The sequence below is a fragment of the Nocardiopsis oceani genome, from assembly GCF_054777395.1.
Genome location: NZ_BAAHAR010000002.1, coordinates 173,015 through 217,567, shown reverse-complemented (window position 1 = coordinate 217,567; position 44,553 = coordinate 173,015). Strand labels below are relative to the sequence as shown.

Sequence of the window (44,553 nt, the reverse complement as noted above, 5' to 3'; positions counted from 1 at the left end):
CGCCCGTACCGCACAGCGCCTGCTGGCCATGGCCGCGGCGATCTGGCACAACTGGGAGACCAACGCCCCCGTCAAGCGGTCCCTGATCGCCTACGACCACTGAAGACATCGGACTCAATCATCTAGGGGTGGGCGGCGAGCTGGACGTCGAGCAGGTCGAGGTCGGCGGCGCCGGGGAACGCGGGGTCCTCCATGACGGCGCGCAGGCGTCGGCGGACGGGACGGGCCTCGCTGCGGGTGGTGACCGGCTCGGCGGCCAGGCGGCCCTCTCCGGTGCTGATACCGGTGGGCGTCCTCAGGGTCCAACCCGTGTGGTCGGCGGCCAGCAGCAACCCGACGGTTCCGTCGTCATACACCCGAACCCACTGCCCCACCAGGTCAGCGGGGTCACCCAACGGACGGGGGGCGGGCGTGGGAACGGAGTGGGCGCTCATCATGGGGTTTCCTCGGTGGTTCGTTGAACTGCTTTCCTCGGTGAGACGCTCCCGTAGCCCGACTATGATGCGCTTTCGAAAAACTTTTGGTCAACGGCCCCCGATCAGGGCCCCTGGTCCCGCCCCAGCCGGGCTATAGCCCCGGTTTACGGACGCGTTCACTGCCCGGGCAGGGTGCCGTAGCTGTTGCGGTAGACCTTTCCCGGTTTGGGCCACGTGAACTTCAGCCCCGCCCAGACCTCGTCGACGCGCAAGCAGGTGCTCTCGACCATCCCGAGGTCGTAGCCGATGGCGATGACGCTCTTCATATCGAGGTCGGTGCCGTACCGGCGGCCCTTGGGCCAGGACACCCACAGCATCCCGCTCGGGCGCAGGTGGTCCCTGAGTTCGGGGAATCCCTCTCGGAGTTGCCGCTGCCCGGTGGTGAACAGGTGCAGGTAGTCGAATGGGCCGGTGAGCTCGCCGGGTAGGTCCAGCTCCGGGAGCCGGAGCCCGGCGAGCACCCCGTCAGGAGCCCCGACCAGGTGAGCCCTGCTGCCTTCTCTGATCCCCATCTTCTGCGCCACGGTTCGCTGAGTCATACCCCGAAGCTAGAACGCGCCACCGACAGTCAGGCTCCTTCGTCGAATCGCGCGCGGGCGCGCTCGACGCTGGGCATGTGGTCGGTGGTCCAGTGCAGGAGCGCGTCGATGAGGTCCTGGAGCGTTTTCCCGAGGGGCGTGATCCGGTACTCGACGGCGACGGGGCGCGTGCTCGTGACGACGCGCTCGACCATCCCGTTGCGTTCGAGGCGCCGCAGCGTAGCAGTGAGCGACTTCTGCGTCACGGCCGGGATCGCGCGGCGCAGACCGTTGAAGCGCAGGGGCCTCTCGCACAGCTTGTCGAGTACGTGCAATGACCACTTGTCGAGCACCTGGTCCAGCAGCTCGCGGTGGGCCGCGGTGACCTGGGAGTACTCGGGTTCTGAGTGGGTGGTTTCCCGCATGACACCTGGTTCCGTTGAAGTTCCCTCTATGCACCTAGTAGACATTGGATACCTATCAGATGGCAAACGAAGGGAACCCGGCATGACCGTGCAGTTGCTCTCCCCCGAGGGCATGTTCCAACCTGTCCCCTACCACCATGTCTCGATCGGCACCGGCACCCGCCAGGTGCACGTGGCAGGCCAGATCGCCCGCGACGCGGCGGGTGAGCCCGTGGCGGAGGGCGACCTGACCGGCCAGGTCGCCCAGGCCCTGCGCAACACCGCGCGCGGGCTCAACGGCGCCGGGGCCGGCTTCTCCGATGTCGTGCGCCTGCGGTTCTTCGCCACGGCGTGGAAGCCCGAGAAGATGGATGCCTTCCTCGCCGGGATCGACCGCGTCGCCGACGAGTTGGGGCTTCCGCGCCCGTGGCCGCCCGTGTCCCTCATCGGTGTCGACTACCTGTTCGAGCCCGACGTGCTGGTGGAAGTCGAGGCGTTCGCCGTTCTCGAATAGTCGCTCACCATTGGCCGGGGCCGGCGCCGGGTTCCGGCGGGCCCGGGCCGCCGACACCCGGCCAGGCTGCTCAGACCTCGATCATCCGCCAGGCCTCAGGGTCGGCCGGGGTCTCGGTGAAGGCGTAGCGGACCGTGTCGCGGTCCAGAGCGATCAGGGTGACCGAACCGGTGGCCCAGACCTGGCCGTCGCCCAAGTCCGCGTGGGCGATCAGGCCGGAGGGGTCTCCGGACGTACCGGTGCCCGCGGAGCGCGGTTCGGTGTTGGCGGCCTCGGTGATGAGGCGCGGCCACTCCCCCCACGCATCGAGGGTCTTGGTGGTGGACAGGTCCGGGTCCGGGCGGGTGCCAGCGAACTCGGGGGTGTGGCGGGCCGCGCGGGGATCGGCGGGGTCCAGGCCGGTGTTCACGATGGTGGTCACCCCCTGGGGCAGGGACCTGGTGTCCAGGCACCGCCCGTCCCAGCTGTACAGGGTGGCGCTGTGGTGGTCGGCGTCAAGGAGGTGGAAGGGCGCGAACCTGGTGGGGTCCTCACCCGCCAAGGCGTCGCGGTGCTGCCTGGCCAGGGCACGCAGGGGCAGATCGCCCCGGCTCGCGGGGTAGGTGCCCTCCCAAGGCATGCGGCCGTCCCATGGCCAGCCGTTGAGCAGGGCGGCCACGCGTTCACGGCCCGTTTCCACAGCCAGCCAGGTACCGCCCGCCAGGCGGTCGCGTCCCCCCAGCAGCTCCGGCCGCTCCGGCCAGTGGCGCGCGGGCCCGTCCCAGGGGCGCGCGCGCATCTCGTCCCGGAGCGCCGCCATGACCAGCGGTGTCCTGGCGCTCGGGTCGAAGCCGACGATGACCGTGCACATCTGTCCCCCACGCGTTTCGGGTCCCTTGACAAGGACTCTACGGTGGCGGGTCACACCATGCTTGGCGCACTCCGGGATTCGGGCACGAACCCTGGTCCTCGGAGCCCGCTACCTGGCACCCCGACCGGGGGGAAGGCTGCACCCCTGGTCAAAAGAAGGGTCAGGCCCAGGGTGCAACCGTGGAAACTCCTCTACCCTGGTTTCTCTCAGCGCTTGTGTGCGTTGACTTCGGGATCCGTCCGCGCGGAGTCCGCGTTCGGAACGTTCCCCCTTCGCTTTCCTTGCCCGACCAGGAGCCTTCCTTGCCCGAAGAAGCCGACCGGACCGAGCCGGGTCCGACCTCCACAGCGACCGGCCGGGTGCCAGCCCCGTCGGTCCTGACGGCACCGCCCCTCGAACCGGGGCTGTCCCGCGAGGAGGTCGCCGAGCGGATCGCCAGCGGCCGGACCAACGACGTGCCGGTGCGGGCGAGCCGCAGTGTCGGCCAGATCATCCGCGGCAACGTCTTCACCCGGATCAACGCGATGATCGCGGTGCTGTTCGCGATCATCGCCGTGATCGGGCCGATCCAGGACGGGCTCTTCGCGCTGGTCATCGTGATCAACACGCTGATCGGCATCATCCAGGAGCTGCGGGCCAAACGCACCCTGGACAAGCTCGCGATCGTCAACGCCGCGCGCCCGAGGGTGGTGCGCGACGGCGCCACCGTGCGGGTGGCCACCCAGGAGATCGTCCTGGACGAGGTCGTGGAAGTCGGGGTCGGCGACCAGATCGTCGTGGACGGCGAGGTCACTTGGGCCGGCGGCCTGGAGGTCGACGAGTCCCTGCTGACGGGCGAGGCCGACCCGGTGCTCAAACAGCCCGGGGACACGGTGATGTCGGGCAGCTTCGTGGTGTCCGGGGCCGGGCGGTTCCGGGCCACCAAGGTCGGGCGTCACGCGTACGCGGCGCGCCTGGCCGAGGAGGCGAGCCGGTTCTCGCTGGTGCGTTCGGAGCTGCGTTCGGGGATCAACACGATCCTGACCTGGATCACGTACGCGCTGTTCCCGATCGGCGGCCTGCTGATCTACAGCCAACTGTTCATGAACGGCGAGGTCGCGCTGGATCCTTCGGCCACGAGCGGCATTTCGGGGCCGTTCGCCGACGCGCTGCGCGGCATGGTGGCGGCCTTGGTGTCGATGATCCCCGAAGGGCTCATCCTGCTGACCAGCATCGCCTTCGCGGTCGGTGTGATCCGGTTGGGCAAGCAGAAGTGCCTGGTGCAGGAGCTGCCCGCGATCGAGGGTCTGGCCCGGGTGGACGTGGTGTGCACCGACAAGACGGGCACGCTGACCGAGGTCGGCATGAAGCTCGCCGAGGTCCGTGACCTGGGCGGGCAGACCAACGGCAACGGCCGGGCCCGGGTCGCCCCGACCCGGGTGCTGGCCGCGCTGGCGGACAGCGATCCGGACCCGAACCCCAGCATGACCGCGATCTCCGAGGGGTGTGCGGCCACTGGACAGAAGGCGCCGGACTGGAGTGTGACGGCGCTGGCCCCGTTCTCGTCGGCGCGCAAGTGGAGCGGTGCGAGCCTGCTGACGCCCGCCGGTGAGGAGCACTGGGTCTTGGGCGCGACCGACGTCCTTGCCGAATCCGACTCGCCTGCCGCCGCCGAGGCGGCCCGGCTGGGGGCGCAGGGTCTGCGTGTGCTGCTGCTGGCCCGCGCCTCGGTCCGGGTGGACGACGACGGAGCCCCGGGCACGGTGCGGCCGGTCTCCCTGGTGGTGCTGGACCAGCGGGTCCGCGAGGACGCCGGACCGACCCTGGACTACTTCTCCGACCAGGGTGTGGCCGTCAAGATCGTCTCCGGCGACCACGCCGCGTCGGTCGGCGCCGTGGGCCGGGAACTGCGCCTCGGCGGTGCGGACCGGCCGCTGGACGCCCGGGAGCTGTCCGAGGACCCCGAGCAGCTGTCCCGTGAGGTGGAGGACCACTCGTCGTTCGGCCGGGTGACGCCCGAGCGCAAGCGCGACATGGTGCGTGGCCTGCGCGACCGCGGGCACACGGTGGCGATGACCGGTGACGGTGTCAACGACGTGCTGGCGCTGAAGGAGGCCGACATCGGGGTGGCGATGGGCTCGGGCAGCCCCGCCTCCCGTTCCGTGGCCCAGCTCGTGCTCTTGGACAACCGGTTCGCGGTGCTGCCCCGCGTGGTCGCCGAAGGTCGGCGGGTGATCGGCAACATCGAGCGGGTGGCCAGCCTGTTCCTGACCAAGACGGTGTACACGATGGTGCTCGCGATCATCGTGGGTTCCCTGGCCGTCGCCTACCCGTTCTTTCCCCGGCACGCGACGCTGATCAACGCCGTCACCTTCGGTATCCCGTCGTTCTTCCTGGCCCTGGCGCCCAACACCGACATCGCCCGGCCCGGGTTCGTTCTGCGCACACTGAGGCTGGCGGTCCCCTCGGGGATGGTGGCGGGGCTGGCCGCGGTGACGACCTACTTGCTGGTGCTGGGCGGGCGGACGGTGCCCGACCCCGCGGACCGGACGGCGGTGGTGATCACGCTGTGCGCGACCACGCTGTGGGTGCTGCTGTTGGTGGCCAAGCCGTATGTGTGGTGGAAGGTGGTGCTGGTCGGGTCCATGGTCGGGATCCTGACACTCGCCATGGTGACGCCGTGGGGGCAGTGGTTCTTCGCCCTGGACGTGAGCGACCCGGCGAAGGTCCTCACAGCGCTCGCCGTCGCGGGCGTGGCGATCGGGGCGATCACGGTGATCCGGGTGGTGGACGACCGGATGCTGGCCCGGTCGGAGGCCAGGGCCGCTGAGAAGGAGTCGGAGGAGCGATCTTCCACCCGGACACCTTCCTGAGCAGGGTGGATGGCGCCCGTCGCGGAACCGCGGCGGGCGCTTCGCTGCCCGGCTCCGAGCCCGGTTCCCACCTCGGCGCCGTTCAGCGGAGGACCAGCGTGGGAACTGTTCAACGCCCACACCGACCGCCATCCTGGGTGCGCCACGTGTCTGGATCGACAGGAGCTACATTGAGCATCCCGAACGCGCACATCCGAGCCGTGCTGGACGGCTACCTTGAGCGCTTTCCCAAGGAAGCCGACGCGGCCGGTCCCTTGGTGCGGGCCTTGGACGACGAGCACGAGCTCTCCTCCCCCAAGGAGTTCCGCGTGGGACACGTGACCTCGGGGGCCGTGGTGCTCGACCCGTGCTGGCGGGTGCTGATGGTCCGTGCGGGGGAAGAGGGCCCTTGGCGTCTGCCGGGCGGACACCTCTCCGACGGGGACGGCGCGCTGGACGAGGCGTCGCTGAGCCGGCTGCTGGAGGCGACCGGGATCGCACCCGAGCAGGTCGAGTCCGCGTCGGACCCGCTCCCGCTGGACCTGGACGTCCGCCTCGCGCCGGAGTCGGACCGGGGCGAGCCCGAACACCTGCACTTCACCTTCCTGCACCTGTACCGGTCGAACGCGGCCGCGGTGCCCGCGAGCGGTGTCTCCGGGGCCCTCGCGTGGCGCCCGCACACCGACGTCCCTTCGGCCCGCCTGGCGGCGAAGATCTCCCAGACCCTGGCGACCAGCCGGGAGGCGTTCAAGCGCGAGGCCGCCAGAGCCTGACCTCCGTCGCAGGTCACGATCCCGGCCTCCCCGGGTTCCATTCATCGCCAAAACTGCATATGATCGCCACATGACGATGAATAATGCCGCATGTGCGGGACCGGGAGTCGACGCGGCCGAGGCCCTCTTCCACAGCCTCTCCGACGGCAACCGGCTGGCGATCGTGCGCCGACTGGCCGAGGGCGAGGCCCGCGTGGCCGACCTCGTGGAACAGCTGGGCCTGGCCCAGTCCACGGTCTCCAAGCACGTCTCCTGCCTGCGCGACTGCGGACTGGTGGACGGGCGCACCGAAGGCCGCCAGGTGTTCTACTCGCTGGCCCGCCCCGAACTGTTGGAGCTGCTGGCGGCGGCCGAGACCGTCCTGGCCGCCACCGGGAACGCGGTGGCGCTCTGCCCCACCTACGGGGTCGACAGCCCGGCAGCTGAGACCCGCGCGGTTTCGGGCGCTGACGCGCCTGTGAGCGAAACCGGTGCGGGCGGGGCGGCTACGGGCGGCGCGGTCTCCGATGGGTGACTCCTGCTGCGACCCGACGCCGACCACCCCCGTACGGACCGAGGCCGTGGCGCCCATCCGGCTGTGGCAGGTCGGCGAGCTCCGGTTCGCCGCCGTCGCCGCCCTGCTGTTGCTGGCGGGGTACGCCGCGGGCTGGGCCGGGGCCGCCGATATCCTGCCCCCGGTCCTCAAGGCGGCCGCCCTGGTGGTCGCCGGGTCGACCTTCGTCCCCGCGACCCTGCGCCGCCTGGCCAAGGGCCGGATCGGTGTCGGCACCCTGATGACCATCGCCGCGCTGGGAGCCGTCGCCCTCGGAGAGGTCGGCGAGGCCGCCATGCTGGCGGTCCTGTTCACCATCGCCGAAGGCCTGGAGGAGTACGCGGTCGCCCGCACCAGGCGGGGCCTGCGCGCCCTGCTGGACCTGGTCCCCGCTCGGGCGACCGTGCTGAGCGACGGGGTCGAGCACACCGTCGCGCCCGAAGAACTGCGCCCCGGTCAGACCCTGGTCCTGCGCCCGGGCGAGCGCCTGGCCACCGACGGAACCGTCTCCGCCGGGTACACCGCGCTGGACACGTCCGCCGTCACCGGGGAGTCCGTCCCGGTGGAGACCCGCCCCGGCAGCGAGGTGTACGCCGGTTCGGTCAACGGCACCGGCCTGCTGGAGATCACCGTGACCGCCGACGCCGAGGACAACTCCCTGGCCCGCGTGGTACGGATCGTGGAGGCCGAACAGGCCCGGAAGGGCCGCGGCCAACGGTTGGCCGACCGCGTCGCCCGCCCCCTGGTCCCCGGCGTGATGATCGCGGCCGCCCTGGTCGCGGCGGTCGGCTCGATGTTCGGGGACCCGCTGACCTGGATCGAACGCGCCCTGGTCGTGTTGGTGGCGGCCTCACCCTGCGCGCTGGCCATCTCCGTCCCGGTCACCGTGGTCGCCGCCATCGGCACCGCCTCGAGGCAGGGCACCCTGGTCAAGGGCGGTGCGGCGCTGGAGGCGATGGGCCGGATCGGGGTGGTCGCCCTGGACAAGACCGGCACGCTGACCCGCAACGAGCCCGCCGTCGTCGAGGTGGCGCCCGCTCCCGGTCACACCCGCGCGCGGGTTCTGGCCCTGGCGGCCGCTCTGGAGGCGCGCAGCGAGCACCCCCTGGCCCGCGCCGTGCTGGCGGCCCACCCCTCCCCCGGCCCTGCGGAGGAAGTCCAGGCCGTTCCCGGATCCGGGTTGACGGGCCTGGTGGACGGGAGGGCCCTGCGGCTGGGGCGCCCGGGCTGGATCGACGCCGGGCCGCTCGACGCGGCGGTGGAACGGCTGCTGGGCGCGGGCGCGACCGTGGTCCTGGTGGAGGAGGACGGTGCGCTGGTCGGCGCGCTGGCCGTCCGCGACGAACCGCGCCCCGAAGCCGCTGAGGTCGTCGCCGGTCTGCGCCGGTCCGGCTACCGGGTCGCGATGCTCACCGGCGACCACCGGGTCACTGCCGACGCGCTGGCCGCCGAGGCGGGGATCGACCCGGACGAGGTCCACGCGGGGCTGCTCCCAGAGGACAAAGCCGCGGTGGTCGGCCGGCTGCGGGTCAGCGGCCCCGTGGTGATGGTCGGCGACGGGGTCAACGACGCCCCGGCACTGGCCAGCGCCGACCTGGGCGTGGCCATGGGGGCGATGGGCACCGACGTGGCCGTGGAGACCGCCGACGTGGCCCTGATGGGCGAGGACCTGCGCAACCTGCCCCGAGCGCTGGAGCACGCCCGCCGGGCGCGGGTGGTCATGTGGCAGAGCATCGCGTTGTCGCTGGCGATCATCGTCGTGCTCATGCCCTTGGCGCTGTTCGGGGTTCTGGGCCTGGCCGCTGTGGTCCTGGTCCACGAGGTCGCGGAGGTGGTGGTCATCGCCAACGGCATGCGCGCCGGACGCCGTCACCCGGAAGCCCGGCGTTCCCGCAGTTCACCCGCCCACCAGGGGCAGACCCGCGACCCCGACCACGATCGCCGTGAGGCTGAGCAGCCGCCTGGGAGAGGCTGACTCCCCCAGAAAGAGCATCCCGGCCCCGGCAACGCCGACCGCCCCGACACCCACCCACACGGCGTAGGCGCCGCCGACCGGGAGTTCGCGCAGCGCCAGCGCGAGCATCCCGAGGCTGACCAGCGCCACCGCGATTCCAAAGGCCACCCAGCCGGGATGGGGCCGGGTGAGGGCGAGAGCCCACACGACTTCCAGCAGGGCCGCAGCGAGCAGGATGCCCCAGGCCATGGATCGGGCGCTCACGCGGTGACACCGCCGTCGACCGTGATCGAGGTACCGGTGATGTAGGCACCCGAGGGCCCGGCCAGGTGAGCGACGGTGGCGGCCACGTCCTCGGGGGTTCCGTAACGCCCGAGGGCGGTCAGGGCACGTTCGGCCTCGGCGTCGGGGCCGTCGGCGGGGTTCATGTCGGTGTCGGTGGACCCCGGGTGGACGAGGGTCACGGTGATGCCCCGCGGCCCGAGGTCGCGGGCAAGCCCCTTGGTGAACCCCACGAGGGCGGCTTTGCTCATGGAGTTCAGGCTGATGCCCGGGCCTGGCACGCGCTCGACGAGGCTGCTGCCGACGGTGATGACGCGACCGCCCGGTCCCATGTGCCGCAGGACAGCCCGGACGGCGACGAACACCCCTCTGACGTGCACGGCCATGGTGGTGTCGTAATCGTCGAGGGTGAGCTCGCCGATGTCGCCGTAGGGGAAGATCCCGGCATTGTTGACCAGGATGTCCAGGCCGCCGAGTTCGCTTGCCGTGCGGTCAACGGCTTCGGTGACCGCCTGGGGGTCGCTGACGTCGGCGGAGAGGGCGAGCGCCGTGTCGCCCGCCGCGCGGATGTTCCGGACCATCTCCGCCGCCTGTTCCGTTGAGGTGCGGTGGGTCAGCGCGACCGCTGCTCCCTCGGCCGCCAGGCGCAGGGCCGTGGCCGCCCCGATCCCTCGGCTGCCTCCGGTGACCAGCGCGACCTTGCCGTCCAGTGAACCCATGTCTGCCTCCCTCATTTATGTATCGATCACTACATAATTGATAGCATCGGATCGGGTGCGACCACAAGTGGATGCGGGGAGATATGGCGGGACGGCCGAGAAGGTTCGACCGGAGTGCGGCGCTGCGGACGGCCATGGAGCTCTTCTGGGAGCACGGCTACGAAGGGACGTCGCTGAGCATGCTCACGTCGGCCATGGGCATCACACCGACCAGCCTCTACGCCGCCTTCGGGTCCAAGGACGCGTTGTTCGAGGAGGCGGTGGAGCTGTACGACTCCGCGGACTCCTCACCCACGGTGCGCGCGCTCGAACTGACCCCGACCCGCGACGCCATCGAGTCGATGCTGCGGCGAAACGCCGACGCCTACGTCGACCCCGGCACCCCGCTTGGGTGCATGGTCGTACTGGCCGGAACGAACCTGGGGCGCGGTCACGAACACGTCGGACGCCACCTCGCCGGCCGCAGGGCGAAGGACCTTGCCCGGGTCACCGAGCGCATCGAGCGGGGCGTCTCCGACGGCGACCTGCCTGACGGACTCGACGCGCCCGCGCTGGCCTCCTACTGCGTGACGGTACTGCAGGGATTGTCCGTGCGAGCCCGGGACGGGTGTACGCGCAAGGAGGCACACGCCGTCATCGACGTCGCCATGGCCGCCTGGGACACGGTCGTGTCATAGGGTCCGCGGTACGGAGCTCCTCCCCGGACGGCCGACGGCCTCAGAGGGCTTTGAAATAGCGGGCGACGGGCAGCTGGGTGAACCCGGCCCTCTCGTAGGTGGAGCGTGCGGGGGCGTGGCCGGGGTCGCCGCCGGTCTCGATCATGGCGACCGTCATCCCCTCCGCACGCATGTACTCCTCCGCGAACTCCGTCAGCCTCGACCCCACGCCGCGGTTCTGCTGGTCGGGGTCGACCGCGAGCATGTGGACTTCGCCGGTGCGCTCCTCGCGGTTGAGTTTGACGGAGGCGAACCCGGCGACGCGGTCGGTCACCGCCACCCACACCCGAAGCTCGTCCGCGTCCAGGTCCGTCTGGACGTCACGGGACTGGGCATGGCGCCAGTCCCCCACGATCCGGTCGTAGATCCGGGCTCCCAGCACGCGCGCCAGTGATGTGTGCACGGGTTCCCAGGCGCGCAGCGACAGGGCGATGACGGCCTCGCGGTCCTCAGGGGCATAGGGGCGGATGCTGATGTCCATGGAGCGCAGCCTAACCACGACCGGTCTGGACCGGCCACGGATTTTCCCGCTCACAGGCTCCGGTAGTAGTGGACCACAGGAGAGGGGACGAACCCGGCCCTCTCGTAGACGGCGCGCGCCGAGGCGTGGGCGACGTCGCCCCCGGTCCTGATCACGGCGACGGCCATGCCCTCCTCCCGGATGCGCTCCACCGCGAATTCCGTGAGTGCCGAACCCAAACCTTCGCCCTGCTGGTCGGGATCGACGCCCAGCATGTGGATCTCGCCGGTACTCCCCTCGCGGTCGAGTCTGACGCTGACGAACCCGGCGACGCGGTCGGTCACCGCCACCCACACCCGAACCTCTTCCGCGTCCAGGTCCGCCTGGACGTCACGGGACTGGACCCGACGCCAGTCCCCGACGACGTGCCCGTAGATGCGCTCGCCGAGAGTCCGTTCCAGCGCGGCGTACCCGGGTGCCCAAGCGCGCAGCGACAGGGCGACCACGGCCTCGCGGTCATCGGGGGCGTACGCCCGGATACACATGTCCATGCGCCGCAGCGTAACGGTGCCCGTGGGACCGGGCCACGGGTTTTCCACCGGGCGATACGGTGGCGCTGGCCTCGGAACGAAGGAAGAACACGATGGTGGATGAAATTGGCATGCGGCACCTGCGTCGCGCGGTGGAGCTGGCCGCGGAGGCGCTGGACAAGGGTGACGAGCCCTTCGGCTCGGTGCTGGTGGGCGCGGACGGGGCGGTGCTGTTCGAGGACCACAACCATGTCGCCGGGGGCGACGCGACCCGGCACCCGGAGTTCGCCATCGCCCGCTGGGCCACCCAGAACATGGCTCCCGAGGACCGCGCGGCTGCGACCGTGTACACCTCGGGAGAGCACTGCGCCATGTGCTCGGCCGCCCACGCCTGGGTAGGGCTGGGCCGGATCGTGTACGCGACCTCTTCGGCCCAGCTGGTCGGTTGGCTCCGGGAGTGGGGTGTGACGACGGGGCCGGTGCGCCCCCTGGCCGTCAACGATGTCGCACCGGACGTCCCGGTGGAGGGCCCTGTGGACTCGTTGGCCGACGAGGTCAGGGCGCTGCACGCACGCCTCCACGGCCGGACCTGAGCGAGAGGCGGCCGGTCAGCCCTCGCGGATGGTCATGCGGGCGATCCGGTCCCCTTCGATGGTGAAGGCGAACGAGCTGAGGCCGTTGGCGTGGTTGGACCGCCAGTCACCCACCAACGTGACCCCTTCGTCGGTGGTCTGCGCTGACTGGACGCTCAGGATTCCCTTGGCGCCGATGAACTCTCCGTCACTCCACGCCTTGATGGCCTCGCGCCCCTGGAACTCGCGCCCCCAGTCGTCCACCACCCCGTCCTCGGTGAAGGCGTCCAGAAAGGCCTCTTCGTCGTGGTTGTTGACGCTGCCGACGAACGAGGCCACCGGCTCGGGGATGCGCACACTCATGCCTTACTCCCTGGGGTTGCGGATGCCCTCCCGTGCGGCCAGCTCGAGGCGGGAGAGTCGGCGCCAGTTGCTCGCGCCCGACCCCCGAGGATGCCAGTTCAGAGCTATCCCGCGCACCGTGCCGACGCCAACCCGGGGTAAACCATGACGAGGCCCGCCGCGGGGTGGTTCGCGGCGGGCCTCGGTGCTCCTCGGGGGCGCGCCCGCCCCGGGAGCGGGGAGGTTAGTTCCTGTTGTCCTCGTCGCGCTCGAACTGGCCCTTGATGACGCGGCCCCGGTTGGTGGTGGGCTGTTCCTGGTCCGCACCGCCCGGGTTCTGGCCAAAGGGGCTCTGACCGGAGGGGCTTCCCTGCGCGCCCGGGCCACCCGGAGCTCCCGGGCCGAACGGGCCCTGGCCCTGGTTGGGGATCGTGGCGCCGCGCACCACGAACTCCTCGTTCATGCGCTCCTGCATCTTCTGCATCCTGCGGGCGGCCCAAGCAGCGAAGACCCAGCGCAGGGCGGGGCGGGTGACCGGGGTGACCAGCAGCACGCCGAGTGCCGCGGTGATGAAGCCCGGGATGACCAGCAGGATGCCTCCGGCCATGAGCATCAGCGGATCCAGCAGACCCTTGCGCGGCTGCTCTCCGCCGCGCATCGCCTCGTCGGCGTCCTGGATGACCTTGCGCAGCGCCCGGCCGGTGTGGCGCAGGACAGCGAAGCCCAGGACCATCAGTGAGACGAGCGCGGCGAGGGTCCACAAGACACCGACCTCGCCGCCGATCCAGATCATCAGCCAGACTTCAAGGAACGGCAGTGCCATCAACGCCAGCACAATCAGCAGCGGCATCGTGATCCATCCTCAGAGTCGTGGGCCGAAAGCGAATCGCTCCCTGTTGGGGAGAACGTGTCCGTGGTGTTCATGGTTCCCGCCAAAGCCTTCCTCACGCGCGGGACCGCCGGCTCAGGTAGATCGAAGCGCCGACCGCGGCCAGGCCGAGAGCGGCGATCAGGGCCTCTGGGGCCGAGCCGAGCCTGGTGGACACGGTGGGGCCGTCCATGGCGGTGACCTCGGCCACGTGGATGTCGGGTTCGGCCTCGGGCGACTCGTAGACGACGCTGCCGTCGGGCTCGACCACGGCGCTGACCCCGCTGGTGGAGACCACCACCGCGGGCCGACCGTGCTCGACTGCGCGCAGCTGAGTGATGGCCAGCTGTTGGTTGGTCTGCCCGGTGAAGTTGTAGTTCGCGTTGTTGGTGGGGATCACGATGACCTGCCCGCCCTCGGCCACCGCTTCGCGCACCGGCGGGTCGAAGGCCACGTCGAAGCAGATCCCCACGGCCAGGGTGCTGTCCGCGATGTCGAGGTTCCCGGGCTCGGTGCCGGGGATGGCGTCGGAGCTGACCTGATCCAACCGGTCGACGAACTGGGTGAAGAACTCGCGGGCGGGGATGTACTCGCCGAACGGGACGAGGTAGCGCTTCTCGTAGACGTCGCCGGGACCGGTCTCGGGGTCCCAGACCACGCTCTGCACGTAGCGGGAGCCGTCGTCGTTGTAGCGGCTCATCCCCCACAGGAGCGGGACGCCCGCGTCGGCGGCGGCATCGCTGATGAGCTGCTCGGCCTCGGGTTCCCGGTAGGGGTCGATGTCACTGGCGTTCTCCGGCAGCAGCACCATGTCCGGTTCGGGGTACTCTCCGTCGCGGACTGCGTCAGCGAGTTCGTGGACCCCGGCCGCGTGGTTCTCCAGCACCTGCATACGCTCGCCGAGTACGGACATCTCGCCCACATTGGGGACGTTGCCCTGGACCATGCCGACCGTGACGTCCTCCTGCGGGGCAGGGCGTCCGATCGCGGGCGCCACGAGGCCGCCTAGGACGATCGCGGCGCTCGTGGCCAACCCCACGGCAGGAACGAGCACTCTCGCCTTCCCTCTGGCGGGTACGGCGCGCAGCACCGTCCACAGCAGCATCGCGCCGGTGAGGGCAACGGCGAAGGTGACCAGCGGTGAGGAGCCCAGCGCCGCGTAGCCGACGAAGGGCGTGTCCGGCTGGGCGAAGGCGAGCTTGCCCCAGGGGAAGCCGCCGAGCGGCCAGCGGGCGCGCAGAGCCTCCTGCGCCACCCACAGGGCTGCGGTCCACAGCGGCCAGTAGGGCAGGCGCCCGACCATGGCCAGGCCCATGGCCATGGGGATGAAGTAGACGGTCTCGGCCCCGGCGATGGCCAGCCAGACGTCGATACCGAAGATGTCCTGCCAGCTGACCAGCGGGACCATGAGCGTCGCGCCGGACAGGGCGCCCAGCCAGGCGGCGCGGCGCATCCGCGCGCCGCCCACGGCCACGAGCAGGAGGGCGGCGCTGAGCGGCCCCAGCCACCACAGGCCGTACGGGGGCAGTGCGAAGAGCTGGGCCAGGCCCGAGCCGATCGCGGCCAGGACCCGCCAGAGGAGGTCGTAGCGGCCCCAGCGGTGCCCCGGGGCCAGGGGGGACCACGTCGTGGCCCGCGCCTTCGGTTCCGGTGCCGTGGTGTTCGGCGGGGGTCCGTCGGAGGCCGGGGTTGTGCCCGACCCCGTGTGCTCGGCAACCACGTGGGGTGCTCGCTTTCCGCTGGTTCGAGAGGGTCCTAGCGGTCAGCATATTGGGGGGACGCGGAAAAGGCCCGAGCCACCCTTCGGACCGGCTCCGTCCCGTAGGCGGCGAGCTCGGAATACCGTTGTCTACTGGATGTTCGGGCCTTTTCCGGGTCCAACCCCCCGCCCGGTCGCGGTACTCCGCCCCTCACCCGATCCCAACTGCACCTGGCGCGTGGTGCAGCGTCCAATCGGACGAGCGGGGGCCGCACAACCGGTCCGTCCAGTGCTGGACTGGTCGTTAGGCTACCCAGACTCCCCGACCCCTTGTCTCAACTCAGCCGCCGTGTCGTGGCTGCCGCGTCAAGTGATGGGAGGGAAGAAAGTGATGAACCGTCGGACAGGCTAACGCACCTGGGGCCAGCACGCCAGTTAACCTCCGGTGGTTTGCGCATGACCGCAATCGGATCGAAATATTACTCGCTCTGGACAATCTGATCGCAATCATGTCTGATGTGATCAACAAACCAGCCCACTTCGATCAACTTCGAAAATTGGGCCGGGGTGGACGGATCGTCGGCCACGAGATCCCCCACCGGCACGCCACACCACCGACCCAGAGCGGGAGCCCAACCATGGCGGAGATCGTCCTCGAAGGCGTCGACAAGATTTACGGCGGCGACGTCAAAGCCGTAGACGACCTGAACCTCCAGATCAACGACGGCGAGTTCATGGTGCTCGTCGGCCCCTCCGGCTGTGGCAAGTCGACCGCGCTGCGCATGATCGCGGGCCTGGAGGAGATCTCCGCCGGCACCCTGGTGATCAGTGACGAGATCGTCAACGACCGGCCGCCCAAGGACCGCGACATCGCGATGGTCTTCCAGAACTACGCGCTCTACCCCCACATGAGCGTCGAGCAGAACCTCGCCTTCGGACTGAAGCTGCGCAAGGTCGCCAAGAGCGAGATCGCCCGCCGTGTCGGCGAGGCCGCGGAGATGCTCGGCCTCGAGCCCTACCTCAAGCGCAAGCCCGGCGCCCTCTCCGGCGGTCAGCGCCAGCGCGTGGCGATGGGCCGCGCCATCGTCCGCGAGCCGCGCGCCTTCCTCATGGACGAGCCCCTGTCCAACCTGGACGCCAAGCTGCGCGTGCAGATGCGCGCCTCCCTGAACCAGCTCCACGAGCGCTTGGGCGTCACCACCGTCTACGTCACCCACGACCAGATCGAGGCCATGACCCTCGGCGACCGGGTCGCAGTGCTGCGCGACGGCCGCCTCCAGCAGGTCGACACCCCCAAGCGCCTCTTCGACTCCCCCGTCAACCTGTTCGTGGCCGGGTTCATCGGCTCCCCCGCGATGAACTTCGTCGACGCCGAGCTCTCCCGCGACGGCGAGGGCGCGCTGCTCAAGTTCGCCGACCACGAGCTCCCGCTCAGCGCCGACTTCCTCAGGGAGCGCTCGCACCTGAACGACTACGTGGGGCGCAAGGTCATCCTCGGTATCCGCCCCTCGGACTTCAACGACGCCGAATTCGACGGCAACACCGGTCCGCGCATCGACGTCACCGCTGACATCACCGAGGAGCTGGGCACGGAGATCAACGTGATCTTCGGCATCGACGCCCCGCCGGTGCGCCACGAGGACGCGGCCGCGCTCGCCAAGGACGCGGCCGGTGACGGCGAGGAAGCCGCCGAAGCCGCCCTGCCCCTGGGTGACAGCCGCTCGCAGTTCACCGCCCGTGTGAGCCCGCGCAGCAGCGTACGCCCGGGCACCACCATCAGCCTGTCGGTGGACATCAGTCAGCTGCACTTCTTCGACCAGGACAGCGGTCTGGCGATCGGCCACCCCGACAACGTCTAGAACCCGTCGTGAGCCCGCGCGGGCGGCACCCGACTCCCCTCCCAGGTGCCGCCCGCGCTTCTTTTCGGCCGGACCGCTTCCCGCCGCTGACCGCCGGTCACGCACCGTCTCGGGTCAGCGGATCAGTTTCCGGCCCAGATCGCGGCGTTGAGCGCACTGGCGAAGACGACCCACGCCAGGTAGGGGGCGAGCAGGAGGGCCGCCGTCCGGCTGTGCCGCCAGGCCAGCACGATGGTCACGGCGACCGCGACCGCCAGGAGCACGATGTCGATGAGGGCGGCCCCGTACAGGCCCGCCCCGAAGAAGAGCGGGGTCCACGCGGCGTTCAGCGCCAGCTGGACGGCGTAGACGGTGAGGAAGGCTCCGGCCCCCTGGATCCCGGACGCCCGCCACACGAGCCAGCCCGCCCCCGCGATGAGCACGTACAAGGCGATCCACACCGGGCTGAACAGTTGGGCTGGCGGGGCCCAGGCAGGAAGTTCGAGGCTCGCGTAGACACCGCTCGAGCCTGCCGCCGCGGTACCCCCGACGAGCGCCGTCGCCAGAACGGCCAGCGCGAAGCCGGCCGCTGCCACCAGTGACCTGCTCGGCGCTGGAGTGCCGTGCAAGGTGTTCTCCATGGTCTCCCCCTCAGATGTACTTCTCTCCCGCCCCTACCCGATCCCGGTTCCCACCCGCGCAGTCCGCCCTGGCCGCACCCGCAAACCTTCCCTTTCGGTGACATTCCCGTTGCAGCAGGCCAGGCATCTCTTCCTTGACCGTCGAGTCGCGGCGGCTCAAACATGTGAAGGTGCGCAACCGAGCCCCCGGAGTCGCCCTCGCCCCCGATCCCACGTCGGTCGTCGACACCCTGCACGGCTGCCCCGTGCCGGACCCCTACCGCTGGCTCGAGTCGGCCGACTCGCCCGAGACCCTCCGCTGGCTCGAGGAGCGCGGCCGCGAGTACGAGCGCGCGGCGGGTTCCTGGCCCCTGCGCGAGCCGCTGGCCGCGCGTATCCGCTCCCTGGTGGCCACCGACCTGTGGTCCGGACCCACCCACCGCTCCGGCTCCGTGTTCGCGACCGTGCGCCCCGCCGGGGGCGAACACCCGCGCCTGGTCGTGTGGCGCACCGACCCCGTCGCCGCTCCCCGCTCTCCCGCCGCGCCAGAGTCCCCCTCCGCGCACCCGGACCCCCCCACCACGGCCCCAGGGGTACCGCACACCGTCTACGATCCCAGCGCCGACGACCCGAGCGGACGCACCACCCTGGACGCCTGGGAACCCAGCCCCGACGGACGCCTCGTCGCCCTCCAGACCTCCTCCGGCGGAGTGGAACGCGGCGGGCTGCGCGTGATCCGCGCGGCGGACGGCGCCCCGGTGGGCCCGGCCGTGCCGGGTGTCCGCTACTCACACGTGGCCTGGCTGCCCGGGGAGGAGCGTTCCTTCTACTACGTGCGTCGCGACGGCGCACAGGGGGTACGCGGCGTGTGGCTGCGGCGGATCACCGACGGCGCCGAGACCCTCGTACACGACTGCACCGGGCCTGGAACGGTCCCCGGTGTGCGGGTCCTGGGCGACCGCTGGCTGCTGGTGACCGAGAGCCACGGCACCGGTCACCGCACCGACCTGTGGCTGGCCGACCTGGCCAAGGACCCGCCGGAGCGGCCCGTGTTCCGCCCGGTCCAGGTGGGCCCGGAGGCCGAGACCGAGGCACGGTTGGGCCCGGACGGCCTGCTGTACCTGCGCACCACCTTGGACGCCCCTCGGCGCCGGATCTGCGTGGTCGACCCCGCCGAGTACACGGACGGCTCTGCCGAGTACACGGACGGCTCTGCCGACCGGGACACGGACGGGCCGACCGGCGGAGACTCGGACGGGCGCACCGGCAGGCGCACCGGCGGGCCCGGGCCCGAGCGGTGGCGCGAGGTCGTACCCGAGTCCCCCCGAGCCACTTTGGACGCCTTCTGCCCCCACTCGAGCGCGCGGGGTCCGGCCCTGCTGGTGGTCCGGACCCGGCTGGGCATCAGCGAGGCCGCCGTGCACGACGCCGCCACCGGGGCCCGCCGCCACGCGGTGGAACTGCCCGGTGAAGGCATGGTGTCCACCCCCGAGTCCGACCCCGACGGCGCCCTGTACCTCGGCTACGCGGACGTGGCCACTCAGCAGAAGGTGCTGCGTCTGGGCCCTGACGGGCGAAGGCCCACCGCTTGGCCGCCCGCCCCGGAAACCTCCGGAACCGACGTCCCCGACCGGCCGCCCTCTCCCTCCGTTGAGCGGAACGTGGTGTGGTGCCGGTCCGAGGACGGCACCCGGGTCCCGGTCACCGTTTTCGACGCCTCGGGCGGCTCGGTCCCCGGGCCGACCATCCTGCACGCCTACGGCGGTTTCGGGCGCCCGCGCCAGTTCGGGTTCAGCGCGACCGTTCTGGCCTGGTTGCAGTCCGGGGGCCGCTACGCCGTGGCCCACGTCCGCGGGGGCGGCGACGCCGGACGCCGGTGGCACCTCGAGGGTTCGGGCCGGCGCAAGCCGCGCGCCGTGGAGGACCTGGTTGCCACGGCCGACGCCCTGGTCTCCGCAGGGTGGTGCACGCGCGGGCAGCTGTGCCTTTCCGGCGGTTCGGCCGGCGGACTGCTGGTCCTGGCCGCCGCCACCGCCCGCCCGGACCTGTGCTCGGCGGTGATCGCCTCGGCCCCGCTCGCGGACATGGCGCGCTTCGAGCGCCTGGGGCTGGGCCGGATGTGGACGAGGGAGTTCGGCACCGCATCCGACCCCGAGGACTTCGCCGCCCTGATGTCCTACTCCCCCTACCACCGGGCGTTGGAGAGCGCCCTGCGCACGCCGGGGCTGCAGCATCCCAGCGTCTTGCTCACCGGGTTCCACGGCGACACCCGGACCGACGCCGCCCACCCGCGCAAGATGTGCGCGGCTCTGCTGGCCGCCGCCGGTGAGGGGCGCACACGAACACCTGCCCTGCTCCGCTACGAGCACGATGTCGGCCACGGCCCGCGCTCGGTGAGCAGAGCTGTCGGACTGGCCGCCGACGCACACGCGTTCGCGGCCCACAGAACGGGGCTGACCGGGCGCTGACGGGGCTCGGCCGAGCCCCGGCCATGAGGAACAACGGCACACAGAAAGCGAGGTGCGGTATGGACCCCATCGAGGTTGAGGTCGAGGACCTGGCGGAGGTGACCTCCCGCGACATCACCGCGGGCGGCGACAGTGACGGCACCGACTCCAGCTCGGACTTCATCTGATCCGGTCCCGCCCGGCCCGGCTGCCACGTCCCGGACCGGGCGGGTCCTTCCCACCCGCCCCATCGCCCCCGCTCCCCGATGTTCCACGCCCCTCCGCGGGGTGAATCCGCGCGCCCATCCGACCCGTCCGTTCCGGAAAGGACCGCCGTGACCGCCGATCCCGGCCACCTGTTCACCCGAGACCTGTGCGACGTCGTGGGCCGCGACGCCCTCACCACCCGCTTGTCGGAGGAGTTCGTCTTCGCCGACCTGGGCGCGGACGCCGTGCGTTCACTGCTGACCTTCGACGACCTCAACCGGATGCTGGCCACCTGTGCCCCCGAGCCGCCGCGGCTGCGGCTGCACCGGGACGGGGCGCCGGTACCTGTCGACCGCTACACCGAGCAGGGGACGGCCTCGCGGACCTCCCGTCGGATCGTGCGCCCGGAGTCGCTGTACCGGGAGCTGCGCGCCGGGGCGAGCCTGGTGCTGGACGGGATGGACCGGATGCACCCGCCGATCGGCGCGGCCGCCGACGACCTGATGCGGCTGACGCGTGAACGCGCGCAGGCCAACCTGTACTTGATCTGGGGGGAGTCCCGGGGGTTCGACACCCATTGGGACGACCACGACACGGTGATCGTCCAGGTGGAGGGGACCAAGCACTGGCAGGTGCACGGCCCGGGTACGCGGCCGCACCCGATGAAGAACGACACCGACCACTCTCACACCCCGCCCCGGGACGCCGACGGGGAACTGCACATGGTGTGGGAGGGGGTGCTGCGTCCCGGGCAGGTGATCCACGTGCCGCGCGGCTGGTGGCACACGGTGACGGGTACCGGTGAGGTGAGTATGCACCTGACCTTCGGTTTCACCCGGGCGACCGGGATCGACTGGGCGGACGCACTGGTGCGGAGGCTGTTCGAGGAGGAGTCGTTCCGGCAGGACCTGCCCCGGTTCGCCGACCCGGACGCCCGGCGCAAGCACCGCCACGAGCTGGTGGCCCGGATCACGGAGCTGGCAGAGGGGATGGATCTGGACGCCTTCCTCGCCGAACGCGACGCGCGCTTCCCCCGCCGTACGTCGTTCTCGCTGCCCTGGCCGGTGGAGGAGGGCACACTCCACGCCGAGGCCCGCGTGGAGTTCGTGCCGATCCTGCCCCCGCCACTGGAGCACGAGGGCACGGGCGAGGACGCCAAGGTGGCGCTCACGGTGGCCGGTAAGCGGTACCGGCTGCCCGTGGTGACGGAACCGGTGTTGGGGACGATCGCCGAGCACCGGGAGCTGTCCGTGGCGGAGCTGGCCGCCCGCGCGGGCGTGGAGGTGGAGGCGTGCGCGCAGGTGGTGACCGCGCTGAGCCGCCACCACCTGGTCCTGATCCGCTGAATCCCGGTCGGCACCCGCCCCGGAGCACCCCGTTCGGATAGCCTCGGCCCGCCGGGGCTCCGCGGAGTGAGGGGATGGCCGAGTGGGCGAGCACGTGTACGACGTGGTGGTGGTCGGCGGCGGGCAGGCCGGGCTGGCCTCCGGGTACTTCCTGCGGCGGCGCGGGCTGGACTTCGTCATCCTCGACGACGGGGAGGGGCCCGGTGGCTCGTGGGTGTCGTTCTGGGATTCGCTGCGGCTCTTCTCCACGGCCGCGCACAGCCCCCTGCCAGGCTGGTGGATGCCAGAGGAGTCCGGCCAGGAGTATCCCTCGGCCCGGCACGTGGTGGAGTACTTCGCCGCCTACGAACAGCGCTACGGGCTCCCGGTGCGCAGACCGGTCCGGGTCGGGCGGGTGGAGCCCGCCGGTGACCTGCTACGGGTGGTGTCCGACCGGGGATCGTGGCTGGCCGGGCACGTGATCAGCGCGACCGGCACCTGGCGGGCACCGCGGATTCCGGACGTTCCCGGCCGCGGGGTGTTCGAGGGCCGCCAGCTCCACACCGTGGACTACCGGAACCCGGCGCACCTGGCCGGGCTGCGGGTCGTGGTGGTGGGCGGCGGCAACTCGGCGGCCCAGATCCTCGCCGAACTCTCACCCGTGGCCGAGACCGTGTGGGCCACGCCGCGCCCGCCCCGGTTCCTGCCCGAAGAGTTGGACGGAAGCGCGCTGTTCGAGCTCGCGACGCGGCGGACGCGGACCCGGGAGGCGGGTGGAGCGGCGCCCGCGAGCCTCGCCGACCTCGGCGACATCGTGGCGGTGCCGAGCGTGCGGGAGGCCCGCGAGCGGGGTGCGCTGAAGGCCGAGCCGATGTTCGACCGGCTCACCAGGCACGGGGTGGCCTGGGCGGACGGCACCGAGTTCGAGTGTGACGCCGTGCTGTGGTGCACGGGTTTCCGGCCGGTGCTGGACCACCTGGAACCGCTCGGTGTGCGCGGCGCCGACGGGCGGATCGCGATGGACGGCCACCGGGCCGCGGCCGAACCCCGCCTGCACCCGCTCGGGTACGGCGAGTGGACCGGTCCGGCCTCGGCCACGATCATCGGGGTCGGCCGGGCCGCCAAGGCGACCGTGGCGGCGATCGCCGAGGCACCGGGTCAGCCTTCGCGCCGGGAGCGCACGTAGGCCTCGACCCCGTCGAGGATGCGGTGGAGGGAGAAGTCCAGGCCCGCCGCCGGCCCGCTGTGCCCCGAGTAGCCGGGGGGCACCGCATCGAACGTGCCCTCGTCGAAGGTCCGCAGGACCGTCGGGAACTCCTCGGGGTCGAGGACCCGGCGCAGGCTCTCCACCCACCCGTCCTCGTTCTCCGCCACGGTGGTGCCGTTCGCCTGGGCGGCCAGCGCCATGTCGTGCTCCATGCGGAGCACGTCCCTGAGCGTGTACGACAGCAGCAGCAGGATCTCCAGTGACTCGGCGTAGGTGAGCCCGGAGGCGGTGATCTCGCGGAGCCCGGCCTCCATCCACCTGAGCCCGTTGGGGCCGGAGGGCGGGCCGGACTGCGGGACGTAGGCCACCCACGGGTGGTTGCGGTACTGGGCCAGCGCCTCGTGGCACCACTGCTCCACGCCGGTTCGCCAGTCGCGGTCGGCACGCGGCTCCAGCCGCGGCCGGTGCATGGCCGCGTCACTCATGAGAGCGAGGAGGTCTTCTTTGCTGTCCACGTGCCGGTAGAGCGACATGGTGGTGTAGCCGAGCTCCTTGGCCACGCGCTGCATGGAGACAGCGTCCAACCCCTCCGAGTCGGCGATCCCGATCGCGGTGTCGACGATCGCCTCCCGGCTGAGTTTGGGCTTGGGTCCGCGCTTGGCGGCCTCCTTGAGTCCCCACAGGAGTTCGATCTCCCGGCTGGGCCCGGTCGTCGGCTGTTGCTCGCTCGTCATACCCCACCAGTCGTCCGTACTGCTCTTCGACGCCGGGCACCGGTGCGGACCACCCGGCTTCCGGTACTCGGTTGACACCCATCCTAGATCTGTGTATTACTTAAACAATTCAGTAGATGACATACACAGTTTACGGGGAACACAGTATGACTGAGTCAGCACCGCCGGCTATCCGTGCCAGAGGCCTCCACAAGCGCTACGGCGATACCCGGGCCCTGGACGGACTCGACCTCACCGTCGCCGCCGGCACCGTCCTGGGCCTGCTCGGACCCAACGGCGCGGGCAAGACCACCGCCGTTCGGGCACTGGCCACCCTGGTGCGACCCGACGCGGGAACCGCCACCGTCGGCGGCCACGACATCCTCACCGAGGCGGAGAAGGTCAGGTCCGCCATCGGGCTGACCGGGCAGTACGCCTCCGTCGACGAACTCCTGACCGCCCGCGAGAACCTCGTGATGTTCTGCCGCCTGTACGGCTTCGACCGGCGCGGCGCACACGAGCGCGCCGAGGCGCTCCTGGAGCGATTCGAGCTCGTCGACGCCGCCGACCGCCCCGCCAGCGGTTATTCCGGCGGAATGCGCCGCCGCCTCGACCTGGCGGTCAGCCTCATCCAGGAGCCCCGCATCCTGTTCTTGGACGAGCCCACCACCGGGTTGGACCCGCGCAGCCGCATCCGGGTGTGGGACGCGGCCCGCACCCTGGTCGACAGCGGGGCCACCGTGCTGTTGACCACGCAGTACCTGGAGGAGGCCGACCAGCTCGCCGACTCGGTCGCCGTCATCGACCACGGCCGGGTGATTGCCGAGGGCACACCGGACTCCCTGAAGTCGCAGGTGGGCGGTGACCGCTTGGACGTACTCGTCCACGATCCCGCCGACCTCACCGCCGTCGCCGATCTGCTGAGCCTGGCGCTGCACGCCAGCCCGCACGTCCACGCCGCCGAACGGCGGATCAGCGTGCCCGCCGAGGACCGGATGGCCGCCCTGACCGGGGCCGTGCGCGCCCTGGACGGCTCCGGGATCCGGATCGCCGACATCGGTGTGCGCCGCCCCAGCCTGGACGAGGTCTTCCTCGGCCTGACCGGCTCGCCCGCCGATCCGCCTGCCACCGACACCCAGCCCGCCACCACCGCCGAGGAGGCCGCCCGATGAGCGCCACCACACCCACCGCCGAAGGCGGTGCCGCTCCCCGCCCGCAGCTGACCGGCGCGCTCCCGCCCCGCTACACCACCCCGGGGTGGTCCAAGACGTGGTCGGACATCCTGGTCCTGACCCACCGCAACCTGCGCCACATGGCCCGTGATCCGTTCGAGGTGATCATCGCGCTCAGCATGCCGCTGGTCATGGTCCTGCTGTTCGGCTACCTGTTCGGCGACCTCATGTCCGGCGCGGGCACCGAGAACTACCGTGCGTACCTGGTGCCCGCCATGCTCGCCATGGTGATGGTGAACGGTATCGCCGGGACCGCGATCGGCATCAATAGGGACAGCGCACGCGACGTCATGAGCCGTTTCCGCTCCATGCCCATGTCACCGATGGCGATCCTCGGTGCCCGCACCCTGACCGACATGGCGCGGGCCTGTGTCGAGGTGGCACTGCTGCTGGCTTGCGGTGCCCTCATGGGCATGCAGTTCGAGAACGGTGTCCCCGGGATCCTGGCCGCCGCGGGTGTCCTGCTGCTCTTCCGCTTCGCACTGGTGTGGTTCGGGGTCCTTCTCGGCCTGCTCCTGCCCAACCCGGACGCGGTGGGCGCGATCGTCTATCCGCTGGCCATGCCGCTGACCATGCTGTCCACGGCCTTCGTCCCGTCTTCGGCGATGCCGTCCTGGCTCGCCCCGGTGGCCGAGTGGAACCCGCTGTCCGCCGTGGTCACCGCCATCCGTGAGCTGTTCGGCGGCCAGTCCCTGCCCTCGGACGCCTGGCCCGCGGAGAACGCCCTGTTCCTGGCCCTGTTCATCCCGACCGCCGCGATCGTTGTGTGCGTACCGCTGGCCCTGCGCCGCTTCCGCCGCCTCAGCAACTGACCGAGCACAGCCGAGCAGCCAAGGAGACCGGCCGCATGGCGCCCCCCACCACCGAAACCGCCCACCGACCCACACGACAAGCCCCGACCCTCCGCTGGTGGCAGCGGCCGTGGATCATCCCGCTGGCCCTGTTCAGCCTGACTTTCCTCGCCTTCAGCATCCCGCCGTACACCACGTTCGACCCCGATACGGCCCGCTTCCCGATCCGGGAGGACATCGCCTGGCACTACCCATTGATCCGGCTCATTGGCGGCGCAGACTCCGTCCTTGAGGGCGGAGATAGCCGTCCTGGGAATGAGACTGCTCTGGTACTGTGTGCAATGGTCCGATAACCAAGGGCCATGCGGATGGACTAGCCCGCAAGGGTGAACCGTGCCAGCCTGCGGAGACCTCTGGGTAGCCATGTCTGTGAAGCAGGAACCTGCTGCCGCCGCGAGGCGCGTAGCGCCACCAGACCCTGTCTGGTCGGAATCCCTCTCCGTTTACAAGAGGGAGGAAGTCAAGATCGCCCCGCTCAGCCACAGCGGCCTGAGCACCGCGATCAGCAACACCGTCTGGGCGATCCTGTGGCTGACGTTCACCGTCATCGGTTACCGCATGGTCCGTCAGCGCAGGTACGCCCGGCACCGCGAGTGGATGCTGCGCAGCTTCGTCCTGGTGTACGCGATAGCCCTGAACCGGGTGATCGTGTTCGCGCTGATCCTCGGCCTGTGGCCGTTCGTGGACGTCCAGGACGGGGCCGATATGGCGGAGGTGGGGCTGGCGATCGCCCCGGCCAGCAGTTTCCTGTCCTGGATCCTCCCGCTCCTGTTGGTCGAGTGGTGGCTCCAGTACCGCAAGCCCCGCCGACGGACCCGACACGCCCGGGCCACCCGTGAGAACGGCGCCACTTCCAGCACGCCAGCACCTTTCCACACCGACTAATCACCCGCCGCAATCTACGCAAACCCACTGTCACCGGGGCCGCGCACCCGCCCTGAACAGCCCTGTTCTCCGACACAAACCGTCCAGGATTCGGCAAACTCATCCCGGGGCGCATTGCTAGGCCAGCCTTCATTAGGGTAGCCTCACTTAAGAGGCGCAGATGAACCCGTCCCCCGGTGGTAGCTGCGACCACACCAACCCCACGGAGATGCCGGTTCCGCTATGCGACGAAGGGTTTTTCGGTGACACCAGATCCGCTCGACGCGCTCCGCAGTGTCTGCACGCGGCTCAAGTTCGCGCCGTTGCCGGAGATCACCCGTCTCGAAGACCTCCACGGCAGTCCGGCCGACAGCGTCCAACGGCACACCGTCACCTCCATGACCGAGCAGGACTGGCTCCCGGTCCTGTTCGACAAGCTCCGGAACGAGCACGGCCCCGGCCACCGGCTCCCCGCCGCCACCAACTTCCTGCGGGTCACCCTGCGGGAACCCGTCTTCATGGTCGCCGCCTCCCTGTACCTGACCGGACGCGCCCCGCTCCTGACCCCGGACACGCTCCACCTGCCCTGGGACACCGTCCGCTCCAAGTTCGGCAGGCCCGTCGTCGTGGACGTGCGCACCGCGGTACTGGCCGACGACCCGGCAGCCGACCACGCGGACACGGTGGTCGCCCGGGACGAGGACGAGCAGCTGCGACTCGCCGCCGAGGCGCTGTTCGCCACTTTCGAACCACTGCTCGACACCCTGCACGCGCACTCGCGCGCGGGCAAGCGCACCCTGTGGGGCTGGGTGCTCGACACCCTGCACTTCTACATGCTCAACCCGGCCCGCTACCTGGGCCAGGACGCCGAACAGGCCTGGGACCTGGCCACCCGGCTGGGGGAGGCAGTGGTAGACGCGGGCGCGGTCACCCGCAAGCGCCCCCGGCTCTTCCCGTTCGCACCCGGTCACCCGCGGGGCACCTGGGCCGTCCGCGGTACCTGCTGTTTCGACTACAAGGGCGACCCCGAGCACGGCTATTGCACCACGTGTCCGCTCAAGTGCGACGGCGAACGCCAGGAGGCCCTGTCGGAGTGGCTGCGCGACCCCGCGCTCGCCCCCTGACAGAACCTCCCGTCAACGGGCAGCCGTCAACCGGTCAACTCACCGGGGCCTCGACCGGGCCGGTGAAGAACGGTTCGAAGACCACGTGGTCGGGTTCGATCTCCCCTTCCACAGTGATCGCGCCGCTGGCGCTCTGGCCCGACTCGAGGGTCTGCAACCCGATCTCGTTGTCGTCCATCGAGATGGCCTCACCCGGTTCGTGTTCGGCGCCCTCGGTGTCCACGACGGTGAAGTAGAGCGGATTGACGTCCAGGGCCGCCTCCCCCGCGTTGGTCACCGACACCTCGACGCTGGTGTAGTCGCCGTCCACGTAGAGGGAGCTGGGCTCGAACTCGGTGCCGGTGGCGGTCACCTCGGCTTCCGACTCCCCGGCCTCCTCCTCGGCCGGTTGCTCGGGCGCGCTGTTCTCCGGACCGCTCTGCGGCCGGGGAGCCGCGTCGGCGACCAGATGGAGCAGCGCGCCGCAACCGCCTACGAGGAGGAGCAGGATCAGCACGGCACCGCAGCCGATCCCGAAGATCTTGCCCCAGGGGGTCTTCTTGGGCGGCGGCGGTTGGTATCCACCCGGCCCTCCGTAACCGCCCGGGGTCTGGGGCACGCCGGGCTCCCCCGGGTACTCGCCGTAACCGGGGGCATAGCCCGCGTGCTCGAAACCGGCCTGCTCCGGACCGCTGGGGCCGTAGGAGATCTCCCCCGGGTCCAGGGGTTCCGGCGGCGCCCCGGTGGGGTGTCCCCCCGGGGGTTCCGGCGGGGGTTCGCCGGGCGGTTGGCCAGGAGGTTGGCCAGGAGGTTGGCCGAGGGGTTGCCCGGTTGGCGGACCGCCGAGCGGATGGTCCGGCTGTCGGGAGTAGACGGGCTGATCCGGGTTACCGGTGTACCGGGGCTCCTCGGGCTGGCCGCTCCGCTGTGGTTCGGGGGCCGGGCCGCCGTACTGGTAGGTGCCGTTGGAAGGGGGTTCGGGCGGCGGTTCCTGGGTTGGGAACTCGTGCGCCGGTTCCCCCGGCGGCATCGCTCCGTCCTCGATCGGGTCACCCGGGTCACCCGGACGCCACTCCTCCGGAGGACGGTGGTTCACCGGATCCTCTTCCGGCCGCTCACCGGCCCCTCCCCCGGGATCCCGCTCGCTCAATGAGAACACCCCTTCGTCCAGCGGAACTCGCCCACCGAGGCCGGCAGGCGCCTCAAAACTGCACCTTAACCGCGCAAAGTTGGGTTCGAAGGAAGTTCACGGGGCGTTTCCGGTAAAGGTCCGGGCGAGTTTGCCCGCCCCCCGGACAGCCCCTGTCACCGGTCAGCCCGAACGGCTCCGGGACAGCAGCGCGCGGACGGCCAGAACGAACACCGGGACCGTGAACAGCGCGGCGAACAGGTTGAGGCCGCCGAAGCCCGCCGTGGACAGGACCACCCCGGACAGGGCACCTGCCGCTGCTCCTCCCAGGTTCATCGCGAGGTCGCTGAAGCCCTGGGCGCGCGGGCGCGCTTCCGCGGTGAGCGACTCCGCCAGCAAGGCGCTCCCGGAGACCAGCCCGAAGGACCAGCCCAGGCCGAGCAGGATCAGGCCGGTGGTCACCAGGGCCTCGTTGTGCCCGGCGGTGCCCGAGATGGCGGTGGCGAGGAGCAGGACCACCTGACCGGCCAGGAGCACGGACACCCGCCCCAGCCGGTCGGCGAGCCAGCCCACGACCGGGGAGAGCGCGTACATACCGGCGATGTGCAGGGAGATCGTCAGACCGATGACGGTGAGCGCGGCCCCGTGGTGGGACATGTGTACCGGGGTCATGGTCATCACCGCGACCATCACGGTGTGGCTGGCCACGATGCCCACCACGGCCAGCAGCGCACCCGGGCTGCCGGCGATCGCCCGGAGCCCGTCGGCCAGGCTGAGCTTCGTTTTCGGGGTACCACCCTTGGCCCGCTCGGCCCGTTCGGCCTCCGCGGTGGCGGCGAGCAGCGGGTCGGGGCGCAGCAGAAACCCGATGAGCGCGGCCCCGCCCAGGAATCCGACCGTGGTGAGCAGGACCGGCCCCAAGAGGTCGGTGAGGCCCAGTGCGGTGGCCAGGCCACCGGTCGGACCGATCAGGTTGGGGCCGACCACGGCGCCCACGGTGGTCGCCCACACCACGATCGACAGGTCGCGGCCACGGCTGCGCTCAGAGGCCAGGTCGGCGGCCGCGTGCCGCGCTTGGAGGTTCGTGGCGGTCCCGGCGCCGACCAGGACCATCCCGGCCAGGAAGAGGGCGAACACCTCCCAAGCCGTGGCGGCGATGACCACGAGCCCGCCAAGGGCACCGAGGAGCCAACCCAGGGTGAGTCCGGGGCGGCGGCCGCGCCGGGCCGCGGTGGCGGCCAAGGGCAGGGCGAAGACGGCCGCGCCCAGAGTGATCATGGTGGTGGCCATGCCGGACCACGTATCCGACCCGCTCAGGTCCAGGGCGATGAGCGCGCCCACGGCCAGCATGGCGCCCATGCCGATACCGCCCACGACTTGGGCGAGCATGAGGACCAGTACGGTGCGCCGTTGCAGGCGGGACCGCCCGGCCTCGGTAAGGACGGCCTCGCCCCCTGTGGTTTCCGTGGACACGCAGCCAACCCCCGATTCATCCGGCCAACGGACGAATCGTAGCCCTTCGGTGCATTTCGGACCATGCCTTACGGAACATGGTTCCCGCACCGGTCAACCTCGGCCGTACCGCCAGCGCAGGAAGCCGTGCTCGCGTTCCACGTAGCGCATCTCCGCGTAGAGGAGGTCGGGGTCGTCGGCGTGGACGACCACACCGCCCTCCGGAACCACCGGCCAGCAGGCGAATGCCCAGAAGCTACGGGTGTAGGTCCCCCAGAGCACGACCCACGCGCCCTGCTTCTGCCACTCGATGTGTTCGGCGACCTGGCGCCGCTCCTCATCCTTGTCGTCCATGCCGACCCAGGACATACCCGACCGTTGGGTGTCCGATCAGGCCGGAACCGGCCAGCTTGCGGGGTTTTCGTGCATCCCGCACGCCTTTCGACCCCCATAGCCGCACGGACCTCGGCAAACGCGAACGCCCGTGCTGGGGCACGGGCGTTCGGGAGGAGCGCGGGTCCGGTCAGCGACCGGCGACGAGACCGCTGCCGGGGACCGGCTCGGCCGGGTCGTTGCCCAGCGCGACGATCCTGTTCTCCCGGTCCACGTGCACGATGTGCTGGACGTGCTCGGCACGCTCCCGCTCGTCCACTTGGGCGTAGCCGATGATGATGACCAAGTCGCCGGGGCTCACCAGGCGCGCGGCCGCGCCGTTGATCCCGATCACTCCGGTGCCCCGCTCACCGACGAGGGCGTAGGTGACCAGGCGGTTGCCGTTGTCGATGTCGACGATGTGCACCTGCTCGCCGTCGACGATGTCGGCGGCCTCCATCAGGTCGGCGTCGATGGTCACCGACCCGACGTAGTGCAGGTCGGCCTGGGTGACCGTGGCACGGTGGATCTTGCCGTTCATGAGGGTGCGCAGCACTGCTGATGCCTCGTTTCAGGATGTCTTGCGGACTACAGGCCCCGTCCGGGGTCCCGTGCGTATCCCATGATGGCGTCCCGCGGGAACGGCTTCCTCCACCGGGGCACCCCTACGCGCCGGACACTCAGCCCAGCTCTGATGTCCCGCGGCTCCCCGCTGTCGCCGCCCCGGCGTACCCTCGCCGGGACCACATCAGACCCGCAGGAGACCCACGTGCCCGAGGCAGTCAGCGAGGAGGGGTGGTCGACCGTCAGCCGCCTTCCCCTGGACGAACAACTCACCGCGTTGGGGGCCGCGCTCGCCCTCAACAAGACCCTGGTGGAGGTCCTCGACCGGGTCGCCGAGCTGGCCGTACCGCGCTGGTACCTGACCGCCGGGTGCCTGTTCCAGACTGTATGGAACGTCGTCACCGGTCGGCCTACCACCCACGGGATCAGGGACTACGACCTCTTCTACTTCGACTCCGAGGGCCTCTCCTGGGATGCGGAGGACCGCGTGATCCGTGCCGGGGCCGCCCTGTTCGCGGACCTTCCAGCCAACGTGGAGATCCGTAACGAAGCCAGGGTGCACCTCTGGTACCAGGAGAAGTTCGGGGCCCCTGCGCCCCGTATACGAGTGTCGAGTCGGCGATCGACTCCTTCGCGGCGACCACCTGCTGCCTCGCCGTCCGCCAGGAGGCCGACGGCCGCTGGCGGTTCTACGCCCCGCACGGGCTGTCCGACGTCTTCGGCCTTCGGCTGCGTCCCAACCCGGTTCTGGCACCCGGCTCGGTCTACCGGGCCAAGGCCGAACGCTGGCAGGGGTTGTGGCCCGAACTCACCGTGCTCCCCTGGCCCACCGACTGAGCCCGAGGGCGAACCACTGTGGAACGCCCAGGTCCCCGAGCACCCCACCCACGTGTGATGATCATGGGTGGGAGCACGGGGCCTGAAAGCGGGCCCCGCGACACAGGGGAGGTCCGGGCATGGAGGGACGGCACCAGCACCACGACGCGGTGGTGATCGGGGCGGGGTTCGCGGGGCTCAGCGCCGCCCAGGACTTGGTCCGGGCCGGTCTGTCCGTGCAGCTCCTGGAGGCCAGGCCCCGCGTGGGCGGGCGCACCCTCACCCGCTACCTGCCCGACGGCACCCAGTTGGACCTGGGCGGACAGTGGATCGGACCGACCCAGCGGCGGATCAGCGCGGTCGTGGAGCACTACGGCATCGGCACCTACTCCACGCCCGCGCACGGGGAACCGGTGATCGACATCGACGGGGAGCGGCGCACCGCCGCGCCTCCCGAAGCGGACGCCCTGCTGGAGACGGTCGACGCGATGAGTCGGCAGGTGCCGCGCGAACGCCCCTGGGACATCCCCGAAGCACGGGACTGGGACCAGCAGACCTTCGCCTCCTGGCTCGAGGAGACCGGACACGACGAGCCGGTCACCCGCTACGTCGCCCGGGTCGTCTCCGGCGGGCTCCTGGCGGGAAGCCCCGCCGAGACCTCCGTGTTGGAGACCCTCTTCTACATCGCCAGCGCGGGCGGGGTCGAGGCGATCACCGGTTACGAGGGCGGCGCGCAGCAGACGCGGATCGTGGGCGGGGCCCAGGTGATCGCCGAACACATGGCCACCGACCTGCCCCCTGGCGTGCTGCGCCTGGGCGAACCCGTGATGGGTATCGAACACTCCGCCTCGGGTGCGCGGATCACCACTCGAACGCACTCCTACACGGCCTCGCGCGTCATCGCCGCTGTCCCGCCCGCCCTGGCCTCGCGCATCCGCTACGACCCGCCGCTACCGCCCCTGAAGGACGGTGCGCTCCAGCGAACCCCGGTCGGATCGGCCCTGAAGGTCCACGCGGTCTACCCCACTCCTTTCTGGCGCGAGCTGGGCCTGTCCGGGCTCTCCACCTCGGCCTCCGGGGTGCTCACCGAGACCGTCGACAACACCCCGCCGACCGGACCGCGCGCGGTTCTGACCGGTTTCGTCTACGGGGAAGACGCCGTCCTGCTGCGCCGCTTCGACCTGGAGGAACGCCGCAGGACCGTCGTGGACCGGCTCGTCGAACTCTTCGGCGACGGCGCCCGGGAACCCGAGGAATACGTGGAGTTCGACTGGATGGCCGAGGAGTGGACCCGCGGCTGCTTCTCCGGTCACCTCGTCCCGGGGGCGACCGTCCCCTTCGGGCCCGCCCTGCGCAGCCCGTCCGGGGTCATCCATTGGGCCAGCACGGAAACCGCCACCGAGTGGAACGGCTACTTCGACGGCGCGCTGGGTTCGGGCAGCCGCGCCGCCGCCGAGGTCCGTGAGTCCCTCGGACGCTGACACCCCCGAACCCCACCGGCCCGGTGCCGCGATTACGGTGGGGTTTCGCCACCCGTCTGGCCCCCAAGGGCCTTCACTGCTGTTAGGGTCGCGAACTCAGCGACCCGTCACCCGACACCGAGCGATACGAGGGGGCGACCCCGATGAGTGCCGCCGAATTCAACGCCCGCCGCTACTGGGACGAGCGGCTCCGCAAGAACTGGTCCCTGCACGGCGTGGGCATGGTGCGGCTGGCGCGCAGCTACAACCAGTGGATGTACCGTGTGCGCGCCCGCGTGTTCCGCAGGACGGTGCGGCGGTCCCGCATCGACACGCCCAACGCGTCGGTCCTCGACATCGGCTCGGGTACCGGGTTCTACGTCAACGCCTGGCGGGATCTGGGCGCCCGCGAGGTGCGGGGGATGGACATCGCCGACAGTGCGGTCGAACAGCTGCGCGAACGCTTCCCCGAGGTCCCCTTCGAGCGCGCGGACGTCTCCGACGGAACACCCTTCGAGGACGGCTCCTTCGACGCGGTCTCCATCTTCGACGTGCTGTTCCACATCGTCGACGACGACCGCTACGAGCAGGCGCTCACCGAGATCCACCGGGTCCTCGGCGTAGAAGGGCGCTTCATCTTCACGGAGAACTTCGTCCCGGAGCACCGGGCCGGGCGCAAGCACTACGTGAGCCGCTCCCGCACGGCCATCGAGGACCTGCTGCACCGGGCCGGGTTCGAAGTCGTGCGCCGCAGGCCCGCGTTCGTCTTCATGGCCCCGCCGGTCGCCTCCGACAGCCGCTGGCGCTGGGCCCTGTGGTCGAAGGTCCTGCTACCCCTCGCCCGGCGCGAGCTGCGCGGCAAGTACCTCGGCGCCGCGATGTACCCCTTCGAGGTGCTCCTGACCGCGGTTCCGCTCCGGAGCCCGGTCATGGAGATCGTGGTGTGCCGCAAGCGCCGCACCGACGACTGACGCTGACTGCTCGACCGGTCGGAGCCACCTCGGATGGACCGTCACGGACTCTTCGACTTCCGGATTCGCGCTTGACGCGACGTCAACGCGCACACTGGTCCCCAACAGACCGTCGGAAGACACACGGGTCCCCCGACGGGGTGTACCTGGCACTGTGGCCGGGCTACCTGGTGGCCGCGCTCGTCGCCTTGGCGGTCGAGGCGGTGGTGCGCGGCCTGGTGCGGCTCGCCCGACGGGCCGCGGCCCGGGCCGACCTCAGCGCATCCGGCGCTGGTAGGCGCGCAGGGCCAGAGGAAACAGCACCGCGTTGAGCACCGCGATCCACACCAGGCTGGTGGTGAGCGGTCCGGCGGACTCTCCGCCAAGGGTCAGCGCGCGCATGGTGACCGCCATGTGGCTGACCGGGTTGACGTCGACCCACACCTCCATCCAGCGGGGCATCGTCGCCGGGTCCGCGAAGATGTTGCTGCCGAAGGTCGGAACGATGACCGCCATCTGCCCCACACCCATAGCAGCTTGGGCTCCCCGGATGAGCATCCCGAGGATCACCGAGGCCCAGCACACGGTCAGGCCGAACAGCAGGGCCAGCGCGCAGGCGGCCAGCAGGGAGAGCGGGTCGGTCTGCACGCGGAAGCCCATCAGGAAGGCGACAGCGAGCAGGACGGCCAGTGCGATCGAGTACCGCAGCGTGTCGCCGAGGACAGTGCCGACCAGCGGCGCGGACCGGGCGATGGGCAGGCTGCGGAAGCGGTCGAAGACCCCCTTCTCGATGTCGTTGCTCAACGCCGTCCCAGTACCGATGCAGGCGTACAGGACGGTCATCACCATGAGTCCTGGCACGAGGGCCTGCAGGTAGTCCTGTCGGCCCCCGGCGATCGCCTCGCCGAAGAGCGTCGTGAAGATCAACAGGAACAGGATCGGCTGGAGGAAGGTGTCCACCAGCGACATTGGGTACCGGACCAGGGAGCGTACATTGCGTTCGGCCAGCACGACGCCGTGCCGGAGCCCTTGGCCGGGGCCGATCCGGGCCCGGGGGCGCGTCGGCAGGGTGCGGGCGGCTTCGCGGGTCGTGGTGGTCATCGTCGGCTCCCGGTGAGGGTGAGGAAGACGTCGTCGAGGCTCGGCAGGCGCAGGGCGAGTTCGTCGGTGCCGATGCCCTCCTGGTCCAGGTGGCGGACCAGGGCGGAGAGCAGGACCGGGTCGTCGACGGGCGCGGTGATTGTGCCCTTGGCGGTGTCCCGCGCGGGCGCGGAGCCGCCCAGCAGCCCGGTGAGGATCTCCCCGGCCCGGCCCAGGTCGCCGGGGTGGACCGGGCGCAGGTACAGCGTCTGGCTGCCGATGCGCTGCTTGAGTTCCTTGGGGGTGCCCTCGGCCACCGTTCGGCCGTGGTCGATGACCACGACGTCGTCGGCGAGCTGCTCGGCCTCTTCCAGGTACTGGGTGGTGAGCAGGACCGTCGTACCGGCTTGGGAGAGCCCTCGAACGATCTCCCAGAGCTGGTTGCGGCTGTGCGGGTCGAGGCCGGTGGTGGGTTCGTCCAGGCACAGGACGGTGGGATCGCCGACGAGGCTGGCGGCCAGGTCCACCCGGCGCCGCATCCCACCGGAGTAGGTACGCACCGGCCGGTGTGCGGCTTCGGTGAGCCCAAAGCGCTCGATGAGCTCCGCAGACCTGCGCCGGGCCGACCTCTTGGACGCGCCGAGCAGGCGGCCGACCAGTTCGAGGTTCTCGGCTCCGGTGAAGTTCTCGTCGACCGAGGCGTACTGGCCGGTCAGTCCGAGGCGGCGGCGTACGGCGACCGGGTCGCGCAGCGCGTCGTGGCCGTCGATCCACACGCCGCCCTCGTCGGGGCGTTCCAGGGTCGCCAGGACGCGCACGGCGGTGGTCTTGCCCGCTCCGTTGGGGCCGAGCAGCGCCAGGATGCTCCCGGCGGGCACGGCCAGGTCGACCCCGGCCAGGGCCAGGGTCCCGCCGAACCGCTTGACCAGGCCCTCGGCCCGGATACTGGTGTCCATGGTGTTCCTTTCTCAGGTCGGGAACACCGTGCCAAGGAGACCGGACAGCGGCCAGACAGAACACGGACAGCACCGGAGGCGCCCCGGACGGCCCCAGACAAGAATGTCCGGGCCCTGTCAGTCAGCCCTCGAACCGCCACTCGGGGCCGAGGTCGGCGGGCACGCCCCGGAGCTCGTGGCGCAGCCTCCGCACCCGAGGGCTGCCCAAGTCGGGGCGGCCCCGGAGCCGGGTGGCCGCGGCCAGTGCACGTGCGGCCTCCTCCGGTCGGCCCCGCTGGAGCAGCAGGTCGGCGGCGAGTTCAGCCACCCCGGCGTTCAGGAAGGCCATCCCGACGCCCTCGATCAGCTCCCACGCCTCCCGTAGCGCGACCCCCGCCTGCACGTCGTCGCCCTCTGCCAGCCGGACGGCGCCCTCGGACAGGTGCAGTTCCATGCGCAGGTACAGCACGTCCATCCACGCCCGGTCCAGCAGCGAGCGCGCTTCGGTGAGCAGCGCGCGTGCCCGGACGGCGTCCCCGTTGTCCAGGGCGACATCGCACATCCGGCACAGACTCAGGATCCGGTACTCCAGCCGGAGACCGCTCTCAGCGTTGAGCGCGGAGGACAGGGTGCGCTCCGCACCGGTGCGGTCTCCGCACCGCAGCCGCTCGTAGCCCAAGGCGATGAGCGTGCCGGGGAGCAGGCCCCCGGCCGGACCCTCCGGATCGATCAGCTCGAGTGCCTGTTCGATATCGCGTACCGCTTGCTCGTTGTGGCCGCTTTGGGAGCGCAGTTGGGCCAGCGCGGGCGTCATCATGGCGACCATCCACTGGTCCCCGACGTCTTGTGCGGCGGTGACCGCCTCCCCAGCGCGGGCCTCGGCGGTGTCGGGGTCCCCGGTGGCCTCGGCGAGGCCACCCAGGTAGCAGAACCCCGCGGACCGCACCCAGGGGTGGGGGTGGGCACTGGCACGCTCGGCGATGGCGGCCAGGCCGTCGTGGTCACCCAGGGACTCCGCCTGTTTGGCGCCGATCACCACTACCGGGGGAAAGGCCGCCATGATCCGGTCGTCGTCGACCATCCGCACGATCTCCGCGGCCTCCCCGGACCGGTCCTGACCGGGGAGGGCCGGAAGCATGGAGCGCGCGACGAGCAGGACGGTCCGCGTCGTGGTGTCAGTCGCGGACAAGTCGATTCCGTCGAGGCGGCGGGCGGCCTCCTCGAATCGGCCGCGCATGACCCAGTACCAGGTAAGAGCGCGAGCCAGCCGCGCAGCGGCCGCGTGGTCCCCCGTCTCCGTGGCGTGCGTGAGGAGGCCGGAGAGGTTGTCGTGCTCGTCGTCGAACAGGCGCAGCGCGCGGCCCTGGTCGGCGCCGAGCAGTCCGTGGCCCGCGCTCTGCGCGTACTGGGTGAGGTGTGCGGTAGCGGTGGCCCAGGCCCGTTCCTCCTCCCCCGCTTCCCGCAGGCGCTCCCGTGCGTAGGCCAGGGTGGTCTCCATCAGTCGGTAGCGGGTGGGACCGTCGCGGGAAGCGGTGGGCCGCAGCAGCGAGCGGTCCACCAAGGAGGCCAGCAGGAAGGGCACCTCGGTGGCGGGCAGGTCGTCCAGTGCGCACACCTGGGCGGCTCCCTCGGCGGTCGCGCCGCCGGGCAGGACCGACAGGCGCCGGGCCACCCGCTGGTCGGGTTCGGGGAGCAGCTCCCAGCTCCAGTCCAGGACTGCGCGCAGGGTCCGGTGCCGCTGGGGCACGGTGCGCCGAGCGGCTGAGAGCAGGGCGAAGCGCTCGTCCAGGCGGTCGGCGATCTCCCGGACCGTCATCGAACGCACCCGCGCGGCGGCCAGTTCGATGGCCAGGGGCAGCCCGTCCAAGCGGCGGCAGATCTGCGCAACGACCGGCAGGTCCTCCGGACCCGGTTCCGTGCCGGGCGCGGCCAGGGTGGCCCGCTCGGTGAACATCCGTACGGCCACGGAGTTACGGCTCTCTGCGACCTCCAACGGGTCCACCCGCAGCACCGCCTCCCCGTCCGCGGCCAAGGGTTCGCGGCTGGTGGCGAGCACGCGCAGTTCGGGGCAGCGGCCGAGCAGTTCCAGGACGGTCTCGGCGACCCCGTCGAGGAGGTGTTCGCAGTTGTCCAGGACCAGGAGCCTGGGACCGTCGGAGAGCACGGACGCCAGCTGGGACAGCCGGCCCCGTCCGGTCGGCCCTTCCAGGAGGGAGGACCCGCCCACACCCACGGCATCGGCCACCGCGTCGACGATCCCCTGCTCCTCCCAGAGCGGCGCCAGCTCCACGAACGACGCCCGCCGTAGGTCACCGCCGAGGACGGAGCCTGTGGAGAGGAGTTCGACGGCGATCCGGGTCTTGCCCACCCCGCCCGGCCCGAAGAGGGTGACCAGCCGGTGCTCGCAGAGCAGCCCCGAAAGGGCCTTGAGCTCGTCGTCACGGCCGTGGAAGCGGGTGAGGTAGGGGGCGATGCGGTTCCCGGAGGCCGTCGGGGACCCTGTGGCGGGTACGGGGCCCGCGGAGCGCAGGAGGTCGGTGTGGAGCCCGCGCAGCCAGGGCGCGGGGTCGGCACCCAGTTCCTCAGCTAGGGCGTTGCGCAGGCGGTCGTACACGGCGAGCGCCTCGGCGTCGCGGCCGTCGGCGTGCAGGGCACGCATCAACAGCCCGTGGGGCCGCTCGCGCAGCGGGTTGTGCTCGCACAGGCCACGCAGCTCGGTCAGGAGCGCAGCCGCCTCCCCTAACCGCGACCGGGCCTCCAGTATGTCCTCGGCGGCGGTCAGCTTCAGCTCGGCGAGCCGGTGCCGAGTGTGTTCGGCGAACCGGGTGTTGATCCCTGCCAGCGGTTCCCCGCGCCAGAGCTCCAAGGTGCGGGACAAGGTATCGGCGGCCTCGGCCGGGTTGTGGTCGGCGAGCTGGCGGCGGCCCCGCTCCGCCCACGTCTCGAAGCGGTGGAAGTCGACCTCCTCGGGGGCCGCGTCCAGCACGTAGCCGCCGGGAACGGCCCCGGGGCCCAGGTCCGCCGCGCCGTGTCCGCGCAGCAGCGACCGGGTCCGCGCAGCAGCGACCGGGTCCGTGAGACCAGGCGGGCCAGGGTCTCGGTGCCGCCGCCCGGCGGATCACCGTCCCAGACCTCCGCCAAGAGCAGGTCGGCGGGGACCGTCCTCCCGGGCGCGAGCGCCAAGCGGGCCAGCAGGACGGCGGAGCGCCCGGTGACGAAGGGCAGGGCCTGCCCCTGCCCGTCCCGCAGGACGAGGGGGCCCAGGATTTCGACGCGCACACTGCGAATCTTTCAGAAGGTTCGCGCCGCTACCAAGCCCGGGCGCGGCCGTTTCCGGCCACGCCCGCGACTCCCCGCCGCGCACGGGCAGGGCCCCGCTCCCCCGCCGCCGGTCAGTTGAGGGACGAGTACGCGACCACGCCGCGGCGGACCAGGTCGGCGGCCTTGCGGGCCCTGCTCCGCACCTGCGGGTCGGCCGCCGCCCCGGCGATCTGGCTGAGCATGTCCACCAGCATCTTCGCGGTGCGCACGAAGTCGCCCGCGGTCATGTCGGACTGGCGCAGGATCGCGTCGAGCCGGTCGCCCCGCGCCCAGCGGTGCGCGGTCCACACGAAACCGAGGTCGGGCTGGCGCTGGAAGGAGACGCGGTGCCGGGACTCCACCTCGTTCAGCTCGCCCCACAGCCGCATCATCTCCGTGAGCGCCTCGTCGACCGCGCCCTCGGGCACGCGCGGGAAGGCGTCGTCGCCCCGGCGCGCCTCGTAGACCAGTGCGGCGACGCACGCGGCCAGGTCCACCGGGTTGAGGTCCTCCCACACGCCCCGGCGCAGGCACTCGGCGACGAGCAGGTCCAGTTCGGAGTAGATCTTGGCGAGCCTGCCGCCGTCCTCGGAAACCTCGTCCCCCGACAGGTAGTCCAGGTCCTCCAGGACGCCGCACACCCGGTCGAAGGTGCGGGAGATGACGTGGGAGCGCCCCTCCACCCGGCGGCGCAGCACGTCCGTCTCCTTCTTGAGCCGGAAGTAGCGCTCGGCCCAGCGGGCGTGGTCCTCGCGGTCGGAGCAGCCGTGGCAGGGGTGCTCCTTGAGTTCGGCGCGCAGCCGCCGGATCTCAGGGTCCTCCTGGTCACCCCGGCGCTTGCCGCGCTCGTAGGCGGGGTCGCCGCCCTGGTCCCTGAGCTTGTTGCGCAGCGTCGAGGCCAGGTCCTGGCGAGAGCGAGGGGAGCGCGCGGAGAAGGACTTGGGGATGCGCATCCGGCCCGACGGCTTCACCGGGACGGTGAAGTCACTGGAGTTGAGCCGCTTGACCTGTTTGTCCACGGTCAGGACCAGCGGCGCGGGCAGGTCGTGGCGCAGCCCCGGGTCCAGGACCACGGCGTGCCCGGAGAAGCGACCTGAGGGGACGCGGATGATGTCGCCCGTGCGGAACTTCTCCATGCTCTCCAGGGCCTCGTCGCGGCGCTGGGCCGAGCGGTTGCGTGAGAGCTCGGCCTCGCGGTCGCTCAGGGCACGGCGCAGCGCCGCGTACTCCATGAAGTCGCCCAGGTGGCACTCGGCGGCCTGGGCGTAGCCCTCCAGCGCTTCCTCGTGCTTGCGCAGCTTCCGCACCAGGCCGACTACCGCGCGGTCGGCCTGGAACTGGGCGAAGGAGGCCTCCAGCATGTTGCGGCTGCGTTGGCGGCCGACCTGGCCGACCAGGTTGACGGCCATGTTGTAGGAGGGCTGGAAGCTGGAGTTCAGCGGGTAGGTGCGGGTGCCCGCGAGGCTGGCCACCGACTCGGGGTCGGTCCCGGCCTGCCAGATGACGACGGCGTGGCCTTCCACGTCGATACCGCGACGCCCGGCCCGGCCGGTGAGCTGCGTGTACTCGCCGGGGGTGAGCGGGGCGTGGGTCTCGCCGTTCCACTTGTCGAGCTTTTCGATCACCACCGTGCGCGCCGGCATGTTGATGCCCAGGGCGAGCGTCTCGGTGGCGAAGACCGCGCGGATCAGACCTTGGGAGAACAGGTGCTCGACGACCTCCTTGAAGGTGGGCAGCATGCCCGCGTGGTGCGCGGAGATGCCCGCCTCCAGGGCGCGCAGCCAGGAGTCGAAACCGAGCACGGTGAGGTCGGCGCGAGGGATGTCCGCGCAGCGCGTCTCCGCGTACTCGCGGATGTAGTCGGCCTCCTCGGGGGTGGTGAGGACCAGCCCGGAGGCCACGCACTGCCGGACCGCGTCGTCGCACCCGGCGCGGCTGAAGACGAAGGTGATTGCCGGGAGCAGCCCTTCGGCGTCCAGCTCCTCGATCATCGTCGGGCGTGTGGGCGGGGCGAACCGGGTGCGCGGGCGCACGTTGCCGCGGGCCCGCGTCTGCGGGTGGCGGCGCCGGTTGGCGAGCTGGGTCGTGCGTGCGTCGTCCTCGGCGGTACGGCTGAGGTAGGGGTTGATGAGCAGCTTCTGCCCGCCCACCTCGATCTCCTGCGGACTCTGGCGCTGCGACCGGCGCCGCTCGCGCTTGCGGCGGTTGCGTCCTCCGCCGCTCTCTTCGGTGGCGGAGGCCTCCTCCTCGGGTTCGACGAAGAGGTCGTGGATGCGCTTGCCCACCATCACGTGCTGCCACAGCGGCACGGGGCGCTTCTCGTCGACGATGACCGTGGTGTCGCCGCGTACCTGCTGGAGCCACTCGCCGAATTCCTCGGCGTTGCTGACGGTCGCGGACAGGGCGACCATGCGCACCGACTCGGGAAGGTGGATGATCACCTCCTCCCAGACCGCGCCGCGGAAGCGGTCGGCGAGGTAGTGGACCTCGTCCATGACCACGTAGGCCAGGCCGCCCAGCGTGGACGAGCCCTCGTAGAGCATGTTGCGCAGTACCTCGGTGGTCATGACGACCACCGGCGCCTCGCCGTTGACACTGTTGTCGCCGGTGAGCAGCCCGACCTGGTCAGCGCCGTAGCGCTTGACCAGGTCGTTGTACTTCTGGTTGGACAGCGCCTTGATCGGCGTCGTGTAGAAGCACTTGGTGCCCTCTGCGAGGGCACGGTGCACGGCGAACTCGCCGACTACGGTCTTGCCGGAACCGGTCGGCGCCGCGACCAGCACCCCGTGCCCGCCCTCCAAGGCCTTGCAGGCCCTGATCTGGAAGGGGTCGAACTCGAACCCGTAGAGCCCCTGGAAGGCATCGATCGCGGCGCTCGAAGCGCTCTGGCGTCGGCGGAAGGCGGCGTACTGCTCGGAGTGACTACTCATAGGACCATCAGCCTATGAGGTCAGCTCCAGCATCTCGACCGCTTTGGGCACCACGTCGCACACCAGTCTCGGGGGCCCCATACGCTCGCCGTCGGCGAAGGCGGTTCCGGCCTCACCTCGGATGGTGACGGAGCGTCCCCGGTCGAGGACCACCTCTTCGAGGTCGAGGTGGCTCCCGTTGAAGACCTTGGGGAACATGCGCAGGAACCGGCCCAGCGGCCCCTCCTTGACGAAGACGACGTCCAGCAGCCCGTCGTCGGGAACCGCCTCCGCGCACACGTGCATGCCGCCCCCGTAGGCGGAAGTGTTGCCGACCGCGACCAGCATCCCGGGTTCGGCGATGCGCCGGTCGTCGATGTCGATCTCGAAGTCGATGGGGCGGAAGGAGCGCAGTTCGGCGAGGAGGCCGACGAGGTAGCCGGCCCGGCCGATCCCGAAGCGGAAGTTGTTCACCCGTTCGTTGACCCTGGCGTCGAATCCGCAGGCCAGAACGCTCATGTAGTAGCGCTGAGTGCCGTCGGCGGTGGTCAGGCGCACGACGTCGCTGGGGCGGGTGCGCCCCTCCAGGATCGCCGCGGCCACGGACTTGGCCGAGCCTCGTGGGAGGCCGAAGGCGCGCGCGATGTCGTTGCCGGTCCCGGCGGGGATGACCGCGAGGGGGACCCCGGAACCCACCACACCCTGCAGGGCCTGGTGGGCGAGGCCGTCACCGCCCACGGCGACCAGGGCGTCGGGGCCGTCGGAGGCGGCCAGTCGGGCCAGGCGCCGACTGTCCGCCGCGGAGCGGCCGGTATAGACGTGCACGCGTGCTCCTGCGCCGCGCAGGGCCTCTTTGAGGCGCACCGCGATGACGGAGGCGCGGCGCCGGCCGGAGGCCGGGTTGACCAGAAGGGCGATATGAGGGGGCATATGCCGGTCCTTAGCTACCCACAGCTGGGGTCGGGATGGTGTACGGGGACGGGTGAGGCACCCGCACACCCGCCGCGCCCGAGTGTGCGCGCCGCCGGTTTAGGAGTCCTCGGTCCCGGACCCCGGCCCGGCTTCCTCACGCTGGCGGCGATGGTACTCCTCCATGGCCTCGGGCGTGTTCAGCGGGGAGGGCACCCAACCGGCCTCGACCTCGGCCTGGCCGCGCTGGATCGCGATCTCCTCCTCGGTGAGGTACTCCTCGGGGATGTCGAACTCGCCGTCTCGGGCCCCCAGGACGAAGGCCTCCCACTCGGCGGGGGTGAAGAACAGGGTGCCCTTCTCCGGCGACTTCCCGTCCCGCACGGCACGGAAACCGTCGTCGAACTCGGCGACCTCCACGACCGCCTCGGCGTCCGGCTTGGACAGGGAGGAGCGCATCCATACGGCATGGGTGGTGTCGTGCCATTTCTCGTTGCCCATGGCCTCGGGCGGCAGGTCCTTCTTGGCCTCAGTCTGCTCGCTCATCACGTGCTTCCCATATCCGCTTCTGGTTGCAGGGGCCGAGGGTATGGGGGTCAGAGCCGCCCATCGGCCTCAGGGGCAACCAAGCGTTGCCCCTGGCTCGAACCCTAGCGTGCCTGGAGCGGGCTCACAGCCGCTTGACCTGTCAACGCTCAATCGCCTTTGCCGCGGCCCTTGCCCGCTTCGGACCCCTCGAATTCGTCCAAGCCGGAGGGCTGGTCGTCGATCTCGGAGATCTCGTCGTCGTCCAGGTCGCTGGTGGGGTCCTTGCGCCTCTTGCGGCGGTCGTTGAAGAAGCAGAAGAGTTCGGCGATCTCGAAGAGGACGACGAGGGGGATGGCCAGGGCCAGCATCGAGATGGGCTCGGCCGGGGTGACGATGGCGGCGATCAGGAACGCGCAGAAGATGATGACCCGGCGCCACTTGGCGATGGCGGCATGGGTGAGGACCCCGACGATGTTGAGCAGGACCACCAGCAGCGGCAGGACGAAGCCGAGGCCGAACATGACCATCATGATGAGCATGTAGTTGAGGTACTCACCGATGGTCAGGAACGGGTCCGCCTCGTCTGGCAGGAACCCGAACAGCATCTGCAGGGCCAGCGCCGTGATCGTGTACGCCAGACCGGCGCCGACGACGAACAGGATCCCGGCCAGCGGGGCGAAGATGTAGGCGTACTTCTTCTCG

Annotated in this window: 43 protein-coding genes and 1 pseudogene (1 of these 44 running past the window's edge); 20 read left to right on the top strand and 24 right to left on the bottom strand. The window is 70.9% G+C overall.

The window, feature by feature from the left end:
• Positions 1-103, top strand: a pseudogene (locus tag ACYVDG_RS01985) (IS982 family transposase); the annotation flags it as partial.
• 19 nt (positions 104-122) lie between these two features.
• Here the strand turns inward: ACYVDG_RS01985 and ACYVDG_RS01980 are convergent.
• The 3 genes from ACYVDG_RS01980 to ACYVDG_RS01970 all read right to left on the bottom strand — a co-directional run bounded on the left by ACYVDG_RS01980 (position 123) and on the right by ACYVDG_RS01970 (position 1,419).
• Positions 123-434, bottom strand: a complete 312-nt coding sequence (locus ACYVDG_RS01980) for a hypothetical protein (protein ID WP_460746251.1) — start codon at positions 432-434, stop codon at positions 123-125.
• Positions 435-592: 158 nt separating this feature from the next.
• Positions 593-1,015, bottom strand: a complete 423-nt coding sequence (locus ACYVDG_RS01975) for a hypothetical protein (RefSeq protein WP_460746248.1) — start codon at positions 1,013-1,015, stop codon at positions 593-595.
• A gap of 29 nt (positions 1,016-1,044) precedes the next feature.
• Positions 1,045-1,419 (bottom strand): winged helix-turn-helix transcriptional regulator, encoded by a 375-nt coding sequence (locus tag ACYVDG_RS01970; protein WP_460746245.1) that lies wholly within the window; start codon positions 1,417-1,419, stop codon positions 1,045-1,047.
• 82 nt (positions 1,420-1,501) lie between these two features.
• Between ACYVDG_RS01970 and ACYVDG_RS01965 the strand changes: the two genes are divergently transcribed.
• Positions 1,502-1,912 (top strand): RidA family protein, encoded by a 411-nt coding sequence (locus ACYVDG_RS01965; RefSeq protein WP_460746243.1) that lies wholly within the window; start codon positions 1,502-1,504, stop codon positions 1,910-1,912.
• A gap of 70 nt (positions 1,913-1,982) precedes the next feature.
• Here the strand turns inward: ACYVDG_RS01965 and ACYVDG_RS01960 are convergent, their stop codons facing one another.
• Complete coding sequence (locus ACYVDG_RS01960) at positions 1,983-2,762, bottom strand: NRDE family protein (protein ID WP_460746242.1); 780 nt, start codon at positions 2,760-2,762, stop codon at positions 1,983-1,985.
• A 359-nt stretch (positions 2,763-3,121) separates the two neighbouring features.
• On the opposite strand from ACYVDG_RS01960, the gene ACYVDG_RS01955 reads away from it, so the two are divergent.
• The 4 genes from ACYVDG_RS01955 to ACYVDG_RS01940 all read left to right on the top strand — a co-directional run bounded on the left by ACYVDG_RS01955 (position 3,122) and on the right by ACYVDG_RS01940 (position 8,873).
• Entirely contained in the window at positions 3,122-5,614 is a 2,493-nt protein-coding gene (locus ACYVDG_RS01955) for an HAD-IC family P-type ATPase (protein WP_460746262.1), read from the top strand.
• A 170-nt stretch (positions 5,615-5,784) separates the two neighbouring features.
• Entirely contained in the window at positions 5,785-6,366 is a 582-nt protein-coding gene (locus ACYVDG_RS01950; protein WP_460746238.1) for an NUDIX domain-containing protein, read from the top strand.
• Positions 6,367-6,436: 70 nt separating this feature from the next.
• Positions 6,437-6,880 (top strand): ArsR/SmtB family transcription factor, encoded by a 444-nt coding sequence (locus tag ACYVDG_RS01945; protein WP_460746236.1) that lies wholly within the window; start codon positions 6,437-6,439, stop codon positions 6,878-6,880.
• A complete protein-coding gene (locus ACYVDG_RS01940) occupies positions 6,873-8,873 on the top strand; it encodes a heavy metal translocating P-type ATPase (RefSeq protein ID WP_460746234.1) in 2,001 nt (666 codons plus the stop codon). Before ACYVDG_RS01945 ends, ACYVDG_RS01940 begins: the two co-directional genes overlap by 8 nt.
• Here ACYVDG_RS01940 and ACYVDG_RS01935 read toward each other — a convergent pair.
• Together ACYVDG_RS01935 and ACYVDG_RS01930 are read right to left on the bottom strand one after the other, a co-directional pair.
• Positions 8,796-9,116, bottom strand: a complete 321-nt coding sequence (locus ACYVDG_RS01935; protein WP_460746232.1) for a DMT family transporter — start codon at positions 9,114-9,116, stop codon at positions 8,796-8,798. The genes ACYVDG_RS01940 and ACYVDG_RS01935 overlap by 78 nt on opposite strands.
• A complete protein-coding gene (locus tag ACYVDG_RS01930; protein ID WP_460746230.1) occupies positions 9,113-9,853 on the bottom strand; it encodes an SDR family NAD(P)-dependent oxidoreductase in 741 nt (246 codons plus the stop codon). The genes ACYVDG_RS01935 and ACYVDG_RS01930 overlap by 4 nt, the downstream gene beginning before the upstream one ends.
• 83 nt (positions 9,854-9,936) lie before the next feature.
• Here ACYVDG_RS01930 and ACYVDG_RS01925 point away from each other — a divergent pair, with 83 nt between their 5' ends.
• Positions 9,937-10,530, top strand: coding sequence for a TetR/AcrR family transcriptional regulator (locus tag ACYVDG_RS01925; RefSeq protein WP_460746228.1), 594 nt, complete (start codon positions 9,937-9,939; stop codon positions 10,528-10,530).
• Positions 10,531-10,570: 40 nt separating this feature from the next.
• Here the strand turns inward: ACYVDG_RS01925 and ACYVDG_RS01920 are convergent, their stop codons facing one another.
• Both ACYVDG_RS01920 and ACYVDG_RS01915 read right to left on the bottom strand, forming a co-directional pair.
• The gene (locus tag ACYVDG_RS01920) at positions 10,571-11,050 is read right to left on the bottom strand and encodes a GNAT family N-acetyltransferase (protein WP_460746227.1); all 480 of its coding nucleotides are present in this window, start codon (positions 11,048-11,050) and stop codon (positions 10,571-10,573) included.
• A 50-nt stretch (positions 11,051-11,100) separates the two neighbouring features.
• The gene (locus ACYVDG_RS01915; RefSeq protein WP_460746226.1) at positions 11,101-11,580 is read right to left on the bottom strand and encodes a GNAT family N-acetyltransferase; all 480 of its coding nucleotides are present in this window, start codon (positions 11,578-11,580) and stop codon (positions 11,101-11,103) included.
• Between the two features lie 92 nt (positions 11,581-11,672).
• Here ACYVDG_RS01915 and ACYVDG_RS01910 point away from each other — a divergent pair, with 92 nt between their 5' ends.
• On the top strand, positions 11,673-12,152 hold the full coding sequence (locus ACYVDG_RS01910; protein ID WP_460746224.1) for a nucleoside deaminase: 480 nt from the start codon (positions 11,673-11,675) through the stop codon (positions 12,150-12,152).
• Between the two features lie 15 nt (positions 12,153-12,167).
• On the opposite strand, the gene ACYVDG_RS01905 is transcribed toward ACYVDG_RS01910, so the two are convergent.
• The 3 genes from ACYVDG_RS01905 to lnt all read right to left on the bottom strand — a co-directional run bounded on the left by ACYVDG_RS01905 (position 12,168) and on the right by lnt (position 15,061).
• Positions 12,168-12,494, bottom strand: coding sequence for a nuclear transport factor 2 family protein (locus ACYVDG_RS01905; RefSeq protein ID WP_460746222.1), 327 nt, complete (start codon positions 12,492-12,494; stop codon positions 12,168-12,170).
• Between the two features lie 223 nt (positions 12,495-12,717).
• Complete coding sequence (locus tag ACYVDG_RS01900; protein WP_460746220.1) at positions 12,718-13,323, bottom strand: FxsA family protein; 606 nt, start codon at positions 13,321-13,323, stop codon at positions 12,718-12,720.
• Positions 13,324-13,417: 94 nt separating this feature from the next.
• Positions 13,418-15,061 carry an apolipoprotein N-acyltransferase gene (gene lnt / locus ACYVDG_RS01895; RefSeq protein WP_460746219.1) on the bottom strand — a complete coding sequence of 548 codons (1,644 nt, stop codon included), beginning with the start codon at positions 15,059-15,061 and terminating at the stop codon, positions 13,418-13,420.
• A 617-nt stretch (positions 15,062-15,678) separates the two neighbouring features.
• On the opposite strand from lnt, the gene ACYVDG_RS01890 reads away from it, so the two are divergent.
• Positions 15,679-16,899, top strand: a complete 1,221-nt coding sequence (locus ACYVDG_RS01890) for an ABC transporter ATP-binding protein (protein WP_460746217.1) — start codon at positions 15,679-15,681, stop codon at positions 16,897-16,899.
• 122 nt (positions 16,900-17,021) lie between these two features.
• Here ACYVDG_RS01890 and ACYVDG_RS01885 read toward each other — a convergent pair whose 3' ends face one another.
• Positions 17,022-17,519 carry a TspO/MBR family protein gene (locus tag ACYVDG_RS01885; protein ID WP_460746216.1) on the bottom strand — a complete coding sequence of 166 codons (498 nt, stop codon included), beginning with the start codon at positions 17,517-17,519 and terminating at the stop codon, positions 17,022-17,024.
• 170 nt (positions 17,520-17,689) lie between these two features.
• Between ACYVDG_RS01885 and ACYVDG_RS01880 the strand changes: the two genes are divergently transcribed.
• The 3 genes from ACYVDG_RS01880 to ACYVDG_RS01870 all read left to right on the top strand — a co-directional run bounded on the left by ACYVDG_RS01880 (position 17,690) and on the right by ACYVDG_RS01870 (position 22,663).
• Positions 17,690-19,966 carry a prolyl oligopeptidase family serine peptidase gene (locus tag ACYVDG_RS01880; protein WP_460746214.1) on the top strand — a complete coding sequence of 759 codons (2,277 nt, stop codon included), beginning with the start codon at positions 17,690-17,692 and terminating at the stop codon, positions 19,964-19,966.
• A gap of 314 nt (positions 19,967-20,280) precedes the next feature.
• Positions 20,281-21,498, top strand: coding sequence for a JmjC domain-containing protein (locus ACYVDG_RS01875; protein ID WP_460746212.1), 1,218 nt, complete (start codon positions 20,281-20,283; stop codon positions 21,496-21,498).
• An 82-nt stretch (positions 21,499-21,580) separates the two neighbouring features.
• On the top strand, positions 21,581-22,663 hold the full coding sequence (locus tag ACYVDG_RS01870; RefSeq protein ID WP_460746210.1) for an ArsO family NAD(P)H-dependent flavin-containing monooxygenase: 1,083 nt from the start codon (positions 21,581-21,583) through the stop codon (positions 22,661-22,663).
• On the opposite strand, the gene ACYVDG_RS01865 is transcribed toward ACYVDG_RS01870, so the two are convergent.
• Positions 22,636-23,418 carry a TetR/AcrR family transcriptional regulator gene (locus ACYVDG_RS01865; RefSeq protein WP_460746209.1) on the bottom strand — a complete coding sequence of 261 codons (783 nt, stop codon included), beginning with the start codon at positions 23,416-23,418 and terminating at the stop codon, positions 22,636-22,638. The two genes, ACYVDG_RS01870 and ACYVDG_RS01865, sit on opposite strands and share 28 nt — an antisense overlap.
• Before the next feature lie 146 nt (positions 23,419-23,564).
• On the opposite strand from ACYVDG_RS01865, the gene ACYVDG_RS01860 reads away from it, so the two are divergent.
• The 5 genes from ACYVDG_RS01860 to ACYVDG_RS01840 all read left to right on the top strand — a co-directional run bounded on the left by ACYVDG_RS01860 (position 23,565) and on the right by ACYVDG_RS01840 (position 27,468).
• Positions 23,565-24,569: an ATP-binding cassette domain-containing protein gene (locus ACYVDG_RS01860; RefSeq protein WP_460746207.1), complete on the top strand. Its 1,005-nt coding sequence runs from the start codon at positions 23,565-23,567 to the stop codon at positions 24,567-24,569.
• A complete protein-coding gene (locus ACYVDG_RS01855) occupies positions 24,566-25,441 on the top strand; it encodes an ABC transporter permease (protein ID WP_460746203.1) in 876 nt (291 codons plus the stop codon). The genes ACYVDG_RS01860 and ACYVDG_RS01855 overlap by 4 nt, the downstream gene beginning before the upstream one ends.
• A 35-nt stretch (positions 25,442-25,476) precedes the next feature.
• Complete coding sequence (locus tag ACYVDG_RS01850; RefSeq protein WP_460746198.1) at positions 25,477-25,773, top strand: hypothetical protein; 297 nt, start codon at positions 25,477-25,479, stop codon at positions 25,771-25,773.
• Positions 25,774-25,843: 70 nt separating this feature from the next.
• Complete coding sequence (locus ACYVDG_RS01845) at positions 25,844-26,365, top strand: DUF2306 domain-containing protein (RefSeq protein ID WP_460746194.1); 522 nt, start codon at positions 25,844-25,846, stop codon at positions 26,363-26,365.
• A 242-nt stretch (positions 26,366-26,607) separates the two neighbouring features.
• Positions 26,608-27,468, top strand: a complete 861-nt coding sequence (locus ACYVDG_RS01840) for a (2Fe-2S)-binding protein (protein ID WP_460746190.1) — start codon at positions 26,608-26,610, stop codon at positions 27,466-27,468.
• A 34-nt stretch (positions 27,469-27,502) separates the two neighbouring features.
• On the opposite strand, the gene ACYVDG_RS01835 is transcribed toward ACYVDG_RS01840, so the two are convergent.
• The 4 genes from ACYVDG_RS01835 to panD all read right to left on the bottom strand — a co-directional run bounded on the left by ACYVDG_RS01835 (position 27,503) and on the right by panD (position 30,956).
• Positions 27,503-28,543, bottom strand: coding sequence for a DUF4352 domain-containing protein (locus ACYVDG_RS01835; protein ID WP_460746186.1), 1,041 nt, complete (start codon positions 28,541-28,543; stop codon positions 27,503-27,505).
• Between the two features lie 216 nt (positions 28,544-28,759).
• Positions 28,760-29,965, bottom strand: coding sequence for an MFS transporter (locus tag ACYVDG_RS01830; protein WP_460746260.1), 1,206 nt, complete (start codon positions 29,963-29,965; stop codon positions 28,760-28,762).
• 177 nt (positions 29,966-30,142) lie between these two features.
• Entirely contained in the window at positions 30,143-30,382 is a 240-nt protein-coding gene (locus ACYVDG_RS01825) for a hypothetical protein (RefSeq protein WP_460746185.1), read from the bottom strand.
• Positions 30,383-30,551: 169 nt separating this feature from the next.
• The gene (panD, locus tag ACYVDG_RS01820) at positions 30,552-30,956 is read right to left on the bottom strand and encodes an aspartate 1-decarboxylase (RefSeq protein ID WP_460746184.1); all 405 of its coding nucleotides are present in this window, start codon (positions 30,954-30,956) and stop codon (positions 30,552-30,554) included.
• A gap of 213 nt (positions 30,957-31,169) precedes the next feature.
• Here panD and ACYVDG_RS01815 point away from each other — a divergent pair, with 213 nt between their 5' ends.
• The 3 genes from ACYVDG_RS01815 (at position 31,170) to ACYVDG_RS01805 (ending at position 34,211) form a co-directional block, all read left to right on the top strand.
• Positions 31,170-31,859 (top strand): nucleotidyltransferase family protein, encoded by a 690-nt coding sequence (locus ACYVDG_RS01815; RefSeq protein WP_460746183.1) that lies wholly within the window; start codon positions 31,170-31,172, stop codon positions 31,857-31,859.
• Between the two features lie 61 nt (positions 31,860-31,920).
• Positions 31,921-33,261, top strand: a complete 1,341-nt coding sequence (locus ACYVDG_RS01810) for a flavin monoamine oxidase family protein (RefSeq protein ID WP_460746180.1) — start codon at positions 31,921-31,923, stop codon at positions 33,259-33,261.
• A 143-nt stretch (positions 33,262-33,404) separates the two neighbouring features.
• The gene (locus ACYVDG_RS01805; protein ID WP_460746179.1) at positions 33,405-34,211 is read left to right on the top strand and encodes a class I SAM-dependent methyltransferase; all 807 of its coding nucleotides are present in this window, start codon (positions 33,405-33,407) and stop codon (positions 34,209-34,211) included.
• Positions 34,212-34,466: 255 nt separating this feature from the next.
• Here ACYVDG_RS01805 and ACYVDG_RS01800 read toward each other — a convergent pair whose 3' ends face one another.
• The 7 genes from ACYVDG_RS01800 to tatC all read right to left on the bottom strand — a co-directional run.
• Complete coding sequence (locus ACYVDG_RS01800; protein ID WP_460746177.1) at positions 34,467-35,291, bottom strand: ABC transporter permease; 825 nt, start codon at positions 35,289-35,291, stop codon at positions 34,467-34,469.
• Positions 35,288-36,226: an ATP-binding cassette domain-containing protein gene (locus ACYVDG_RS01795; protein WP_460746176.1), complete on the bottom strand. Its 939-nt coding sequence runs from the start codon at positions 36,224-36,226 to the stop codon at positions 35,288-35,290. Before ACYVDG_RS01795 ends, ACYVDG_RS01800 begins: the two co-directional genes overlap by 4 nt.
• 121 nt (positions 36,227-36,347) lie before the next feature.
• Positions 36,348-39,191, bottom strand: a complete 2,844-nt coding sequence (locus tag ACYVDG_RS01790; protein WP_460746175.1) for an ATP-binding protein — start codon at positions 39,189-39,191, stop codon at positions 36,348-36,350.
• A gap of 406 nt (positions 39,192-39,597) precedes the next feature.
• Positions 39,598-42,435: a DEAD/DEAH box helicase gene (locus ACYVDG_RS01785; protein WP_460746171.1), complete on the bottom strand. Its 2,838-nt coding sequence runs from the start codon at positions 42,433-42,435 to the stop codon at positions 39,598-39,600.
• A 12-nt stretch (positions 42,436-42,447) separates the two neighbouring features.
• Positions 42,448-43,344: a diacylglycerol/lipid kinase family protein gene (locus tag ACYVDG_RS01780; RefSeq protein WP_460746168.1), complete on the bottom strand. Its 897-nt coding sequence runs from the start codon at positions 43,342-43,344 to the stop codon at positions 42,448-42,450.
• Between the two features lie 99 nt (positions 43,345-43,443).
• Complete coding sequence (locus tag ACYVDG_RS01775) at positions 43,444-43,869, bottom strand: DUF397 domain-containing protein (protein ID WP_460746165.1); 426 nt, start codon at positions 43,867-43,869, stop codon at positions 43,444-43,446.
• Positions 43,870-44,018: 149 nt separating this feature from the next.
• Positions 44,019-44,553, bottom strand: partial view of a twin-arginine translocase subunit TatC gene (gene tatC / locus ACYVDG_RS01770; RefSeq protein WP_460746259.1) — the 3' portion only. The gene runs 305 nt beyond the window's last position; 535 of the gene's 840 nt are visible here — the last part of the coding sequence; its start codon lies off the right edge, out of view — the gene reads right to left on this strand; the stop codon is at positions 44,019-44,021.

What these genes read in the sequence shown, in the direction of transcription:
- ACYVDG_RS01980 (WP_460746251.1), bottom strand. Translation starts at nt 434, where the DNA reads ATGAGCGCCCACTCCGTTCCCACGCCCGCCCCCCGTCCGTTGGGTGAC.
- ACYVDG_RS01975 (WP_460746248.1), bottom strand. Translation starts at nt 1,015, where the DNA reads ATGACTCAGCGAACCGTGGCGCAGAAGATGGGGATCAGAGAAGGCAGC.
- ACYVDG_RS01970 (WP_460746245.1), bottom strand. Translation starts at nt 1,419, where the DNA reads ATGCGGGAAACCACCCACTCAGAACCCGAGTACTCCCAGGTCACCGCG.
- ACYVDG_RS01965 (WP_460746243.1), top strand. Translation starts at nt 1,502, where the DNA reads ATGACCGTGCAGTTGCTCTCCCCCGAGGGCATGTTCCAACCTGTCCCC.
- ACYVDG_RS01960 (WP_460746242.1), bottom strand. Translation starts at nt 2,762, where the DNA reads ATGTGCACGGTCATCGTCGGCTTCGACCCGAGCGCCAGGACACCGCTG.
- ACYVDG_RS01945 (WP_460746236.1), top strand. Translation starts at nt 6,437, where the DNA reads ATGACGATGAATAATGCCGCATGTGCGGGACCGGGAGTCGACGCGGCC.
- ACYVDG_RS01940 (WP_460746234.1), top strand. Translation starts at nt 6,873, where the DNA reads ATGGGTGACTCCTGCTGCGACCCGACGCCGACCACCCCCGTACGGACC.
- ACYVDG_RS01930 (WP_460746230.1), bottom strand. Translation starts at nt 9,853, where the DNA reads ATGGGTTCACTGGACGGCAAGGTCGCGCTGGTCACCGGAGGCAGCCGA.
- ACYVDG_RS01925 (WP_460746228.1), top strand. Translation starts at nt 9,937, where the DNA reads ATGGCGGGACGGCCGAGAAGGTTCGACCGGAGTGCGGCGCTGCGGACG.
- ACYVDG_RS01920 (WP_460746227.1), bottom strand. Translation starts at nt 11,050, where the DNA reads ATGGACATCAGCATCCGCCCCTATGCCCCTGAGGACCGCGAGGCCGTC.
- ACYVDG_RS01915 (WP_460746226.1), bottom strand. Translation starts at nt 11,580, where the DNA reads ATGGACATGTGTATCCGGGCGTACGCCCCCGATGACCGCGAGGCCGTG.
- ACYVDG_RS01910 (WP_460746224.1), top strand. Translation starts at nt 11,673, where the DNA reads ATGGTGGATGAAATTGGCATGCGGCACCTGCGTCGCGCGGTGGAGCTG.
- ACYVDG_RS01905 (WP_460746222.1), bottom strand. Translation starts at nt 12,494, where the DNA reads ATGAGTGTGCGCATCCCCGAGCCGGTGGCCTCGTTCGTCGGCAGCGTC.
- ACYVDG_RS01900 (WP_460746220.1), bottom strand. Translation starts at nt 13,323, where the DNA reads ATGCCGCTGCTGATTGTGCTGGCGTTGATGGCACTGCCGTTCCTTGAA.
- ACYVDG_RS01890 (WP_460746217.1), top strand. Translation starts at nt 15,679, where the DNA reads ATGGCGGAGATCGTCCTCGAAGGCGTCGACAAGATTTACGGCGGCGAC.
- ACYVDG_RS01885 (WP_460746216.1), bottom strand. Translation starts at nt 17,519, where the DNA reads ATGGAGAACACCTTGCACGGCACTCCAGCGCCGAGCAGGTCACTGGTG.
- ACYVDG_RS01865 (WP_460746209.1), bottom strand. Translation starts at nt 23,418, where the DNA reads ATGACGAGCGAGCAACAGCCGACGACCGGGCCCAGCCGGGAGATCGAA.
- ACYVDG_RS01860 (WP_460746207.1), top strand. Translation starts at nt 23,565, where the DNA reads ATGACTGAGTCAGCACCGCCGGCTATCCGTGCCAGAGGCCTCCACAAG.
- ACYVDG_RS01855 (WP_460746203.1), top strand. Translation starts at nt 24,566, where the DNA reads ATGAGCGCCACCACACCCACCGCCGAAGGCGGTGCCGCTCCCCGCCCG.
- ACYVDG_RS01850 (WP_460746198.1), top strand. Translation starts at nt 25,477, where the DNA reads ATGGCGCCCCCCACCACCGAAACCGCCCACCGACCCACACGACAAGCC.
- ACYVDG_RS01845 (WP_460746194.1), top strand. Translation starts at nt 25,844, where the DNA reads ATGTCTGTGAAGCAGGAACCTGCTGCCGCCGCGAGGCGCGTAGCGCCA.
- ACYVDG_RS01830 (WP_460746260.1), bottom strand. Translation starts at nt 29,965, where the DNA reads ATGCTCGCCCAAGTCGTGGGCGGTATCGGCATGGGCGCCATGCTGGCC.
- ACYVDG_RS01825 (WP_460746185.1), bottom strand. Translation starts at nt 30,382, where the DNA reads ATGGACGACAAGGATGAGGAGCGGCGCCAGGTCGCCGAACACATCGAG.
- ACYVDG_RS01810 (WP_460746180.1), top strand. Translation starts at nt 31,921, where the DNA reads ATGGAGGGACGGCACCAGCACCACGACGCGGTGGTGATCGGGGCGGGG.
- ACYVDG_RS01805 (WP_460746179.1), top strand. Translation starts at nt 33,405, where the DNA reads ATGAGTGCCGCCGAATTCAACGCCCGCCGCTACTGGGACGAGCGGCTC.
- ACYVDG_RS01800 (WP_460746177.1), bottom strand. Translation starts at nt 35,291, where the DNA reads ATGACCACCACGACCCGCGAAGCCGCCCGCACCCTGCCGACGCGCCCC.
- ACYVDG_RS01795 (WP_460746176.1), bottom strand. Translation starts at nt 36,226, where the DNA reads ATGGACACCAGTATCCGGGCCGAGGGCCTGGTCAAGCGGTTCGGCGGG.
- ACYVDG_RS01785 (WP_460746171.1), bottom strand. Translation starts at nt 42,435, where the DNA reads ATGAGTAGTCACTCCGAGCAGTACGCCGCCTTCCGCCGACGCCAGAGC.
- ACYVDG_RS01780 (WP_460746168.1), bottom strand. Translation starts at nt 43,344, where the DNA reads ATGCCCCCTCATATCGCCCTTCTGGTCAACCCGGCCTCCGGCCGGCGC.
- ACYVDG_RS01775 (WP_460746165.1), bottom strand. Translation starts at nt 43,869, where the DNA reads ATGAGCGAGCAGACTGAGGCCAAGAAGGACCTGCCGCCCGAGGCCATG.